The sequence below is a fragment of the Devosia sp. Micro-HW1 genome (assembly GCF_056341075.1).
This window is the reverse complement of record NZ_CP094375.1, coordinates 228,249-285,919: the sequence shown is the minus strand read 5'-3', so window position 1 is coordinate 285,919 and position 57,671 is coordinate 228,249. Positions and strand designations below refer to the sequence as shown.

At 62.9% G+C, this 57,671-nt stretch carries 49 protein-coding genes and 1 riboswitch (2 of these 50 cut by a window edge); of the genes, 19 read left to right on the top strand and 30 right to left on the bottom strand.

The features are described from left to right. The 6 genes from MQW79_RS01295 to MQW79_RS01270 form a co-directional block, all read right to left on the bottom strand. Nucleotides 1-2,430, bottom strand: partial view of a T1SS-143 repeat domain-containing protein gene (locus MQW79_RS01295; RefSeq protein ID WP_476586366.1) — the 5' portion only. 8,532 nt of this gene lie to the left of the window's left edge; 2,430 of the gene's 10,962 nt are visible here — the first part of the coding sequence; its start codon is at nucleotides 2,428-2,430; the stop codon falls past the left edge of the window. A gap of 153 nt (nucleotides 2,431-2,583) precedes the next feature. Beyond that, entirely contained in the window at nucleotides 2,584-3,528 is a 945-nt protein-coding gene (locus tag MQW79_RS01290) for a type 1 periplasmic-binding domain-containing protein (protein ID WP_476586365.1), read from the bottom strand. A 182-nt stretch (nucleotides 3,529-3,710) separates the two neighbouring features. Then, nucleotides 3,711-4,343, bottom strand: coding sequence for a ribbon-helix-helix domain-containing protein (locus MQW79_RS01285; protein ID WP_476586364.1), 633 nt, complete (start codon nucleotides 4,341-4,343; stop codon nucleotides 3,711-3,713). After that, complete coding sequence (locus tag MQW79_RS01280; protein WP_476586363.1) at nucleotides 4,333-5,658, bottom strand: HlyD family type I secretion periplasmic adaptor subunit; 1,326 nt, start codon at nucleotides 5,656-5,658, stop codon at nucleotides 4,333-4,335. The genes MQW79_RS01285 and MQW79_RS01280 overlap by 11 nt, the downstream gene beginning before the upstream one ends. Beyond that, nucleotides 5,655-7,862, bottom strand: a complete 2,208-nt coding sequence (locus MQW79_RS01275) for a type I secretion system permease/ATPase (RefSeq protein WP_476586362.1) — start codon at nucleotides 7,860-7,862, stop codon at nucleotides 5,655-5,657. The genes MQW79_RS01280 and MQW79_RS01275 overlap by 4 nt, the downstream gene beginning before the upstream one ends. A 209-nt stretch (nucleotides 7,863-8,071) precedes the next feature. Next, nucleotides 8,072-9,475, bottom strand: a complete 1,404-nt coding sequence (locus MQW79_RS01270) for a TolC family protein (RefSeq protein ID WP_476586361.1) — start codon at nucleotides 9,473-9,475, stop codon at nucleotides 8,072-8,074. 446 nt (nucleotides 9,476-9,921) lie between these two features. Here MQW79_RS01270 and MQW79_RS01265 point away from each other — a divergent pair, with 446 nt between their 5' ends. After that, entirely contained in the window at nucleotides 9,922-10,932 is a 1,011-nt protein-coding gene (locus MQW79_RS01265; RefSeq protein ID WP_476586360.1) for a DNA topoisomerase IB, read from the top strand. 8 nt (nucleotides 10,933-10,940) lie between these two features. Here MQW79_RS01265 and MQW79_RS01260 read toward each other — a convergent pair whose 3' ends face one another. The 7 genes from MQW79_RS01260 to MQW79_RS01230 all read right to left on the bottom strand — a co-directional run bounded on the left by MQW79_RS01260 (nucleotide 10,941) and on the right by MQW79_RS01230 (nucleotide 18,869). Then, nucleotides 10,941-12,011, bottom strand: coding sequence for a Gfo/Idh/MocA family protein (locus tag MQW79_RS01260; protein ID WP_476586359.1), 1,071 nt, complete (start codon nucleotides 12,009-12,011; stop codon nucleotides 10,941-10,943). Further along, on the bottom strand, nucleotides 12,008-12,862 hold the full coding sequence (locus tag MQW79_RS01255; RefSeq protein WP_476586358.1) for a sugar phosphate isomerase/epimerase family protein: 855 nt from the start codon (nucleotides 12,860-12,862) through the stop codon (nucleotides 12,008-12,010). Before MQW79_RS01255 ends, MQW79_RS01260 begins: the two co-directional genes overlap by 4 nt. A 1-nt stretch (nucleotide 12,863) precedes the next feature. Next, complete coding sequence (locus MQW79_RS01250) at nucleotides 12,864-14,267, bottom strand: CehA/McbA family metallohydrolase (protein WP_476586357.1); 1,404 nt, start codon at nucleotides 14,265-14,267, stop codon at nucleotides 12,864-12,866. 148 nt (nucleotides 14,268-14,415) lie between these two features. Beyond that, a complete protein-coding gene (locus MQW79_RS01245) occupies nucleotides 14,416-15,519 on the bottom strand; it encodes an ABC transporter ATP-binding protein (RefSeq protein ID WP_476586355.1) in 1,104 nt (367 codons plus the stop codon). Nucleotides 15,520-15,525: 6 nt separating this feature from the next. Then, complete coding sequence (locus tag MQW79_RS01240; protein WP_476586354.1) at nucleotides 15,526-16,356, bottom strand: carbohydrate ABC transporter permease; 831 nt, start codon at nucleotides 16,354-16,356, stop codon at nucleotides 15,526-15,528. Then, nucleotides 16,353-17,297, bottom strand: a complete 945-nt coding sequence (locus MQW79_RS01235) for a carbohydrate ABC transporter permease (RefSeq protein ID WP_476586353.1) — start codon at nucleotides 17,295-17,297, stop codon at nucleotides 16,353-16,355. The genes MQW79_RS01240 and MQW79_RS01235 overlap by 4 nt, the downstream gene beginning before the upstream one ends. Nucleotides 17,298-17,525: 228 nt before the next feature. After that, nucleotides 17,526-18,869, bottom strand: coding sequence for an extracellular solute-binding protein (locus MQW79_RS01230; protein WP_476586352.1), 1,344 nt, complete (start codon nucleotides 18,867-18,869; stop codon nucleotides 17,526-17,528). Nucleotides 18,870-19,170: 301 nt separating this feature from the next. On the opposite strand from MQW79_RS01230, the gene MQW79_RS01225 reads away from it, so the two are divergent. Both MQW79_RS01225 and MQW79_RS01220 read left to right on the top strand, forming a co-directional pair. Further along, on the top strand, nucleotides 19,171-20,211 hold the full coding sequence (locus MQW79_RS01225; protein WP_476586351.1) for a LacI family DNA-binding transcriptional regulator: 1,041 nt from the start codon (nucleotides 19,171-19,173) through the stop codon (nucleotides 20,209-20,211). 7 nt (nucleotides 20,212-20,218) lie between these two features. Continuing rightward, entirely contained in the window at nucleotides 20,219-22,144 is a 1,926-nt protein-coding gene (locus MQW79_RS01220) for a DUF5054 domain-containing protein (RefSeq protein ID WP_476586349.1), read from the top strand. Between the two features lie 40 nt (nucleotides 22,145-22,184). Here the strand turns inward: MQW79_RS01220 and MQW79_RS01215 are convergent, their stop codons facing one another. The 6 genes from MQW79_RS01215 to MQW79_RS01190 form a co-directional block, all read right to left on the bottom strand. Continuing rightward, nucleotides 22,185-22,709, bottom strand: coding sequence for a hypothetical protein (locus MQW79_RS01215; protein WP_476586348.1), 525 nt, complete (start codon nucleotides 22,707-22,709; stop codon nucleotides 22,185-22,187). A gap of 77 nt (nucleotides 22,710-22,786) precedes the next feature. Then, a complete protein-coding gene (locus tag MQW79_RS01210) occupies nucleotides 22,787-24,619 on the bottom strand; it encodes an SLC13 family permease (RefSeq protein ID WP_476586347.1) in 1,833 nt (610 codons plus the stop codon). A gap of 16 nt (nucleotides 24,620-24,635) precedes the next feature. Next, nucleotides 24,636-25,838, bottom strand: a complete 1,203-nt coding sequence (locus tag MQW79_RS01205) for a M20/M25/M40 family metallo-hydrolase (protein ID WP_476586345.1) — start codon at nucleotides 25,836-25,838, stop codon at nucleotides 24,636-24,638. A 37-nt stretch (nucleotides 25,839-25,875) separates the two neighbouring features. Then, the gene (locus MQW79_RS01200) at nucleotides 25,876-27,426 is read right to left on the bottom strand and encodes an AbgT family transporter (protein ID WP_476586344.1); all 1,551 of its coding nucleotides are present in this window, start codon (nucleotides 27,424-27,426) and stop codon (nucleotides 25,876-25,878) included. 230 nt (nucleotides 27,427-27,656) lie between these two features. Further along, nucleotides 27,657-28,655 (bottom strand): glutaminase A, encoded by a 999-nt coding sequence (gene glsA / locus MQW79_RS01195; RefSeq protein WP_476586343.1) that lies wholly within the window; start codon nucleotides 28,653-28,655, stop codon nucleotides 27,657-27,659. A gap of 207 nt (nucleotides 28,656-28,862) precedes the next feature. After that, entirely contained in the window at nucleotides 28,863-29,432 is a 570-nt protein-coding gene (locus tag MQW79_RS01190; protein WP_476586342.1) for a TetR/AcrR family transcriptional regulator, read from the bottom strand. 148 nt (nucleotides 29,433-29,580) lie between these two features. Here MQW79_RS01190 and MQW79_RS01185 point away from each other — a divergent pair, with 148 nt between their 5' ends. From MQW79_RS01185 to MQW79_RS01155, 7 genes are all read left to right on the top strand, one after another. Next, entirely contained in the window at nucleotides 29,581-30,447 is an 867-nt protein-coding gene (locus tag MQW79_RS01185; protein WP_476586341.1) for a metallophosphoesterase, read from the top strand. Nucleotides 30,448-30,513: 66 nt separating this feature from the next. Next, entirely contained in the window at nucleotides 30,514-31,803 is a 1,290-nt protein-coding gene (locus tag MQW79_RS01180; RefSeq protein WP_476586340.1) for an ABC transporter substrate-binding protein, read from the top strand. A gap of 118 nt (nucleotides 31,804-31,921) precedes the next feature. Next, complete coding sequence (locus MQW79_RS01175; RefSeq protein WP_476586339.1) at nucleotides 31,922-32,842, top strand: carbohydrate ABC transporter permease; 921 nt, start codon at nucleotides 31,922-31,924, stop codon at nucleotides 32,840-32,842. Then, nucleotides 32,832-33,707, top strand: coding sequence for a carbohydrate ABC transporter permease (locus MQW79_RS01170; protein WP_476586337.1), 876 nt, complete (start codon nucleotides 32,832-32,834; stop codon nucleotides 33,705-33,707). The genes MQW79_RS01175 and MQW79_RS01170 overlap by 11 nt, the downstream gene beginning before the upstream one ends. Then, on the top strand, nucleotides 33,707-34,444 hold the full coding sequence (locus MQW79_RS01165; protein WP_476586336.1) for a tyrosine-protein phosphatase: 738 nt from the start codon (nucleotides 33,707-33,709) through the stop codon (nucleotides 34,442-34,444). The genes MQW79_RS01170 and MQW79_RS01165 overlap by 1 nt, the downstream gene beginning before the upstream one ends. Beyond that, a complete protein-coding gene (locus MQW79_RS01160) occupies nucleotides 34,444-35,559 on the top strand; it encodes an ABC transporter ATP-binding protein (RefSeq protein ID WP_476586335.1) in 1,116 nt (371 codons plus the stop codon). Before MQW79_RS01165 ends, MQW79_RS01160 begins: the two co-directional genes overlap by 1 nt. Nucleotides 35,560-35,681: 122 nt before the next feature. Beyond that, a complete protein-coding gene (locus tag MQW79_RS01155; protein ID WP_476586334.1) occupies nucleotides 35,682-35,807 on the top strand; it encodes a hypothetical protein in 126 nt (41 codons plus the stop codon). Here MQW79_RS01155 and MQW79_RS01150 read toward each other — a convergent pair. Beyond that, nucleotides 35,804-37,909 carry a CHASE2 domain-containing protein gene (locus MQW79_RS01150; protein ID WP_476586332.1) on the bottom strand — a complete coding sequence of 702 codons (2,106 nt, stop codon included), beginning with the start codon at nucleotides 37,907-37,909 and terminating at the stop codon, nucleotides 35,804-35,806. The two genes, MQW79_RS01155 and MQW79_RS01150, sit on opposite strands and share 4 nt — an antisense overlap. A gap of 11 nt (nucleotides 37,910-37,920) precedes the next feature. Beyond that, entirely contained in the window at nucleotides 37,921-38,835 is a 915-nt protein-coding gene (locus tag MQW79_RS01145; RefSeq protein WP_476586330.1) for a helix-turn-helix domain-containing protein, read from the bottom strand. A 218-nt stretch (nucleotides 38,836-39,053) separates the two neighbouring features. On the opposite strand from MQW79_RS01145, the gene MQW79_RS01140 reads away from it, so the two are divergent. Beyond that, nucleotides 39,054-41,060, top strand: coding sequence for an aldo/keto reductase (locus MQW79_RS01140; RefSeq protein ID WP_476586328.1), 2,007 nt, complete (start codon nucleotides 39,054-39,056; stop codon nucleotides 41,058-41,060). 138 nt (nucleotides 41,061-41,198) lie between these two features. On the opposite strand, the gene MQW79_RS01135 is transcribed toward MQW79_RS01140, so the two are convergent. Continuing rightward, the gene (locus tag MQW79_RS01135; RefSeq protein ID WP_476586327.1) at nucleotides 41,199-42,617 is read right to left on the bottom strand and encodes an MFS transporter; all 1,419 of its coding nucleotides are present in this window, start codon (nucleotides 42,615-42,617) and stop codon (nucleotides 41,199-41,201) included. A gap of 423 nt (nucleotides 42,618-43,040) precedes the next feature. Next, nucleotides 43,041-43,191, top strand: a riboswitch (FMN riboswitch). A 100-nt stretch (nucleotides 43,192-43,291) separates the two neighbouring features. Between MQW79_RS01135 and MQW79_RS01130 the strand changes: the two genes are divergently transcribed. From MQW79_RS01130 to iolB, 7 genes are all read left to right on the top strand, one after another. Beyond that, a complete protein-coding gene (locus MQW79_RS01130) occupies nucleotides 43,292-44,263 on the top strand; it encodes a DMT family transporter (protein WP_476586326.1) in 972 nt (323 codons plus the stop codon). A gap of 100 nt (nucleotides 44,264-44,363) precedes the next feature. Beyond that, nucleotides 44,364-45,182, top strand: a complete 819-nt coding sequence (locus MQW79_RS01125; RefSeq protein WP_476586325.1) for a MurR/RpiR family transcriptional regulator — start codon at nucleotides 44,364-44,366, stop codon at nucleotides 45,180-45,182. Between the two features lie 120 nt (nucleotides 45,183-45,302). Then, the gene (locus MQW79_RS01120; protein ID WP_476588269.1) at nucleotides 45,303-47,210 is read left to right on the top strand and encodes a bifunctional 5-dehydro-2-deoxygluconokinase/5-dehydro-2-deoxyphosphogluconate aldolase; all 1,908 of its coding nucleotides are present in this window, start codon (nucleotides 45,303-45,305) and stop codon (nucleotides 47,208-47,210) included. Next, nucleotides 47,207-49,054 carry a 3D-(3,5/4)-trihydroxycyclohexane-1,2-dione acylhydrolase (decyclizing) gene (gene iolD, locus MQW79_RS01115; protein WP_476586323.1) on the top strand — a complete coding sequence of 616 codons (1,848 nt, stop codon included), beginning with the start codon at nucleotides 47,207-47,209 and terminating at the stop codon, nucleotides 49,052-49,054. Before MQW79_RS01120 ends, iolD begins: the two co-directional genes overlap by 4 nt. Before the next feature lie 155 nt (nucleotides 49,055-49,209). Beyond that, entirely contained in the window at nucleotides 49,210-50,127 is a 918-nt protein-coding gene (iolE, locus tag MQW79_RS01110) for a myo-inosose-2 dehydratase (protein ID WP_476586321.1), read from the top strand. Nucleotides 50,128-50,210: 83 nt separating this feature from the next. Then, on the top strand, nucleotides 50,211-50,462 hold the full coding sequence (locus MQW79_RS01105) for a hypothetical protein (RefSeq protein WP_476586320.1): 252 nt from the start codon (nucleotides 50,211-50,213) through the stop codon (nucleotides 50,460-50,462). After that, on the top strand, nucleotides 50,407-51,207 hold the full coding sequence (gene iolB / locus MQW79_RS01100) for a 5-deoxy-glucuronate isomerase (protein ID WP_476586319.1): 801 nt from the start codon (nucleotides 50,407-50,409) through the stop codon (nucleotides 51,205-51,207). The genes MQW79_RS01105 and iolB overlap by 56 nt, the downstream gene beginning before the upstream one ends. Before the next feature lies 1 nt (nucleotide 51,208). Here iolB and MQW79_RS01095 read toward each other — a convergent pair whose 3' ends face one another. The 8 genes from MQW79_RS01095 to MQW79_RS01060 form a co-directional block, all read right to left on the bottom strand. Then, nucleotides 51,209-51,688: a hypothetical protein gene (locus tag MQW79_RS01095; RefSeq protein WP_476586318.1), complete on the bottom strand. Its 480-nt coding sequence runs from the start codon at nucleotides 51,686-51,688 to the stop codon at nucleotides 51,209-51,211. Between the two features lie 52 nt (nucleotides 51,689-51,740). Continuing rightward, nucleotides 51,741-52,757, bottom strand: coding sequence for an inositol 2-dehydrogenase (gene iolG, locus MQW79_RS01090; RefSeq protein ID WP_476586317.1), 1,017 nt, complete (start codon nucleotides 52,755-52,757; stop codon nucleotides 51,741-51,743). A 304-nt stretch (nucleotides 52,758-53,061) separates the two neighbouring features. Then, a complete protein-coding gene (locus MQW79_RS01085; RefSeq protein ID WP_476586316.1) occupies nucleotides 53,062-53,517 on the bottom strand; it encodes a MerR family transcriptional regulator in 456 nt (151 codons plus the stop codon). Nucleotides 53,518-53,622: 105 nt separating this feature from the next. Then, complete coding sequence (locus tag MQW79_RS01080; RefSeq protein ID WP_476586315.1) at nucleotides 53,623-53,934, bottom strand: integration host factor subunit alpha; 312 nt, start codon at nucleotides 53,932-53,934, stop codon at nucleotides 53,623-53,625. A 220-nt stretch (nucleotides 53,935-54,154) separates the two neighbouring features. Further along, entirely contained in the window at nucleotides 54,155-55,135 is a 981-nt protein-coding gene (locus MQW79_RS01075) for a beta-ketoacyl-ACP synthase III (protein ID WP_476586314.1), read from the bottom strand. Further along, the gene (gene plsX / locus MQW79_RS01070) at nucleotides 55,132-56,202 is read right to left on the bottom strand and encodes a phosphate acyltransferase PlsX (RefSeq protein ID WP_476586313.1); all 1,071 of its coding nucleotides are present in this window, start codon (nucleotides 56,200-56,202) and stop codon (nucleotides 55,132-55,134) included. The genes MQW79_RS01075 and plsX overlap by 4 nt, the downstream gene beginning before the upstream one ends. 83 nt (nucleotides 56,203-56,285) lie before the next feature. Beyond that, nucleotides 56,286-56,837 carry a YceD family protein gene (locus MQW79_RS01065; RefSeq protein WP_476586312.1) on the bottom strand — a complete coding sequence of 184 codons (552 nt, stop codon included), beginning with the start codon at nucleotides 56,835-56,837 and terminating at the stop codon, nucleotides 56,286-56,288. Then, complete coding sequence (locus tag MQW79_RS01060) at nucleotides 56,834-57,391, bottom strand: ubiquinol-cytochrome C chaperone family protein (RefSeq protein WP_476586310.1); 558 nt, start codon at nucleotides 57,389-57,391, stop codon at nucleotides 56,834-56,836. Before MQW79_RS01060 ends, MQW79_RS01065 begins: the two co-directional genes overlap by 4 nt. Nucleotides 57,392-57,526: 135 nt before the next feature. Here MQW79_RS01060 and MQW79_RS01055 point away from each other — a divergent pair, with 135 nt between their 5' ends. Continuing rightward, nucleotides 57,527-57,671 carry the start of an outer membrane protein assembly factor BamE gene (locus MQW79_RS01055; protein WP_476586309.1) on the top strand. It continues 293 nt past the right edge of the window, so the window shows 145 of its 438 coding nt (coding positions 1-145); its start codon is at nucleotides 57,527-57,529; its stop codon lies beyond the right edge, outside the window.

Below are 57,671 nucleotides of genomic sequence, written 5' to 3'. Positions count from 1 at the left end.
CGCGATCGACACACGGCCATCCGATCCAATGCGGATCGCAAAGGCGATGTCGCCGTCTGCATCGGTGCCGAGGACCATGCCGTTGTCACCGTAGGACAGCGTGATCGCGCCGCCCGTCGTCGTCGACAGACCGGTGGCGCCACCGTTCAGAATGTTCAGCGTCAACGCGCTTGTCGTGTTCTCGTCAGCGCCGCTGATCGTCACCGTGTCGACAAGGTCGGCACGCGCATAGCCAATCGCCGTCAGGCCAAGCGAAGAGAACTGGCTGACGACACCGCTCTGGCTGGTCTCGCCCGAGTTGAAGCCGGCGGTCTCGTCATGGGAGACGATATTGCCAGTCGGCGAGATCGAAGCAGACGGCACGTCGTCCTTGACTTCGATCAGCAGCTTGCCGCCGAGACCGACTTCATCGCCGTCGCCATCGGTGGCAACAATCACCGAACCAAAGTCGATCGCTTCGAGGCCGTTCAACGAGCCATTGGCCAGGGCCGAGTTCTCGTCGTTATTGCCGTCGTCGTCGTGATCGAGCTGATCATAAAGACGGAAGGTGAAGCTGCCATTGCTTTCAAGCGTCAACGACATCACCGGACGGTCGATCAGCGGCTGGAAGCCCGAAAACGCTCCGTTGACATAGCCAACGACAGTGTTGCCGACGAAGGTGAACACAACCGGACCGCCCTTGGAGGTCAGACCAAGGGCGTTGAGGGTCGCTAGCGTGTTGTCGGCGAAGCTGAAGCCACCGCCGGCGGCCGCACCATCGGCGCCAAAGGCGACGACGTTGGCAACAGAACCCGACACCGTCGAGGCAAAACCGCCACCCAGCAGGGCAAGAGCGGTCTCGCTGTCTTCATCAGTACCAGTCACCCAGGGGCTTGAGCCCAGCGAGCGGATGTTGGCAATGTCGTTCTCGGCAACCACCAGGCCAACAGCTGCGCCATTGGCCACCGGGCCATCGTCCACCACATTCACGCTGAAGCTGCCGGGTGCCGGGTCACCGTCGCTGTCGGTGGCGACATAGTCGAAGGAAAGGTTGCGGATGTCCGTGCCTTCGGCGTGGTCGATATTGCCACGCAGATCGAACGTCACGCTGCCGCCTGGCGTCGTCGGGTCGAGCGTCAGCGTGAAGACCGCATTGCCTTCGCCACCCTCACTGCCTTCGCCGCCTTCCTGGCTCGGAGCCTGACCCTTGTAGATGGTGACCCTCTGGCCGCCATTGGGCAGGTCCTCGATCTGTCCCAGTACCAGCGGAACGCCGTCCGATTCGAGGCCGGCAATGGCCGCTTCCAGATTTGCGAACTTCAGCGTGCGGAAGTTGACCGCACCGTCAACGCCGGCCACAGCATCATCGGCGCCCCAGCGGATGCCCAGATCAGCCGAGGACGAGAGCGATTCGCGGCTCTCGCCGTCGTCATTGCCATCAATGAGGTCGTCCTCGTTGACGCTGGCCAGTTCCACGGCCTCGCCAATATTGGGACTGTCATCCTCGATCGTGACGCGGATCGTCCCCTGGCTGGAAAGACCACCGGTATCGGTCGCGGTCACCACAAAGTCGAAGGTGCGATCATCTTCGCCGAGACCGGCATGATCCAGCGGTCCCTGCAGTGTTACCGTAAACTGGCCCAGAGCATTATTGATGCTGGCGACAATAATCGGCTGGCCGCCCGCAGAGCCGGTCAGGATGGTGCCATTGCCGGAAATGCTCCAGGTGAGCTCAACACCGGCCGATGTCAGGCCGCTTGGGGGACCACTGAACGTGAAGGTGACGGGGCCGATATCGGAGACATTGAAACTGCCGGTCAGCGTGACGACGTCAGTGGTGTCGCTGTTTCCATCGTTGTCCGCGACACCCCCTTCGAGCCCCTCTTCGGAAAGACGGATTTCGTAGATGCTCTGGAGAAAGCGGGGAGCGAAATTGGCACCGTCGTCTTCCACGAAGTCGCCATCGCCGCCATCAAGTCCTGCCGTATCGTCCAGAAGGCCGCCATACTCGAAGGCGTCGCCAATATTACCGACCGGACGTTCAAAATTGCCGCCCGAGCTATCGGACGAGCTGCCTTCCGGGCCAGCTGCCGTCTCGATGCCATTGGCCTCGAAGAGCGCGGCGACGGTCACCGGCGGGATTTCGATGCCACCGATGAAGACGGTCAGACCGGTGATGGCCCCGTTCGGAACTACGATGACAGAGCCATCCGGCTGAACGAATTCGAGATTGACGCCGTTTACCCGCGGGCTGTCGATGCTGGCCGTTTCGGGCAGCCGGAGGATTGAGCCATCCTCGATCTCGATGGTGGTGACTGTCGCCACCTGCTCCTGCAGGGCGTCGGTTCCCTGCTGCTCCGCCTGAGCGACCAGAATATCGGGCTGTCCGGAAGCGGCAGTGCCCCCATTTTCGAGAGCCGGGGCAGCGGGAGCATCGATACGGAGAGCCATGAGTCACCTGACGGATTAACGCTTGTTTAACCCGGTTATACGGTGAGACATTGCTTGCCATCAAACGGGAAATACTGACTTCGTATACCCGGTTATAGCAATTCAGCGATGAATGGACTTAACCTTAACCCGAATGCATATCCTGATATGCAGTTAGGGAATCCGAACAATTTCGTATTGCCGCGGTTTGATTAGTCCGACGGCGCCGAAGGTAAAGTTACCGGTAAAACCTGTAAAACCCAGAGGGCTTTGCAGAGTCGCGGACGTGAACGCTTCGGTCTTTGCGGTGCGGTCCAGCGCAACCGCCATGATGACCAGATCGTAGAGCACGGCAGATGCAAGGGTTGGCGTCTGCTGGTAGGCCTGCTTGAATTGGTCAGCGAATTTGCGCACCGATTGTGGTGACAGGGACGGAAACCAGCCGCCCCGGAGCGCTGCCGGCAAGGGCTCGGCCAGGATCCAGCCCGCGTTTCCGATCACGGACACATCCGCAGTCGCCTCTCCCGCCAGATTGGCCACGATGTTCGCTGCGGCCTGAGGGGCGATGGCAAAGACCAGCGCGGCCTTGACTGTATCGGCCGCCGCCGCCTGCAAGCTCGCCTGGAGGCCGTTCATGTCGTTGCCGTCGACCTGCTGGGTGACAATCGAAAATTCTGGCGCAAGAGCGGCCAAGGCGGCTGCCAGTCGTGCACTGTCCTGCGCTGCGGTAGACACCACCACCAGCCGGCCGAGCCCAAGGCGCTTGGCCTCCGTCAGCAAGGCATGAGCCTCGTCGCGCCCGGCAAGTGCCGCGCTGTAGATGGACAGGCGCGTGTCCGAACCGGGCGCGAGCGTAATTGTCGGTATCGACGGGTTGCCCAGGGCGTCGGCCATCGCTGAAACGGCGGCCATATCGCTTCCGCCGACCACGACCCGCGCCTGAGCATCTGCCAGTCGCTTGCCGCTGACAGCAGCATTTCTTGCATTGGACTGTGGCTCGACCAGGACTTGAACAGAGCCGTTCGCCATCCGGTTGGCCGCCAGCAAGGCGGCTTTTTCGGGAGCATCGGCGACGCCGCCAGAGAGATTGTCGGGTTCGCCAAAGCTGACGACGCCCACCACAAGTGCATGGGCCGGGGCGGTAGCATCTGCGACAGCCGGGGCTTCTGCCTCTCCCACCGCGGGCGCCGCGGGTGGAGCAATGGTGGCCTCGGCCGGTCGCATCACTGTGCTGCAGCCGCCAAGCCAGGCGGCCAGAACTGCGGCCACGGCCACGCGAAACATCGGCATATGGCGGCGTCTCATGACAAAACGTAGCCGACAAGAACACTGGAAGGTGCCGGCGGCACCATGAGGATGCGCGCCCTGGTCTGGCGATCGCGATTGCCACAGCGGATGGAAATGCCGCATTCGACGGTTTTGCCCGCCTCAACTTCCTGGAACAGGCTGGCGAGAGGGCGCTCCAGTGACAGTTGCGCAGAATCGGCAAGGCCGGCGCCAGCCGTACCGGCCACCGATCGCAGATAGTGCAGAAACTCTGGATTTGACTGGACCAGGCGCTTGCGCTGATCGAGCGCGAAGGCTGGCGCGGGGCCCGCCTGCAACAGGCTCAGCAGGGACGAAGTCCGCGACAGGGGGCGCAGCCGCTCGATGTCGCGCAAGAGCAGCGCCACGGTTGTACTGCGAATGGCGCCGGTGGCGTTGATTTCGGCGTCATTGGCACCTTCGACGATCTGCGAGACAAAACGCGCCCGCCTCTGTCCCGCCTCGGCGCTGAGGACTTCCAAGGCATCCCAGAACACCCGTTCGAGACGTACACCTGTGCGACTACCGCCAACGCTGACCGTGCGGAATTCCGGCTTGGTTATGGATCTGAGGTGTTCGCCGGCATCCACGGGTGGCGTTGTATCGGCCAGCGCCGCGTCATCGCTCACTGAAAGCCTCCTCCCGCACCTTGTTGATCGGCTTCATCAGGTACTGCAGGACCGTACGCTTGCCGGTCAGAATGTCGACGGAGGTCACCATGCCTGGCAGAACCGGCAGTTCCTCGCCGCGGAAGCTGAGCGTCGCCTGATCTGCCTGGATCTGCACCAGATAGTAGGTTTCACGGGTATTGTTATCCACCATGCTGTCCGCCGACACATTGGTCACCTTGCCAGTCAGGCCGCCATAGATGGAGTAATCGTAGGCCGTGAGCTTGATGCGGGCCTCCTGGCCCGGGATGATGAACGCCACGTCGGAGGGTTTGAGCCGCGCTTCGACCAACAGAACCTCGGACAAGGGGACGATGTCGAGCAGCAGTTCGCCAGCAGCAACCACGCCCCCAATGGTGTTGATGTTCACCGAGTTGATGACGCCATCAACGGGAGAGCGAATGTCGGTGCGCTGCACGCGATCCACGGCGCCCCGCAATTGCTGCTGCGCGCTGGCCAATTGCGCCAGGGCGACCGTCAGTTCGGCAAGAGCGTCCTGGCGAAACTGCAGGCTCGCCTGCTCGACCTGCAGCTCGGCTTCTTTGAGGGCGGCTCGAATACGAGCGACAGTTTCAACGCCGGCAGCGATCTGGCCATCAAGGTCGCGCACTTCGCCCTGCACATCGAGGAACGCGGTTTGGGCCACCAGGCCGCGCTCGGCCAGCGGCGTCATCAGCGCGAGTCGTTCCTGCGCAATACTGAGATTGTCGCTCACCCGCGCATTGTTGGCCAAGGCTTCGCTGAGCTCGCGCTGACGCTGCTCCACACGCTGCACCAGCACTTCGACACCCTGTGCGAGGCTGGCCGAACGACTGGTCATCAGGTCCATTTCGCTGACGCAGACTTCCGGCGCCGAGGCGACTATTTCTTCAGGACAAACGAATGAATCGCTCCCAAGCCCCTGGCTCTCGCCGCGCAGTCGCGTGGTCTGTGCCAGCAGGGCGAGCACTCTTGCTTCCACTTCGCCGGCGCTTGATGCCGTCGTCGTGTCGTCAAGCTGGATGAGCCTTTGTCCCTGTCGCACCCGTTCGCCTGAGCGAACCAGGATTTCCGTCACCACCCCGGCTTCCGCAGCCTGGATGAGCTGGGTCTTGCCAGAGGGAATGACACGCCCTTCGGCGCGGCTGAGTTCATCTACCTGGGCCCAGGAGGCCCAGATGAGCCCCGTCAGCGAGCAGAGGCCGATGATAATGACCACGTAGAGCCAGCTGGCGGGCGGCGGCGCGGCGCGGAAGGCGGTTGGCTTGCTCCTGCCCAGAGAGAACGGCGCGTTCATGACATGGTGCCCCTGGCGCGCAACTGGTTCAGCACATCCTCGCGCGGGCCATCGGCAATGATCCGGCCATTGTCGAGAACGATCAGACGCGTCACCAGGGACAGCACGCTGTAGCGATGCGTCGCGACCAGAACCGTCTGTTCCGGCGTCAGGCTTGCTTCCAGATTGGCAATGAGCTGGCGCTCGGTGGCGAGGTCCATCGAGCTTGAAGGTTCGTCGAGGAACAGGATCTTGGGCTCCACCAGCAGGGTCCGGGCCAGCGCCACAGCCTGACGCTGACCACCCGAGAGGAGAATACCGCGCTCACCCACCGGCATGTCATAGCCCTGAGGGTGGCGCGACACGAAATCCTCCACACCGGCGCGGCGGGCGACCTTCTGCATATGTTCTTCGCTGGCTGTAGGATCGGCCAGTAGAATGTTCTCGCGGACCGTGCCGTTGAAGAGTTCGGGATCCTGCAGCACCAGACCCACACCGCGGCGCAGGTCAGCCGGGTGGTATTGGGCGATATCGGCGCCATCGATGAGGATTTCGCCCTCGGTTGGCGTGTGGAAGCCCACCAGCAGCCGCCCCAGCGTCGTCTTGCCCGAGCCGATGCGGCCGATGATGCCGATTTTCTCGCCGGCCGCCGCCGTGAGGCTGACGCCATCGAGCACAAAGCTTTTGCTGCCCGGATAGGCAAACCGGACCTTGTGGAAGGCGATACGGCCTTGGTTAATACTGCGCGCGGAAAATCCATCGGTCTTGCTGCGCTCGTCGGGCAGCTGCATGATCTGGTCGACCGTATGGTAGGCCTCGATCGTGCTCCTGGTGCGCAGCAGCAGGGAGGCGATCAGCGAAATCGGGGCGATAAGCCGGTTCGACAGCATCATGGCAGCGACGATAGCGCCCATGGTGATGTCACCGGCGGCGGCCATGAACGTGCCGCCAATGATGATGCCGCTCATGGAAAGCTGCGTCAGCGTGGCCGTGATATTGGTGGAAATCGACTGCAGCCACTTGATGGTGTTTTGCGTCTCCGAGGACGCCAGCACCGTTTCTTCCCAGCGCCGCAGCAACTGGCCCTCGGCGCGAGAGGCCTTCACCGATTGCACGCCGGTCAGCGCCTCCACCAGCACGGCATTGCGCGCGGAGGATTCCTTGAGGGCAGACTTTACCGCCCTGCCCGAGAGCCAGCCCACGACCAGCGTCGAGGCGATGGCGAGCGCGCCGGCCACCAGCGGGAACAGGACCAGCCAGCCCACAAGCGACGTGATCACCCAGGCAAAAATGCCCAGGAACAGCACGTCCACGAACATGACCAGCGTGCTCGAAGCGAGGAAATCGCGCAGCACTTCATATTGGGCGATCCGGTTGACGAAGGCGCCCGTGGAGGCTGGACGCGCCTCCATCGGCGTATTCAGCACGCGGTCGAACAGCAGCGAGGACAGTTTAAAGTCAATATTGCGCCCGACATGGTCGATGATGGCGCCACGCGCCAGCTTCAACGCAATATCGAACAACAGCACCAGGATCAGTCCGAGTGCCAGAACCCAAAGTGTCGAGATCGCCGCATTGGGAAGTACGCGGTCGTAGACATTGAGCGTGAAGATCGGAAAAGCGATGGCGAAGATGTTGATGAAGGTCGCCGCGGCGAGCACATAGAGGATGCTCTGCCCGTGCCCCTGGAACGAGGACCAGAGCCAGTGGCCGGTGCGGGCAAATCGCGTTCCCGAGTTTTCCTGCACCATGCCGTAATTCGGCGTGAGGATCAGCACATCGCGGGGCTCTTTCACCAGCAGTGTCTTGGCGTCGATGATCCGGTCTTCGCCGCGCATCGCGTCAAAGCAGTGGTAGGCTCTCCGTCCGGATCGCCCCAGCAGAACCAGAACACCACCCTCGGGTCCGATCAGCATCGCCGGATATTCGAAGTCGGCGAGTTCCCGGATGGCGCGCTTCTGGGCGCTGGTGCTCACCCCGATCCGGCCCAGCGCCGGCACGATCAGATCGGCGGTCATGCGGCCGTCGACGAGCGGCAGGCCGGCCGTCAGAAACGAGCGCGTGTCGGGCTTGCGCCAGATGCGCGCGAGATATTGAAGGGCGACGAAATACTGGTCAGACGCTGAAGGGTCTGCGGCAACCCGCGCTGCAGGATCTGGCCGATGGCGCTCAAAGTCGAGGCCGCCCTCGCCTTCTGCCGCTGCTGCTACGTTGGAAACCGACAAATTCAAACCCATGACTGCAACATGGATGTGCAGTCACGCCCCCCGAACGATGACTTAAGTATCCATCAGGCCAGAGATAGCCCCTGAGGACGCTCAGGGACAATACACATCGCCTTGAAAGTGCCGATTACAGTAAATATCGGATCGGGTCGTGTTCCGGCGCGGGCGAGCCTCAAGTGGCCCTGTAAATCCGCGCCGAAATTTGCCTGTCAGGGCATGAAGGATGTCAAATCGAGGGGCTCCCGCGCCTCCAGGTCGGACGGCTCCCACCGCGCAGTTTCGAAGCCATCGCGAGCGTATTCGTTGGCCTGAGTGGGAGGAGTGACACCCATGAAATCGAGCAGTGCGCCGGTGGACGCCAGCAGCCTGTATTCCGCGAAGCTCACGCCGTAATATGCCGTTTCCTGCAGCATCTGGACGTTTACACGGGTGTTCTGTGAATCCAGCACATCGAGCAACGAGCGTTCGCCAACGGCGAACTGGTCGCGATAGGCAGAAACCAGGTTGCCCGAAGCATTGAGCTGATCGCGATAGGTCGCGGCCAGCGTCCCTTGCGTCTGCAAGCGGAGCCACGACTCGCGAACGGCCTGATCGACCTCGCGGAAAGCCTGCGCCTGATTGTAGATGGCCTCGGACTCGCGGCGGATTTCTTCCTGCACCTGGGCTTCGCGGATGCCGCCGTCGAAAATGTTCCAACGCAGCGAGAGGCGGGCACTCAGGTCATTGGTGAGGCCAGAGGTGCCGCCAACGTCAAGTCCGGTGGAGCCACGGGCCTCAAACTGAACCTTGGGGCCGAAAGCGCTTTCCGCCTGACGCACAAGGGCCGCTGCCGCATCGATATCGGCATCGGCAATCAGGGCGACCGGGCTGTTGGCGCGCGCAGAAGCCATTGCATCCTGAAGCGACCGCGGCAGGGCTGCGCCGGGTCGCGGCGGGACGGACACAGACTGCGGCATGGTGCCGACATACATTTCAAATTCGATGCGCGCCGCTTCCAGCTCGACAGCCGCCTCGGTCACGCGAGCCCTGGACGCAGCCAGACGCTCGATGACCTGCAGACGATCCGATTCCGTGAGCTGGCCGCTCTCGATGCTCGAGCCGATGTCCTGCAGCATCGCTTCATGGAACGCCACGTTTTCCTGGCTCAGCGCGAGGATGCGCTGCTGCAGGGCAACCTGGAAATAAACCCGGGCGATCTGCAGGGCGATAAACTCGCTGCGCTCCAGCACACGATAGGAGGCGCTATCGATACGCGCCGACTGCCGCGCAACTTCGGCATCGCGGTAGCCACCATCAAACAGATCAAACGTCGCTACCAGCGCCAGTTGGGCGGGGACAAGAGCATCGTGGGAAATCCCGGCGGCGCGCCGCGAGGGATTGTCCAGGCGCTGGACGCCGACAGATGCTTCCACGTCGACACGCGGAGCATAAAGACCGATGGCTTGGCGCAGTTCGAACTCGACAGCTTCGCGGTTTTCGATTGCGGCACCAATTTCCGGGTTGGAAACAAGTGCGGTCTGCACCGAGTCACGGAGCGACATACCAAACGACGGTGTAACCAGGGACGCAAGCGTCACCCCGAGCATCAACCGACCTACAGTCAAGAACTTCATGCTGCCCCCAGCCCCTACCCCACCAGTTAACCTCTTGCGAGTCTCAACTGGAACGAGCGCTGCACCCCATGCAAATAGCGCGCGTTTAAATCACATTTTGCACTCAAGTATATCAGTGCACTCATTTTCGCAATCCGGATTCAAAGCAGTTTGGACGCGCTCCGTTATTTTATTGGCAGCGTTGCAAATCCGCACTTACGCTGACGCATGTTTCCCGACCGGGCTATCCCCCTTTCGTTCCCGACATCTTTGCAATTTCGGTAACTTGCAGGAACGATCTCGGGTCGGCGGCCGCGCAATCGAGCGTTAACCATTCCGGACCCGGGTGAGCTCACCATCCCAATGGCGGGGTCCCTCATCTCTGGCGGAACGCGGGGCCACTCCGGATCATTGTTGGCTATCACGAGGCTGATGCGATGATACCCACCAGGATTGTACTTGATCGAATGCGTGCTGATGAAATGGGACCGGCGCCCACTCTTGCCTTCTCGTCAGACGACGGCCCGGGCTGGCGGCGGCGGCGCAGCGGCACCGGCTTTTCCTATGCGGCGGCCGATGGTAGCCGCCCCGATGCCAGCGAGCTGGCGCGGATAAGGGCCCTCGCCATTCCGCCGGCATGGAGCGATGTGTGGATCTGCAAGGACGCCTGCGGCCATATCCAGGCGACCGGACGCGACGAACGGGGCCGCAAGCAGTATCGCTACCACGCCCAGTGGACCGAGCATCGCAGCACCACCAAATTCGAGACGCTGACAGGGTTCGCCAAGGTGCTGCCCGGGCTGCGAGACCAGGTCGACCGCGACTTGCGCCGCCGCAGTCTTTGCTATGAGCGCGTGATCGCATCGGTCGTCTGGTTGCTCGACAACAGCTTGATCCGCATTGGCAATCCTGCCTATGCGCGAGAAAACAAGAGCTTTGGCCTCACCACGCTGCGCCACCGGCATGTGGATATAACCGGCCACAGGCTGCAGTTCCAGTTCAAGGGCAAGTCCGGCAAGGAATGGCGGCTGCAGATGGCCGACAGACGCATCGCCAATATCCTCAAATCGCTGCAGGACATGCCGGGCCAGCACCTGTTCAAATACGAGAATGAGGGGCAGTACTGCTCCCTTTCCTCGCGCGATGTGAACGATTATCTCGCCGCCTTTGCCGGCCCTGAATACACGGCCAAGCACTTTCGCACCTGGGCCGGCACCGTACGCGCATTCGGCCTCTTCGCCGACAATGAGGTCCCCGAAACAAGGGCCGCCCAGGTCCGCGCCACCAATGCCATCATCGACCAGGTCGCCGCACGGCTGGGCAATACCAGAACCGTTTGCCGACAGTCCTATATCCACCCAGCCATTATCGAGACATGGCAGCAGGGCCATCTGCGCCGCAGCGGTCGTCTCAAGCCCGTGGACGGGCTTGATATGGACGAGGTCGAGACCGCAGCATTCCTGAAACGACTGCCCTAGGGGCCAGGTCAGGTGCGGAAGTGCCGCCCGATCTGGGCGAAGAGCTTCAGATCCTCCAGGGAATCTTCGAGCGTGGTCTTGTTGGGCGTGCCGGCAAGGACGCTGTCGCGGAAGGCGCCAAGCTCGATGCGGAAGGGATCTTCATAGATTGGCCCGACGACTTCCGTGCCGGTTTCAGTCGCCGTTGAAGACGTAATTTCGAGGCGTGTCGGCAGGTTACGGATATAGGGTGTGTCGTAATTGAGCTTGAAGTGCTGGCTCTGGGTCAGCACTTCGATGCCGGCGTCGAAGCGCGAGACATCATCGATGACGGCCTCGTAGAGCGCGGTGAAATGTCCGTAGTCAAAGAGCGCGATGACTGTCTCCCCGCCATGCTGGGTGGCGTAGAGGACGCCCTTGGGCAGGCCCAGAAGCTCACGCATGGCCGAGATGCTGTGGGATGAAAGACCGGTCAGTACCTGGTAGGCGCGAAGGGCATCGGGCGGGCAATCCTCGCCCATCACCGTACGCAGCATGGCCTGGGTACGGGCGCGACCTTCCGCGATCAGATCGGACGAAACATCGTTTGGTTTGAACACGTTACGGGTCTGCGCCACGAAGAACGGCGCCTCGCGGATAATGTCGCGGATACGGACGTGGCGGATGGTTTCGCGCGCCGGCAGGCGCGCCTTGAGTTCAAGGAAAGCCTTGGAAAACCGGCGCATATAACCAACGAACACAACCTGGCCGGTCCGGCGCGGCAGGGAGAGCAAGGGCTCGAGCTGGGCTGCGGTCAGGCAGGCCGGCTTTTCGATGAAGACATGCTTGCCCGAGTGGATGGCCTTTTCGAGCAGGTCGGCGTGAAGGTGGTCCGGCGTCAGAATGAAGACGGCGTCGAGGTCCGAATTTGCTAGCAGACTGTTAGCATCAGCATGCACATGTGCGACGCCATAGCGGCGCGCGACGTAGTCGACGAGGCTCGGCGAGACATCGGTGATGGCAGTGATCGAAAATTGCGGGTCATCGGCCAGCAATGGCAGATGCATGAGCTGGGCAACTTCGCCCAGTCCGATGAGGCCGACTTTGATTGGCGTGGTCATGCGGCAAGTCCATTCATGAAAGCGAGATTGCGGGCGGCCAGCTGCAACGGTGTCTCTGCGGCATTGTCGGCAACGTCCTGCTCGACCACGACCGGACCGGCAAAGCCGCGCCGTGCAAGCAGACGCATGACAGCCTGGATATCGACGGCCCCATCGGGCAGCGGACACATGACGCCCGCGCCATAGGAGGCCGCGACCGAGAGGTCGCCCGCAAGGACGCGGGCCCGGACAGCGGGATCGACATTCTTGAGGTGCATATAGGCGATGCGGGGGAAGACCTTTTCCATATAGGCGATGGGGTCCTGGTCCCAGAAGGCGTGGTGGCCGGTATCGAAACAGAGATCGATGTCGGTATCGGCGAGGAGACGTTCGATCTGGTCCTCCTTTTCGACCGCGGTGCCGATATGGGGATGAAAGCTCAGGGTCAGGCCGTATTCGTCTTCGACCAGCGACTGGGCATCGCGCACCATACCGACGAGACCGCGCCAGCCCTGCGCATCGAGGACACCCTCCTGCCCCTTGGGATAGGCGTTGCTCTCATCCATGATCACAAGGTGCTTCGCGTCCAGAGTGACGAGGAGCGAGGCGAGGTCCCGCAGAGTTTCAAGGAAGGCCGGCCCCGAGGACGCGTCACTGAAGACATGGACGTGAGTCGCCCCGATCAGCGTCAGCCGACGGCGGGCCAGTTCATTCCTGAGCAGGGCGGCGTCCCTGGGCAGGAAGCCGAAGGGTCCGAGTTCGGTGCCGCGATAGCCGGCTGCGGCGACCTCGTCGAGATAGGCCTGCCAAGTGTAGCGGTTGCCGGTGGGATAGTTGATGCCCCAGGAACAGGGGGCGTTGCCGATCAGCATGTCATGACTCGATATAGATGGGATTGCTCAGCGCGCGCCGGATCGGCTGGGTTTCGAGGTCCGCGCCCTTGAGCTGCCAGGGCAGCTCGCGACCGTCCAGAGCAGCGGTGAATTCGGCGATCAGTGCCGGCCGGCTGGCCTCGGCGACGATTTCGGCCCGGACGAATTTTGACGCCGATGAAAGCGGTACGGTGACCAACCAGTCCTGGCGATCAATGACGAGATCAGCGATGGGACCGGTGGCATCAATGAGCACCAGGCGGTCGCCCGGTGCGCCGCGAACCACGACATCGACGCTGGGAATGCTGGAGGCCGTGCCGCCCATGACGGCGTCTCCGACCCGGATTTCGAGATGCGGCCCGCTGGGGCTTTCGGTGACATAACCATGCCCCGATTTCATTGCCGACAACACCGCGTCTTCGCTCAGCTCAGGCAGCCAGAACACCGTGGTCGGCCGCGCCAGCACCAGCGGCCCCTCAGGCAACAGGCGATCGGGCTGATGATAGTCCGAACCGCCAATGGCCGAGAGCTTCATGCCCGATGCGAGGCGCTGCTGGTAGCGCTCCAGCGAAACCCAGTTCCAGGCGAGCCAGGTGGATTGCCAGACTTCCTGGCAGTCGGCCGCAGGAAAATCGTAGTCCCAGGGAATGGTCGGCTTGTCGTGGTTGATCGAGAGCAGACCGCCCTGATCATGCACCAGCTTTTCGAGCACATGCGCATCCGAGGGCCTGGTCATGCGGAAATCGATCCAGTTGTCGACACCAAAGACATTGGCATGGCCGACTGCAGTGGTGACTTCCATGCCGCGGAGGAAGACCAGGTCGGGGGACGACTGCGGGTGGAAGTAACGCCGCTGGGTGGTGGTGTTGTGATCGGCAATGGCGAGGAAATCGAGCCCGGCCTGCCTGGCCGCCGCATGCAGCAATTCAGGCGTGCCGCGCGCGTCAGAGTGCCAGGTGTGGCAATGCAGGTCGCCCTTATACCAGCCCTCACCCTTGCGGACAGGGAAGGTTCGCGCCGGCTGGGGCTCAAGTTTGCGCGGGGTGGCGTCGAGGCTGATGGTGACCGTCACATCGGCGCCAGCTTCGGGGACCTTGTAGAGGCCCAGAATGACATTCCAGCTGCCCGGCTGGATTTCGCCATGGATATAGCCGGGCGTCGCATCGTCGGTCGCAATGAAAAAGCGGTCCCGCGCCCCGCCGCTCCAGCCCCGAAAGCCATGCTGCGTCGGATAGCCGGTATCGCGCGGATCGAAGGCCCCGAGATCAATGATGCAGTCCTCGGCCTTGGCATAGGCCAGGGTGACATCGATGCGGGTCGTGCCCGAGGGGACGTCGAAGGGGATGTAGAAGTAGGGATTGGCGGCCTGGTCGGCGCGGGTGATGTGGGTGGTGATGGTTTTCATGGTATCCCCGTTCTTCCTTCTCCCCTTGCGGGAGAAGGTGCCCCGAAGGGGCGGATGAGGGGTGGGGATCTGCGAAGAAACCCCTCACCCGTCTCGCGCTGCGCGCGATCCACCCTCTCCCGCAAGGGGAGAGGGGTAAGAGCGCTCATCACTCCCCCACGGCCGGGATGCGATGACCCGTGCTGTCGAAGAGGTGCACGTGCTCGGCGCTAAAGCTCAGCGTCACCTGGTCGGCGACGTCGAGGTGGTCGTCGGTGAAAATGCGGGCGGTGACGCGGGCGCCTTCGCCGCGGTCGAGGGTCACGAGGCTTTCGGGGCCCATATTCTCGTTGGCAAAGAGCGGCGCGACGATGGTGTTATCGGCCCCCTGCCCGGCCAGCGCCAGGTGCTCGGGGCGCACGCCCAGCGTCAGCTTGCTGCTGGTGGCCAGGGCCTTGCCTATGGCGTCGGTCATGGGCAGCGGCTGCATGGCGAGGCCGTCGCCCTTGAGTGCCAGCAGACCATCGCGCTGCGTCCCCTCCACCTCGACCAGGTTCATCGGCGGATTGCCGACGAAATTGGCGACGAAGGTGGTGGCAGGCCGCCGGTAGATCTCGATGGGCGAGGCAAACTGTACGATCTTGCCCTGGTCCATCACGGCGATGCGGGTGGCCAGCGCCATCGCCTCGGCCTGGTCATGGGTCACATAGACCGCCGTCATGCCCATGTCGCGCTGCAGGTGATTGAGGAAGCCGCGCGCTTCGAGACGCAGCTTGGCGTCGAGATTGGAGAGCGGCTCGTCGAAGAGATAGACCTTAGCCGGATAGACCAGCGCGCGGGCGAGCGACGTGCGCTGCTGCTGACCGCCGGAAATCTGGCTCGGCAGGCGATCCATCAGGTGGCCGATCTTGAGCACGTCGGCCACTTCGCGGGCCCGGGCGTGGCGCTTGTCGACGGGCTCGCCACGCACCTTCAGCGGATAGGCAATGTTGTCGGCCAGGTTCATGTGCGGATAGAGCGCATAGTCCTGGAACACCATGGCAATGTTGCGGTCCTTGGGATGAAGATGGGTAACCTCCTGGCCACCGATCAGGATCTGCCCCGAGGTCGGCGTTTCAAGGCCCGCCATCATGCGCAGCGAAGTGGTCTTGCCGCAGCCCGAGGGGCCGAGCAGGCAGACGAATTCGCCGTCGCCGATATCGAAATTGACGTCCGAGACGGCGTGGAAATTGCCAAAACTCTTGGTGACGTTTCTGAATTCAACTGAAGCCATGGATGATCAAGCCTTGATGCCGCCGAAGAACCGGAAGCCGAACTTCCAGCTGACGAAGAGATAGAGAGCCACGACGGGCAGCGAATAGATGAGCGCATAGGCAGCCAAGAGGGTGACGATGGGCGTGCCCGCTTCCGAATAGAAGGAGTAGATCGCCACCGAAGCCGGCATGTTGTCCGAGCTGCGCAAGAGGATGAAGGGGATAAGGAAGCTCCCCCAGATGTTGACGAAGGCCCAGACCACCACCACGACAATGCCGGGACGGATCACCGGCAGGGCCACGTCGAAAAAGGCCTGTACCGGCGAGGCGCCCGCCACCATGGCGCTTTCCTCATAGGATTTCGGGATCGAGTCGATGAAGTCGCGGAGGATGAACATGGCGGTGGGCAGGAGCCCGCCGGCAAAGGTCAGGATGACGGCGACATGAGTATCCATGATCCCCATGGCCGAGATGATGAGGAAGATCGGCACCATGGCGGCTGAGCCTGATACCACCGAGGAAAACAGCAGGAGCGTATAGGTCACCGCGCCCTTGCCGGGCACCGAGGATCGGCTGAGGGCATAGGCTGCCAGCGTCGCCGCCGCACCCACGAGGATGACCCCGCCGGTGGCCTGGATGAAACTGTTCCACAGCGCCTGCACCGCGTAGGAATTGCCGAAGACGGTGACGAAGTTGGAGAGCGTCCAGGGATCGGGAATGGCCAGGCCCAATTCGGCCCGCGCATTGAAGGGCGCGAACAGGAACCAGATGAGCGGCAGCGCGAAGATGGCGCCGATCAGGGCCGCCAGGACCGAAAAGGCGATCCGGCCGACGAAAGCGGGAATTGTGAGCTTCATGACTTGGGTGCCCTCTTGCGGCCGAGGCTGAGATAGATCAGCGCAAAGGCCAGGTTGATCAGCATCATGATCACGCCCACCGCAGCACCCTTGCCGAACTGGAAGTCCTGGAAGGCGACGCGGTAATTGTAGATGGACACGAGTTCCGTCCGGTAGCTCGGCCCGCCATTGGTGAGCAGGAACGGCGTGAACGTGTTGAAGGTCCACATGGTGATGAGGATGAGATCGGTAACGATATGGCCGCGGATAAGCGGCAGGCCGATATCGCGGAATTTCTGCCAGCTCGATGCACCGGCGACGTCGGCCGCCTGGAAATAGCTCGGCGGGATCGATGAAAAGGCCGAGTTGAACAGCATCATCGAGAAGGCAGCGCCGCGCCAGGTATTGAATGCCACTATGACCCAGAAGGGCTGCTGCAGCAGGAAATCACCCGGCGGCAGGCCAAGGCCCTCGAGCAGCATGTTGAACGTGCCGTTGTCATAGTCGAGGAAGGCAAACCAGGCGAAGCCGATCACCACTTCGGGCAGGATCCAGGCGGCAATGACGAAGGTTTCGGTGATGCGCTTGACCCAGGGCGGCACGGTCTGGATGAGCCAGGCGAGAAGCAAGCCGAGCAAGGCCTGACCGAGCAGCGCCGAGGCCAGCACGAACTGGGTGGTCAGGATCAGCGAGAAGCCAAACTGGCCGCGCTGGAAGAAGGTCGCCGGATCGAACAGCGCCAGATAGTTGCCCAGGCCCACGAATTGCGGATTGAGTGCCGTGGGCCCGATCAGCGTGCGATTGGTGAATGAAACGAAGATCACCCAGAAAAAGGGAATGATCACGAAAACCGCCACCAGCAGACCGGCCGGCAGCATGAAGGCGGCGCCGGCCCGATTGGACAGCAGGGCGAAATTGCGCACCTTGCGCTTGGGTTCGGTGGTGAGGGGTTCGGTGGTCATATTTCTTTGGCCTGTGTCTGAGGCATCGGCGGGTCCTGGCATGCGCCACGCCACGGCGCCGCCCTCGGGCTTGACCCGAGGGCCACGCAAAGCTTGTGCAGGTGTCGAGGGGTCCTCGGATCAAGCCGAGGACGGAATGTGGGTTTGGATGAGTTGGCGGCGTCCCGCAGCACCCGGCGCACCCTTCGGGTCAAGCCCGAAAGAAGCGCCGGGACGCCTGGGAGCTGACTAGAGCAGGCTCACGGTGTTTTCTTCACCGACAATGCCTGTCACCGCGGCCTTGTACTGGGCCATGGCTTCCTCCGGCGACAGCTCGCCCGACACCACGGCTTCGGTCATGCGCTGGATTTCCTGCGATACCGCATTGTAGTTGGGGTTGTTCGGCCGGGCCGTGGTCAGCGGCAGCAGCGTCTGGCTTGTTTCGGTCAGGAACGGGCTGTTCGGAATGGCCACGTCATCGCGCGAACGGATGCCCGGCTGATAGTCCTGGAAGGCCGTCATCTGCTCCTGGCTCATCATGAAGCTGAGCAGCTTCCAGGCTTCCTGGGGCGCATCGGTGTTCGGGTTGATGACAAAGCCCGTGCCGCCCGAGATGGAGACGAAGTCCTGGCCGCGAATGGCCGCACCCGGTTCCTGGGCCGGCATCTTGGCCCAGCTCATGACATTGTCACGATCGGCGACTTCAAACTCGGCGCCCGGCGCGGTGACCGAGCGATAGAACCAGTCGCCCTCGACCAGCATGGCGGTCTTGCCATCGCGGAAGTTGGCAAAGCTGCGATTGCGGCCATCGGCCAGGAGCTGCGCGCGCTGGTCGCCCAGGCCCTCGTCGACATAGACGGTCTTGTAGAGGTTGAGCACGTCGAGAATGCCCTGGCTTTCGACGATGAACTTGCCGCTCTCGTCGGTGACGCCTTCGCCCGTACCGAGCAGCGCCATCCAGTAGCCCTGCATAGTGGTGGCTTCACCCATGGCGACGCCGGCATTGAGCTGGAGCGGGGCTTCGACGCCCGATTCCTTGAGCTTGCGGGCGGCATCGAGCACGTCAGCCCAGGACGAAGGCTGCCAGTCGGCCGGAAGGCCGGCCTTTTCGAAGAGGTCCTTGCGCGTGAAGATCATGCGCACGTCGGTCCCCAGGCCAATGCCGTAGGTTTCGCCGTCATAGGACATGATCGAGCGGATGCCGTCGGAAATATGATCCCAGCCTTCCCAGTTGGCATAGTCGTCGCCAATCAGCTCATCGAGCGACTTGAGCTGGCCACCGGCCGCGAAAGCCGGGATCAGGAAGCCGTCAAAGGCCGAGATGTCGGGGCCCGCACCGGTGGAGAAATCGAGAGCCAGCTGCTGGGTGAGCTGGGCATCTTCGCCACCGAACTGGTTGAGCGTGACATTGATGTCCGGATTGGCGGCTTCAAAGGCCGGAATGACCTTTTCTTCGAGCCACTGCGCGGTCGCACTGTTCACGCCGCCGATGACGCAGCGGCAGGTGATGTCGAGATCCACGGCAAAGGCCGGTACGGCCATGGACGTCGCGCCCAAGAGACCGAGCGCAAGCGCACGCATACGATTGTTCATCGAAGATATCCTCCCAAATGGTGGCTCCGAATTCTCCGGTAGCCGGTTGGCCGGATGGCTCCTCAGCATCCGACCGATTCAGAATGAACACGTTTTCACTTTTCGTCAATGCGGAGAATTCGCGGGCGAAGAGTGCAGACAAAACGGAGCGGCCGGTTCTTGGCAGCTCTTAACGACATTCTGGTGACAATCTGGCAATCAGTTGCCACGAAAGGAGCGTGGCGCCAGCTTGACATTGGCGAGCAAAAGTCAGAACAGATTGAACACGTTTTCAAATTTCGCATTTGGGCAGGAGGGTGCGGTGACCGAAACGACCGGAACACCGCGGAGTCGGGCGACGGCCGAAATGGTGGCGACGCGCGCCAAGGTATCGCGCGTTGCCGTGTCGCGTGCCTTCAATCCGCACACTTCGCTCAAGCCGGAAAAGCGCGAGCTGATCCTGAAGATCGCGCAGGAGCTGAACTACACGCCGGACCGCGCCGCGCGGGCGCTGGTCAGCGGGCGCACGCATCTGGTCGGCGTCATCGTGCCCGACGTCTGCAGCAACTGGGAAAGCCAGGAGATCGATGCCCTGACCACGGCCCTGCAGGCAGAGGGTTTTGCCACGCTGCTGTTCAAGACCCGCACTGACTATTCCATGGACGAGCAATTGCTCGCCTATATGCGCGGCTTCAACCCGGACTCGGTGATCGCCTTCGTGGAGAATGTCAAACCCACGACCTTGACGCGCTTCCTTGACCGGGCCGTGCCCATCTATGTCGATTATCCCCTGCCCGGAGACCCCGCACCGCAGGACAGTGGACCGCTGTTTGATCGGCTCAATATCCTTCAATATGAGGGCATCGATCAGGCCGTGGCGCTGCTCCAGGGCTATGGCGTTGAACGCATTGCCTATCTGGCTGGCGTCAGCAAGTCGCGCGCCAGCCTTGCCCGCGAAACCACCCTGCGCAAGGTCATGGCTGATCGCGGCATGACCCCGCCCACGGTGATCCAGGGCGATTTCGGCTATGACGCGGCCTATCAGTCGACCATCGACCTGTTCCGGGTCGGCGACGGTACGGATGCGATTTTCGCGGCCAATGACGTCAGCGCCTTCGGGGCCATGGATGCGCTCCGCCACACGCTGCAAATGCGGGTACCGCAGGATGTGCGGGTCGTCGGCTTCGACGACATCGCCCAGGCCCACTGGAAGAGCTACAACCTGACGACGGTCAAGTTCGACCTCGACGAGCGTGTTCGCGCGCTGGTGCGGCTGATCCTGCGACGTCTCAACAATCCGCAATCACCCTGCCTCGAAGAAACGCTCAATACCCGACTTGTCGTGCGCGGCACCGTCGGCTGATCCGGCCATGACCCAGAAAACCATCCATCTCGTCTTCAAGACGCATCTCGATATTGGCTTCACCGACCACGCCGCCCGCGTGCGCCGGCAGTATCATGAGCAGTTCATCCCGCAGGCCGTGGCCACGGGCGAGCATTTCTTCAACGAGAACCCCGAGGCTCCTGCCTTCATCTGGACCACCGGCGCGTGGCTGATCTGGGACCACCTCAACTCCCAGCCGCAGGACAGGGTCCGGCGTCTTGAACAGGCGATCGAGCGCGGGTTGATCGTCTGGCATGGCCTGCCCTTCACCACTCATACCGAGCTGATGACCCCTGCCCTTTTCCGTGCCGGGCTGTCCTATGCGGCGGAGCTGGACCAGCGCTTTGGCCGCAAGACCATCGCGGCCAAGATGACCGACGTGCCCGGCCATACGCTGGGCATGGTGCCATTGCTGACCGAGGCGGGCATTCGGTTCCTGCATCTGGGCGTCAACACGGCCAGCCCGGTGCCGGACGTACCGCCAATCTTCCGCTGGCGCGCGCCGGGGGGCGAGGAAGTCGTGGTCATGTACCAGGCCTCCTACGGTGCCACCGATTTTCCCGCCGGCGACGATATTGGCCTCAGCTTTGCCCACACCAATGACAATATCGGTCCGCAAAGCGTGGGGCAGACGGTCGAAGCACTGCGGCATATGCATCACGCCAATCCGGGCGCCGGAATCAAGGCGTCGACGCTTGATGCCTTTGGCGCGGAAATGTGGGCGCGGCGCGAAAGCCTGCCAGTGGTGACCGAGGAGATCGGCGACAGCTGGATCCACGGCACCGCGACCGACCCGGCAAAGCTCGCCCGCTATCGGACGCTCGGGCGGCTTTATGAGGGCTGGACGGCAACGCCAACGCCAGAACGTCTGGCCTTCGGGCGGGATCTCACCATGGTCGCCGAGCACACCTGGGGCGTCGACATCAAGACCTACCTGCGGGACGAGAAGGCCTGGGACCGCGCCGATTTCGAGGCCGCCAGAAGACAAGACTACCGCTTCGCCTATGCCGAGCAATCCTGGGCCGAACAGCGCGCCTACATGACAACGGCCATGAACAATCTGGCTGCGGCTGACCGGGCCGAGGCCGAGGCGGCGCTTGTGGCACTCGACGCACAGGTTCCGACGCTTCCGGCCGAGCCGCTGGCGGGTACGCAGATTGCTTCCGATGGCTGGTCAGCCGATCTCGAGCCCACGACCGGCGACATTGTGCGCATCACCGCGCCGAACGGTCATATCGTCCAAGGGGAGAAGGCTGCTCTCTTCGCGTATCGGCACGAAAGCTATGACTGGCAGGAGTTGCAGAAGCATCTCGACAGCTATCTCCAGCATCGCGACGAGTGGGCCATTCTCGACCACGACAAGCCGGGCCTCGGCGCAGCGAAAACCGCCCGGACGGCGCCGTTCGCCCCCCGGCATAGGGGCGTGTCGGGCGATATTGCATGGAGCGACATGCCCGAGGATGCCAATGCGGCGCTCGGCGCGCCCCGGCGAGCAAGCTATCGCCTGCGCGCGCTTGATGACGAGAGGGTGGAGGTGACGCTGTCCCTTCACGACAAGCCTGCCAATCGCATGCCGGAAGCGGGCTTTCTCAGTGTCACACCGGCCCAATCAGGTGGATGGGCGCTGCGGAAAATGGGGCTCTGGCACGACAGCCGACACATTGTCCGCCGCGGCGGCGGCCAGTTGCAGGCGGTCGAGGCCGCGCGCAATGACGGCATCCTGATCGAGCCGCTGGACAGCATGCTGGTCTCGCCTGAAGGCTCGCCCTTTATCCCGTTCCAGCCCGAGCGGCCTGATTTCAGCGCCGGTCTGCGCTTCAATCTCTACAACAACAAATGGGGCACCAACTTCCCGATGTGGTGGGAAGGCAGCGCCGCCTTCCGCTTCATTGTGGAGATTTCTTCCCGCTAGAGCCGTTCATCATCGACCTCCAGGACCGGACCCGGGCTGACTAGGCCCGCGCGTCCTTGGCCGCCTGGCTCCGCTTGTTGGCCTGCGAAACCCTGCCGACCTTGGCCGGATTGACCTTGGTGCGGGCCTTGGCATTGCTGACCGAGACCATGCCCGAACGCGACGTGCGCCCGGCATCGGGATGCCTGCTCGCCTCCCCGGCCTTGCGCATAGCGAGCGCGCGATAGGCATTGTCCGAGAGGGTCGCGCGCGCGGCGAGCTTGTCGAGGCGGTGGGTTTCGGCGTTCAACCGCTTCACCGCACCGGCGAAGACCTGCTTGCGACGCTGGGCGTGCTCCGCCGTGCCAGCGAAACTGCCGCCCCGCGGATCGGCCTTGCCACGCACTTCGCGGCGGCGCTGACGCGCCTGGGTCTTTTCCTTTTCGCGCATGTCCCGCGTGCGGCTGCGCAATGCGTTCAACTCCTCGCGGGACAATTCGTAGATCGCTGGGTGGTGCGACTGCCGCACAAGCTCGAGTTCCTCGTGTGAGAGAAGGCTGGCTTCCGCCTTGCTGGGCATGCTCATCATTGTCTCCCTTGGTTCTCGAGCCCTGCTCAAGGTCGATCTTTTGAAACGTCGAATGGCGGGGTCAGTTCCTGTCGCTAGAATGGCCAGATCAGCGGAACGACGAATACCGCGATGATGAAAAACCACAGCATCAGCGGCAGTCCCAGTTTCCAGTAGTCACCGAAGGCATAGCCGCCCGGAGCCATCACCATCAGGTTGGTCGGCGTGGCAATCGGCGTGAGGAAGGCTCCGGCGGCGGCAACGGCCGTGCTCATCAACACCGGGCGGGGCGAAATGCCCATGGCGGCCGCTGCCGCAACGCCGATGGGGATGACAATCAGGGCCGTGGCGGTATTGCTGATCAACTGGCCCATGATCGCCGTCAGGACAAACAATCCTGCCAGGAGCGCAAGCGGCCCGGCATCACCGAGGTATCGCACCAGTTCGCTCGCCAGATATTCAGCCGCGCCGGTCTCGACCATCGCGGTGGACAGGGGCATGAGCGCCGCGACGAGAATGACCGTGGTCCATTCGATGGCGCGGTAGGATTGATCGACACTCATGATCCCCGTGAGGATCACCGCGCCGGCCGCAATCAGCCCGGCAACTGCGGGTGGCACGAAGCCCGTCGCCAGCAGGATCACCATGATGGCCAGGATGATCAGGACCTGGCTGGCACCCGGCCCCATCGGCAGAGCGTGGCGGCGCACCAGTTCCGGGGAGCTGACGACCAGCACATCGGGGTCGGGCAGGTTTTCATCCAACGCCTTCCAGGTCCCCTGCAGCAGCAGCGTATCGCCCGCCTGAAGCGCGACATAGCCGCGATCCCGACCGCTGGCCGGCATTTCGACTTCGTTGCCGGCCCGGCTGACGGCAAGGATGATCAGGTCGCCACTCTTGGTGACCATTCCTGGAAAAACCTTGTAGCCCACCAGCCCCGAGCGCGGCGGGATAATGACTTCGGCCAGGCCCGAACGGCGGTTGTAGAGCATGTCCGCGCCATCCTGCGTTTCGGAATCGACAAGGGCGAGACCCATTTCGCGCGAGAAAGCCGCGACAAGTTCGGGCTCGGCCTTGACGATGACCGTATCGCCCTCGGCCATGGCGCGGCGGCGCAACGGCCTGGCCTTGTCGCCGTCCTGCACCGCAACAATGTTGAGGAAGGGCCACGGCGCGGTATCGATATGACTGGGCGCCTGTCCGATGAGCGGCGAGCCCGCCCGCACGACCAGGCTGTTGACCCCCGTGGCCAGCCCATATTGCTCGACCAGCGTCCGCGCGTGGCGGCTGAAATCGGCCGGCATCGAAGCGCCATCGCGCTCCGGGAGCAGACGAGAGCCTGCCAGGATGATGATGGCCATGGTGCCGGCCAGCAGTGGCACGCCGACCAGGGCAAATTCGAAGACGCCGAAATAGCCCGTGCCCGCCTCATGGCTGGCATCGGACACGAGGACATTGACGGGTGAACCGGTCAAGGCGAGCAGCGAGCCGGAATGGGCCGCAAAGACCATCGGCATGAGCATCTGCGACGCCTTGCGCCGCAGCCGGACGGCGGTAACGACGACCACGGGCAGCAGCGCCGCAACGGCGCCATTGACGCTGATCAGGGCCGTCAGCACCGAGACCAGCAGCATCATCAGCACGAAGAGCCGGGTCCGGCTGGTCTCGCCAGCGCCACGGATGAGCAATTGCCCGGCCCATGCAGTGACGCCTGTCGCCTCAAGCCCTGCGCTGACGATAAACAGGGTGGCAATGAAGATGACCGCCGGATCGCCGAAGCCGGCAAGAGACTGTTCGATCGTCAGGATGCCTGTCAGCCAGAGGGCCAGTGTCGTCAGCATGGCGACGATGACGACCGGCAACCTGTTGGAAATGAACAGCACTACGGCGATGGCCAGGATGACGGCGAGAGTGGCCATGTCGCTCATGCCTGAAATCCTCGCGTCAGTCGGGCAGGATCGCGGTCAGGATGGCGAGCCGGCAACCCTTCTCGTATTCGGGCAGGTTGACATATTCCTTGATCGTATGGATTTCGGCCTGCCCCGCGCCAATGGTGACGGTGGGAACGCCGTGCTTGTCGAGCCAGTTGGCGTCAAGGCCACCGTTGGAGAACTGGTAGTCGGGCGTGATCCCGAGCTGTGCCATGGCCGTGGCGACGCGGCGGACGGGGGCGCTTTCGCGGTCGAGTTCAAAGGGCGGATAGGAGGTCACGCGCGTGAACCTGACATCGGCAGTCTCGCCCTCGGCATCGGTGACTTCGGCCCTGGCAAGGTCAAACGCCGCGCCAAAGGCATTAGCGATGCGCAGGGCGAAACTGGCGTCGGGGCTTCGCGCCTCGCCCTTCAAACAGGCATAGTCGGTGACGACATTGGTGGCGTCGCCTGCCGGTTTGCCGTCCTTGCCGCCGAAGACGCCGATATTGCTGGTGCCCCGCCCTTCCGGCTTGACTACCTTACCGAACCAGCCGGCCCTGCGGGCCTCGGCCAGCCCCATGGCACCAACCAGCGTGGCGGAGATTCCCTTTTCCGGGGCGACGCCGGCATGGGAGGCCCTGCCGATGATTTCGACCTCCCAGTTTTCCTGTCCCACGGCCCCGAGGATAAGATCGGAGGAGGCCTGTCCATCGATATTGATGCACATGACCGGCCCGCCCAGCTCGGCAGGATTGAGTTCCCGCGCACCATGCAGGCCGCTCTCCTCGCGCACGGTGAAGAGAAGGGTGATGGGCGGATGCGGCAGGTTATGGCGCAACAGGGTCTCGACCAGGACCACAAGGGCGGCGACACCGGTCCTCGCATCGCCTCCCAGGGCCGTCGTGCCATCGGAAACGATCCGGTCGCCTTCCTTGCGCGGCTTGGCGCCGGCGCAGAGCGGCACTGTATCGAGATGGGTCGAATAGAGCAGGCGCGGGCCCGGCCGGGTTCCCGGAAGGGTGACAATCAGATTGCCGGTCTCGGTCGGCAGCGGGATACGGGTGTTTGCATCGTCGAAGCGGATGGCGCTTTCGGGGACACCGGCCTCGACAAGTGCTGCCCGGACGGCGGCGGCAATGTTGGCCTCCTGCCCGGTGATCCCCTCGACAGACAGGAATTCCAGCAGGCGCCGCTCGGCTGCTTCGACATCCAGTGGAATGGCGTGCTCATTCATGGTTTCACCTGCCTGGTTGAACGTGAGGCAATCTCGGTCAGAGCCCCCAGGGCAAGCCGACCATTTGCCAGATGGCAAACATGATGGTCCAAAGGACGAAGATGATCGCGGTATAGGGCAGCATCAGCGAGACCACCGTGCCGACCCCGGCATCGCGGTCATATTTCTGCGCAAAGCCGACCATCAGGGCGAAGTAGGCGTTGAGCGGGGTGATGGCGTTGACCGGCGAGTCACCGACCCGATAGGCCGCCAGAACCGCCTCGGGCTCGACCCCCAGCTGCATCAGCAAAGGCACGAAGATGGGCGCGAAAATCGCCCATTTGGCGATGGCTCCGGTCAGCAGCAGGTCGATCACCGCAACGACGATGATGAAGCCGAGCAGCAGCGGCAGGGGGCCGAAATTGGCGCTCTGCAGCGCCTCGCCCAGGCTTAGCGCCAGTACGGTGCCGATATTGGTATAGGTGAAATAGGCGACGAACTGGCTGAGGACGAAGAACAGGAAGATCGTCGGTCCTAGCCCGGTCACGGCCTTTTCCATGGCCTTGATCACATCCGACAGGGTCTTGAGCGTGCCCGCGCCGATGCCATAGGCCCAGCCGGAGACCAGAAACACGAGAATGATCAGCGTGATCAGGCTGTTCATGAAGGGCGAGTTGCCGATCAGGTCTCCGGTTTCGGGATCGCGGAGAGGCCCCCAAGACGGGAGGGTCAGCACGGCAAACACAGCGACCAGCCCGATCAGCCCGAAGAGGGCGAAGCGAAGGCCCCTGCCCTCCTCCTCGGTGAGGCCCGAGCTGGCCGTCTCGTGGCCCGGTGTCGCCCGGCTCGGGTCGTAGGTGCCCAGGCGGGGCTCGATGAGCCGGTTGTTGATGACGGCGATGACCACCGTGAGGAACAGCACCGAGCCGAACGAGAACCAGATATTGGACGCCAGCCCCACCTGCACGTTGGGGTCGATGAGCTGGGCGGCGTCATTGGTGAACTCGACCAGAACGGCATCGAGCGGTTTGATCACCATGTTCACGGTGAAGGCAGCGGCGACAGCCGCAAAACCGAGAGCGAGGCCGGCCAACGGATTTCGCCCCACCGTCAGGAAGGCGACCCCGGCGAGCGGCAGAAGGACCAGGTAGCCAGCATCTGCGGCCACGCTGGAAAGAATGCCGACAAAGGCCAGGATATAGGCCAGCGCCCAGCCGGGTGCCACGGCGACAAGCTTGCGGATCAGCGCGGAGACGAGCCCGGATTCCTCGGCCACGCCGGCGCCGATCATGGCGCCGATCATCAGGCCGACCGCCGTGAAGCCCATGAAATTGGGAATCAGGGATTCATAGAGGAAGCGGATGCCATCGGCATCGAGAAGGCTGCGAACCGGAATGACTAGTTCCTCGACCTCATCGGTTTCCGGATTGATCACGGAACTGATCGCCGTCACGCCGAACAGGCTCAGCAGCACGGACAGCACGATGATGATCGCGATCAGGTTGAGAAAGATGACAACCGGATGGGGAACCTTGTTTCCGACACGTTCGACGGCGTCCAGAAAACGCTGGATGACCGACTTGCTCTCAGCTTTCTCGGACGACGACATATTCAAGACCTTACCAATCAAAGGCCCATGCGCCGAACACATTAGCATAAAGCACAAGTATTCATCAACAGATGAAGTTATCTCTCTTTATAACATCACCTAAATACACTTCACCTTAGTGTAAACAAGGCAACAGAAATTAAGCAGCGAAAATGCCACTTGAATCTACTCTTGTGATTTTAAATTTTTAGCGGAGTGTAATAGGAGTTTTTGGACCTGCTAATTTCTCCCTACTGATCTTGCTCTTCAGAAAAAGGCTTTGATGCGAAAAGGCCCATACCGAGTTGCTCGGACAGGTATCGGGTTACCCTCTGCCCCTTGATGCTGTTCCCAGCCGCATCGAGGCGCGGCGCATAGGTGCCAAGGCCGCCCTTGCCCGGGGCAACCGTCACGATGCCGCCGCCAATTCCGCTCTTGCCGGGCAGTCCGACGTCGTAGAGCCAATCGCCCGAGGTCTCGTAGAGACCCAAAGTGGCCATCACTGCCAGAGTGTGGCGGCACGATGCAGGCCCAACGACCTGCTGACGGGTCATCGGATTGACCCCACCATCAGCGAGCGTCGCGCCCATCACCGCCAGATCAATGGCCGTGACATCGAGCGAGCACTGGCGGGTGTAGAGCTCCAGCGCCTCAGCCGGATCGCTGTAGATACGTCCGAGGCTTTGGAGCAGGTGGACGATGCCACGATTGCGGAAATTGCTGGCCATGGCGGAGGCGAACACGCTCTCGTTCAAGTCCAGCGCATGTCCGGCAAAGGCCGAAAGGCCCTCTTGGACAAAGGCCCACCTGTCCCCCAGCGTTGTCCCGGGAACAAGGCTGGTGGTTGCGATGGCCCCGGGATTGACCATGGGGTTGGTCCTCCCGTCCTCGCCAAGCTCGATCGGCGAAAGGGCGTTGAAGGGATAGCCGGTCGCATTGACGCCGACGCGGGCGCGCATTTCGTCCGGCCCCAGTGACTGGCAGACAAGCGCGAAGACGAATGGTTTGGAGACGCTCATGATCGGAAACGGCCGATTCCCGTCTCCGACAGCGTGAACCCGGCCATCAATATTGGCGACCCCGATGCCGAACAGGTCCGGGTCCGTATCGGCAAGAACCGGATAGACGGTCGAGACGTCGCCCGAACTGTCATCGCGGCTTTCCCGGTAAGCCTGTTCGAGCAGGCGATCGATCTCGCTTGCTGGCGGCATCTGTCCGGTAGAGACATAGGCAGGTGTGCTGCCAGTCATCGCTACACTGTCCCGGTCAGCAGGCGCCGCCGCAGCCCCCGCGTCAATCGCCCATCCACGCCCGGGCGCTTGGCCTCGCTACTCCGAACGCGGCAGGTTTCATCCGGTTGCACGGCAACATTGCGGGACGTCCGCAGTCACTGAAATCGGGACAGACGTCAAAGCCCTGGGACGCAAGCCATACCGGAACTTGCGTCACCAGACGTCTCACGCTGCGATGGCGCGCCAGCACATTTCGATGACGAGACTGCGCTCGGCGTCGGACAGCGGCTCCGTATAGAGCCGGCGGCGCTTCAGCGTGTTGCGGATCGCCCCGCGAATGAAGCTCGCCATCATGGTGGGCGAACCGGCGCGGAAGTCCCCACTGACCTGCCCTGCCTCGATCAGCACGATGGCATAGTCGACGAAGGCGCCGAAAATCGCCTTGGCGTCGGCCATGGTGATCAGCGGATTGTTTTCGAGATAGTCAAAGAGACGGGCCCGCTGCGGATCGGACCAGATGAAATCGACATAATCGGCAATGTAGACCTGCATGCGCTCGACCGGAGTCCTGTTCGGATCGGGCGTGACAGAAAGCCGCTCGGTCATCTGCTCGGCCATGCGGCTGTAGACGCCCAGAACCAGGGCTTCCTTGGAATCGAAATAGTTGTAGAGCGAGCCGGTGGCCACGCCTGCCTCCTCGGCGATGGCGGCCATGGAGCAATGCAGCCCGTTCTTCACGATCAATCTCGAAGCGGCGGCGATGATCCGCTCCCGCTTGTCTGGGGTCACGTCCATAAACTGAATGAACCTTCATTCACCTGTCATGTAGAGAGGCTAGCTAGGCATCTGTTCCGGCGCAAGAGGGAAACGACCCATTCTGCGATATCGGATTAAAAAATAACCTGAAGCCTCTGACGAGGCTCATTTGTTTCAGGAGAGCAGCATGTCCGAACTCGTTACTTTCGTGCACCTGACCGACCTTCATGTCGGCGACCCGAGCGTGCCCGACGATCACCTGCATTCCGACACCAATACGACGCTTGCGGCCATCCTTGCCGACGTCAAGAAGCTGGTGCCGCAGCCGAAATTTATCGTTGCCAGTGGCGACCTGACCAATCGTGGCGGCGAGTCTGATTATGAAGCGCTCAAGACCATCTTTACCGAAGCCGAACTCACCATGCCGGTGCTGTTCGCCCTTGGTAATCACGACAAGCGCGAAGGTTTCTACCCCGCCATGCTCGGCAACGACAGCCATGCCATGGCTCCCTATGACCATGCCCAGGTCATCGATGGCATCCACATCATCACGCTGGACACCTCGGTGCCCGCCAAGATCGGAGGCTCTTTCGAGCCGGGCCAGCTCGACTGGCTGAAGGCCGAACTCGAAAACCATGCCGAGCTGCCAAAGCTCCTCGTCATGCACCATGCGCCGGCGCTGGACGACAACCCGGCCATGGAATGGGAGTCGCTCTCCATTGCCGACACCGAGGCCCTGCGTCAGACCGTGGAAGGCAAGACTGTCATCGGCATCCTCTCCGGCCACATTCACTATGACCGCGTCTCGAACTGGTACGGCATTCCGGTCGTGGTCGGCATCGGCCAGCATGCCGCCACGGACGTCCTCTGGCTTCATGAAGGCTTGCGCGGCTACGAAGGCGCGTCGTTCGCCATCGGCACGGTGCGCCCCTCGGGCCTGACCATCACCTTCGCGCCGCTGCGCAAGGACCCCAAGGAAATCATGAGCTTCCGCTTCGCCGACTTTGCCGAAATGCTCAAGAAGTACGAGGCCAGCCTGGCTGCCGCCGAGTAGCGCCCAAGACCATTCCGGGCCCCCGCAGGGCCCCTGTCCCTAATCCCCCCTCACTGGAGAATTGCGATGAACCGCAAGTCCTTCCTGCTCGGCGCGCTCGCGCTTTCAATCTCGACCCCGGTCCTGGCGCAGACCATGGCCCCGACCATCGACCAGCCGGTCACCATCACCTTCTACAACTACAACCTGGCCAGTGCGGGCCTCGGCGCGGACGCGACCAGGAAGCTCATTGCCGAGTTCATGGCAGCCAATCCGAACGTCACCGTCGAAGGCATCGGCTATTCCAGCGCCGATGCCAGCCGCATCCAGGCGGATCTCGCCGCTGGAATGCCGGTTGACCTGGTGCAGACCGTGTTTTCCGACCTCGACTTCGCAGTGCAGAACTTTGGCGCCCAGGCGCTCGAGGACATCGCTCCAGCCGAGGAAATCGCCGGCCATATGGAAGGCATGCATCCCAACGGCACCAAGCTGGGCGTGCTCAACGACAAGACCTATGGCCTGGCCTATACGTTCTCGACCCCGGTCCTGTTCTACAATGCCGACCTGTTCCGCGCCGCCGGCCTCGATCCCGATGCCCCGCCTCAGACCTGGGCAGACCTGAAGACCGCCGCCCTCGCCATTGAGGACAAGACCGATGCCGAGGGCTTCACCGGTGGCATTACCGGCCCCGGCGCCGTCGACTGGCTGTTCCAGGGCGTGGTCCGCTCCAACAATGGCGAAGTGATCTCGCGCGACCGAACCACCATGAAGTTCGCCGAACCGGAAGCGGTCGAGGCGGTGATGATGCTGCGCGACCTCTATGATGCCGGCGCCTATGAGAACTACGACTTCGCCGGCGCCATCGAAGGCATGGCCGCGGGCAAGCTGGGCATGTACCTGCAGACCTCGGCCCTGCAGTCCTCGCTCGTTTCCGGTGCTGCCGGCAACTACGAACTGCGCGCCACCACCATGCCGCGCTTCGGCGAAAAGCCCACCCGTCCGAACAATTCGGGCTCGGCCCTCACCATCCATACGACAGACCCGCTGAAGCAGCGCGCCGCTTGGGAGTTGATGAAGTTCCTGACCTCCGAGCATGGCTACACCATCATCACCTCGGAAATCGGCTACCTGCCGCTGCGTCCCGCCATCGTCGATGATCCGCGCTACCTCCAGGCCTGGGTTGCCGAGCACCCGCTGGTGCAGCCGAACCTGGAGCAGCTCGACCGTCTCGAACCCTGGGATCCGATGCCGGGCCCGAACTATCGCCAGATCATGAAGACCATGATGGACGCGGTTGAAATGTCGGTCTTCGGCGGCGCTGACGTCGCTGCCACCCTGGCCGACGCCCAGGCCAACGCCCAGTCCCTGATGCCCTAGAAGTCGGCACCGGCCGATATCCCCACCCTCATTCCCTCCCCACAAGGGGGAGGGATCAAGGGTGGGGGAGCCAAGCGCTCGAACCTCACAAGATTTTCTCCAACCCTCGGAGCGTGACATGGCCCTAGCTGCATCCGCCCCCGTCCAGAGGCGACGCCTTGCCCGGCCACGCTGGTCGCCCTGGCTCTACATGGCTCCGGCCATCCTCACCCTCGCCGTCTGGATCTACTGGCCGCTGGTGGACGCGTTCCGCCTGAGCTTCTTCCAGTGGAACATGCTGCCGACCTCGCCCCAGACCTTTGTCGGCTGGGAAAACTACCAGCGCATCTTTGCCCTGCCAAAATTCTGGCAGGCCCTGCGCAATACCGGCGTCTATGTCGTCGGCCTGCTGCCGCTGGCGGTGCTGATACCGCTGGCTTTGGCCATCTATACGCATGACCTGGCGCCGCGCTGGCGCAATATCTACCGCGCCATCATCTTCGTGCCGATGATCATCGCCCCCGTCGTCGCGGCCGCCGTCTGGCGCTGGCTGCTCGATCCGAACTACGGCATGGTCAATGCCCTGATCGGCTTCTTTGGTGCCGAACCGATCAAGTTCCTATCCGACCCGCGCGTCGCCATCTGGACCATCATTGCCATTACCGGCTGGAAGCTCATCGGCTTCTCGACGCTGATCCTCTCGGCCGCCAACGCCAATATCAATCCGGCGCTGATCGAGGCGGCCCGCATGGACGGGGCCAGCAAGTGGGAAATCATCCGCGACATCCGCCTGCCGCTCCTGAGTTCCTCGGTGCTCTTCCTCGTGATGATGACCATCCTGCTCGGCGCTCAATGGAGCTTCAGTTACATCAACGTGCTCACCGGCGGCGGCCCGCTCGGGGCGACCACCAATATCTACTATCTGCTGTGGGATTTCGGCTTCTCGACCATGTCGGTCGGCTGGGGCTCGGCCGCGGCGGTCATCCTGTTCCTCGGCTTTGGCGCACTGGCCTTCGTGCTGTTCCGCCTCATCGACAGGTATTCCTTCCATGACAACTGAAGCACTCCATGCGCCGCTCGCTACGGCGCGCCCTCTCCGCCGCAAGGCTGCCGAAGGCGTTGGCCTCAACAGCGCCGCCGGCCACCTCGTCATGGTTCTGCTGTCGATCTTCTGCCTGTTTCCGGTCTACTGGATGCTGGCGACGTCGTTCCGCCCGGCCAATGCGATCTTCGAGACGAGCCTGTGGCCATCAACCATGTCGCTCGACAACTACACCTATGCGCTCGACAGCATTCCGATCATGCGGATGCTGGTCAATACGCTGGTCGTGTCGGTGCTGACCACGATCGTGCAGCTGTTCACTGGTCTTCTCGCCGCCTATGCCTTCGCCCGCTGGAAATTTCCGGGCGACAAGCTGGTCTATACGGCGGTTGCCCTCACCTGGCTGGTGCCCTTCCAGGTCGTGATGATCCCGAACTACCTGCTGATTGCACAGATGGGCCTGCTCGACACCATTGCAGCCCTGATCCTGCCGAACTTTGCCTCGGCGCTCGCCATCCTGCTGCTGGCCCAGGCCATGCGCAGCTTTCCCAAGGAAGTCGTCGAAGCGGCCCGCATGGACGGCGCCAGCTCGTGGCGGATCCTCTGGGAAGTGATGACACCCAACCTGCGCGGCACCCTCGCCTCGCTGGCCATCCTCATCTTCATCTCGACCTGGAACGAGTATTTCTGGCCGCTGCTGCTGACCCGCACGGCTGACAACAGCGTCATCCAGATCGGCATCCAGATGTTCATGAGCTCCGAAGGCAACCAGTGGGGACCACTCATGGCTGCCTCCACCCTGGCCAGCCTCCCGGTTCTTCTCATCTACATCGTCCTGCAGCGCCAGGTCATCCAGTCCTTCATGAAATCAGGAATTCGCTGATGAACGCCCCCTTCACCCGCCACCTGCCCGTCAAGGGCACCTTCAACGTCCGTGACCTGGGCGGCTATGTCACCCCGGCCGGGGAAACCCGCTGGCGTCGCATCCTGCGGGCCGACGGCCTGCACCGCCTCGACTCCGATGGCATGGGCACCCTGGTCGAGGCCGGTGTCGCCACGGTCATCGACCTGCGTCATCCGGGCGAGCTGGCCACCCAGCCGAACCCGTTCCACGCCAATCCGGCCGTGCGCTATCACAATGTGTCGCTGTTCGATCAGCTCGCGCCGACGCCCAAGCCGGGCCAGGACCTGCTGCTGGAGCTCTATATCCTGGCGCTGGAGACCCGCCAGTCTGCCATTGCCGATGTGCTGACCATCATTGCCGACGCGCCCGAGGGCACGGTGCTCTATCACTGCACCGCCGGCAAGGATCGCACCGGCATCATTTCGGCCCTGCTGCTGGCGCTGGCCGATGTCGAGGCCGCGCTGATCGTCTCGGATTATGCCCTTACCGCCGAAATGATCGCGCCCATGGTCGACGAGATCGCGGCCCACGCCGCCGCCAATGGCGCCGACCTCGAGGCCTTCCGTCCGTTGCTCGGGGCAGAGCCGTCCACAATGGTCGAGACCATCGCCTATATCGAAAAGACCCACGGCTCGGCCCTCGCCTATCTCAAGGCCATCGGCCTGTCCGATGACACCATCGATCGTTTGCGCAACCGTCTCACGGGAGAGTTTTGATGGCCGAGCTCGTCCTCAAGCAACTGAAGAAGACCTATGATTCCAAGCAGGTGCTGCATGGCGTGGATGTCACCATCCCCGATGGCGCCTTTGTCGTCATGGTCGGCCCCTCGGGCTGCGGCAAGTCCACCCTACTGCGCATGATTGCCGGCCTCGAAGACATCAGCGAAGGCACTCTCTCCATCGGCGGCGTCACCATGAACGACATCGATCCGGCCGACCGCGGCTGCGCCATGGTGTTCCAGAACTACGCGCTTTACCCGCATATGAGCGTGCGCCAGAACATCGCCTACCCGCTCAGAATTGCCAAAGTGCCGACAGCCGAGCGCGACAGGCGCGTGGAAGAAGCCGCGGCCATCCTCAACCTCACCGAATACCTGGACCGCCGACCGGCCCAGCTTTCGGGCGGCCAGCGCCAGCGCGTGGCCATGGGCCGCGCCATCGTGCGCGAACCCGAAGTTTTCCTGTTCGACGAGCCGCTTTCCAACCTCGACGCCCTGCTGCGCGTGCAGATGCGGATCGAGATCAAGCGCCTGCACAAGCGGCTCAACGCCACCTCGATCTTCGTGACCCACGACCAAGTGGAGGCCATGACCCTGGGCGACATGCTGATTGTGATGAATGCCGGCCGCATCGAGCAGGTGGGCTCGCCGTCGGAAGTGTACCGCAGGCCCGCATCGGTCTTCGTCGCCGGTTTCATGGGCTCCCCGGCCATGAACCTGATGGAAGCGACGATGGGTGCGGACGGGCAGGTATCGCTGGATGCCACCGGGCGTCCGATCCTGCGCCTTGCGGGGCTTGCAGAGGGTACGCCGATCACCGTGGGCATCCGTCCCGAAGCCATTACCTTTGCCGCCCTCGGCGAAGATGGCCTGCCCGCGACGGTCGAACTGGTTGAGGAACTGGGTGGCTCGCGCATCGCCTATTGCAACCTCAAGGACACCGAGATCGCCGTCGTGCTGCCGCCGGGCGACGAGCCCTATGAAGGACGCGAGGTCAGGCTGGTGCTCAACCAGGCCGATCTGCACGTGTTCGACCGCATTACCGGCCAGCGCATCGACATCGAGCCCGCGCGGGCAGAGACAGCCGCCCGCACGCTGGCGGCGGCGCAGTGACCGCCCGCAGGGGGCGGCTCATTCCGCGCCCCCTGCCCCTTGCCTTGTGCGCGGGGCTGTAATTGACTGTGGCCGGAGGGTGGTCGAGTGGAATCGGCCCAACTGCAGGAGGAGCGCAGCACATGGACAATCACGAAGATCACGGCCTCGACTTCATCGAAGGCTTCTCGCTTCTCGCAGGAGCCATCTGGGTGCTCGGCGCGCTGTTTCTCTTCGCCATGGTGCTGCTCGGACAGGGCCGCGTCTAGGCCGACTGGCGCGCCTCCCCATCCAGGCAGAAATCCGCTGCGCGCGCCGTGCAGGCGGCATAGAAGCTGCCCAGCCGCGCGTCTACGTCGAGCGCTGCGCGCCGGCAGGCGTCGAGCGATTGCGCCGGATCGCGTCCGGATTGCAGGTCGGCGATGAGGCCGGCATGGACATCAGCCAGGGCCGCAAACTGGGGTGAGCGCGCAACGGCGCCATCTCCCACCAGCACAAAGATCGGCTCGCGGTGGCTCATGCCCTTGAGCTCAACGGCGCCGGCCGGAAGAAAGGCCAGCTCCGTCGCTGCGGCAGCTGTCGCCTCGGTGACGAGGATGTCGTGGCCGATAATCCGGCACATGCCTTCGATACGGCTGGCGACATTCACCGTGTCACCGATGCACGAATAGTCAAAGCGCTGCTCGAACCCCATATTGCCGACCAGCGCCGGACCGGTAGCGATACCGATACCGATGGAAATGGGTTCCCGCTCGGTCGCATTGAGCCTTTCCAGGGCATCGCGCATGTCCAGCGCGGCCAGGCACGCCCGTTCGGCGTGGCGCTCGACGTCGACAGGCGCGTTCCAGAAGGCCATGACGGCATCGCCCATGAATTTGTCGATCGTGCCCTGCCGCTCCACGATGGCAGCGCCAAGGGCGGCAAACAGGCGGTTGAGGATGGCGACGAGCGCCGCCGGCCCCGTCCGCTCTGCCAGGGCCGAGAAGTTGCGGATGTCCGAGAACATGACGGTCAGATCGCGCACGTCGCCGCCCAGGCGGAGAAGGCGGTTGTCGGCCTCGATCCGGGCCAGCAGGGACGGCTCGACATAGTGCGCAAAAGCCCGGCGGATTCGCCGACGGTCAGCATCGGTGATGGCGAACCGGAAGAAGGCCATGGCAGCATAGAGCAGCAGTGCCCCCAGAAGGGCAAAACTTGGGTCGATCAGCAGACGCGGAACCGAAAAGGCCCACCAGCTGACGGCGATGAGCAGGCCACCGATGGCGAGCGACACGGCAAGCCCGGCCACGGGCCCGGTGAAGATCACCGCCAGCGCGATCAGCACCCCGGCCAGCGCGAAAATCGCCATCTCAAGCCCGGCGACCCAGTCGGCGCGTTGCAGGTAGGTATTGGTCAGCATCTGCTCCAGCGCCTGGGCGTGGATAGAAACGCCGGGCACGGCGACCCCGAGACTGGACGCTCGAATATCCAGCAGCCCGCTGGCGGATGCGCCGATAAGGACAATGTGGCCAGAGACCAGCGAGGCCAGATCTGCATAGTCATCGGCGAGCAGGTCGGCAGCCGGCACGTAGATCTCGGGCGGCAGGTGGCGATAGTAGAGCCAGATGTCGCCGGTCGGGCCCGTGGGCACGGCGAAATCGCCGATACGCAGCTGTTCGACGGTTCCGGCACCCGCGCTGTCGCCGATCACGACAAGCGTCGAGACGCCAAGCGCAATGCGCAGGGCTTCGGCAGAAAGCGTCGGCAGGACCGAGTCACCGTTGCGCCAGAGGACAGGCAGGCGTCGCGCTATGCCGCCTCCATCGCGGTCGAGGCTGGCCACGCCAAGGCCGGGCGCGGCCTCGGCGAGGATAGGTAGCGGCTGCGCCGCCCCACCAAGTTCCGGGATCATGGCCAGCGGGTCGGCCCCCGTCGTCGCGAGGCCCGATTTTGGTGCCAGGTCGGTATTCGCCGCCCGCCGGCTCTGGGCAAGACTAAGGATGGTTGGCCCGGAGGCCAGGGCAGAGGCGAATTCGGCGTCGTAGTCCGCTCCTTCCCCCGCAACCGCCGCAGGCGACAGGCGGTCGGGCTCGCTGAACAGGAGATCGAAGGCGATGGCGGCGGCGCCGAGCTCTGTCAGGCGTCTTGAAATTTCTGCCATGGTGGAGCGCGGCCAGGGCCATTGCCCCAGCCCGGCCAGCGAGGACTCATCAATATCGATGATGCGAACCGGCAGGTCTTCCGGCGCCTCGCGCGGGCGCAACTGTTGGAACGTGTCGAACGTGGCTTCGCGGGCGACCACCAGCACGTAGGGGTCGGCAGCGCGCAGCAGCGTCAGGCCGGCAATGACGAGGAGGCCGAAGAGGAAAGCCAGCCAGCCGCGCCTGCCCATGCTTGCCAGCCCTAGTTGCAGTGCATGCCGGCGACCGGAGCTGTCGCCGAGGGCACTTCGGGGCGGCCACGCACGTCACGGCGGAAATCGCTGGGCGACATGCCGGCCATCTTGCGGAAGGACTTGTTGAATGCGCTCAATGAGCCGAAGCCGCTATCCATGGCGACGGCCAGGACGCTCGCCTCGTCCTTCATCAACAGCGCCTGCGCGTAGGAAAGACGCATCAGGTTGATGTAGTCGTTGAGCGTCATGCCGGTCGACTTCTTGAAGACGGTCATGGCGTATTTGGGATGGATGTCGGCGGCAACGGCGATGTCGACCGAGTCGATCTCCTCGCGAAAGTTTTCGGCGATGAAATCGCAGATACGGACCACAATGGGCGAGGTATGGGGATCCAGCCCGCCGACATCGGTGATCGGCTGCATGTCGGGCAACAGCCGATAGGGGGAGAACCTGAGCCGCTCGATGCGCAGCAGCAATTCGTCGACAGCCAGGCTCGCCTTCATCGGATCGTTCGAGTGCGTATAGTCCAGCCAGCGTTCAAAATTGATTGGGTCGGCAGCGTCGGTGGCACTCGAAATCAGCGTGGCGCCCTGCATCAGCCTGGCCTGCACGCCGGAAGGCAGGCGCAGGCGGAAGAAATGCACCAGCGGCAGGTGCCCGCCTGCATAGACGAGGTCCTCGGAGGCATCGTCGAGCCAATGCGGCTGGCCGCCCCAGAACAGGGCGAAGTCGCCCGCAGTAAACCGCACCTCGTGCCCGGACATGCGATAATGCGCCCAGCCGCGCACGATGTAGTTCACTTCCACCTGGGCGTGCCAATGGGCCGCGCGCATCAGGCGCGGTGACGTCATGAACATCGACAGCGCGGTGGGTACGCGCTCGACGCCATTGGGCCGGGGTTCGTAGTAGAGGCGAGAATCCATCTTACTTTCCGCCCGGTCCGCATACCCGAAATCGGGGTATGCCTTTGGCAGGCGCGCTAACTTAGAAATCAGAGGACCCAAGAGCAATTGAAAAGCACGTCTTTGGACAGCTGGCTCGCGGTGGCCGGGTAACACCCCGGCAGACTTGTATGGATTGAGCATCGCGAACCCCGAAAGCCGCGTCGCACTCGGGCGGATGCTCTGGTGAGGAAAATGACATGACTGACAAGAAGATCCGCTGGGGCATTATCGGCCCGGGCAGCATCGCCAAGGCGTTCCGTGGCGGACTCAATGACAGCCAGCATGGCGTGCTGGCCGCCATAGCGACGCGCAATCCAGACCGGCCGGGCCTCGCCGAAACCTTCCCGGAGGCGCGTATCGTGCATGGCTATGACGCCCTGCTGGCCGATCCCGAGATCGATGCGGTCTATATCGCCGTTCCCCACACCGGCCACGCCGAATGGGCGATCAAGGCGGCAGAGGCCGGCAAGCATGTGCTGGTGGAAAAGCCGCTGGCGCTCTCGGCTCATGAAGCCGACGCCGTGTTCCATGCCCATCGCAAGGCCGGCACCTTTGCCGGCGAAGCCTTCATGTATCGCGTGCATCCGCAGACGGCGAAGCTGATCGAGCTGATCCAGTCCGGAATCATCGGCGAAGTGCGGATGATCCAGTCGAGCTTCGGCTTCTCCATGGGCAAGTTCCAGCCTCAGCACCGCCTGTTCGCCTCGGAGCTGGCGGGCGGCGGCATCATGGATGTCGGCTGCTATCCGGTTTCGATGGCGCGCCTCATCGCCGGCGCCGCCAGCGGCAAGCCGTTTGCGGATCCGGTCAAGGTTGCGGGCGCGGCCAAACTCAATGCCGAAGGCACGGACGACTGGGCTGCCGCCATCCTCAGCTTCGAGAACGGTATCGTGGCGCAGGTGAGCTGCGCGGTCATGTCCAACCTCGACAATGTGCTGCGTATTCACGGTGCGGACGGGCGGATCGAAGTGCCCGACTTCTGGTTTGCCAATGGCAATCGCGACCAGGGCCTGGGCAAGATCGACATTATCAGGGGCGGCAAGACCGAGAGCGTCAGCGTCGGCGCCAAGCCGCATCTTTATTGCTTCGAGGCCGAGGCCGCCTCGCTGGCGATCCTCGTCGGCAAGCAGGAATTCGATGCGCCGGGCATGAGCTGGGCGGATTCGCTTGGCAATCTGCGCGTGCTCGACAAGTGGCGTGCCGATGCCGGCATGGAATTTTCGGTCGAGACATCAAAGGTTCGCACCAGGACGCTCGACAATCGCACGCTGGGGCCAAACACCGGCGTCATTCCCAAGCGCAACATTCCCGGTCTCGCCAAGCCCGCGTCGGCCGTGGCCCTGGGCTTCGAGGATTTCCGCACCTTTGCCTCGGGCGCGATTCTGCTCGACGCCTTCTGGGAAAAGGGCGGCAATGTCTTTGACACCGCCTTCATCTATGGCGGCGGCTATACCGAAAAGCTGTTCGGCCAGTGGCAGAAGAGTCGCGGCGTGCGTGAACAGGCGGTAGTCATCGGCAAGGGCGCGCATTCGCCGCTCGTCTACCCTGACGTCATCGCCAAGCAGCTGACCCAGTCGCTGGATCGCCTCCAGACCGACTATGTCGACGTCTATTTCATGCACCGCGACAATACCGACGTGCCGGTGGGCGAGTTCGTCGATGCCATGGATGCCGAGGTCAAGGCCGGGCGCATCCGCGGGCCGTTCGGTGGGTCCAACTGGACCAAGGAACGCATGGACGAAGCGATTGCTTACGCTGAACGCACTGGCAAGACCAAGCCTCAGGCGCTCTCCAACAACTTCGCCCTGGCCGAAATGCTCGATCCGATCTGGGCCGGCTGCGTCACCTCGTCGACGCCGGATTACAAGCAGTGGCTGATCGACCGCCAGGTCACCAACTTCTCCTGGTCGAGCCAAGCGCGCGGCTTCTTCACCGACCTTGCCGGAAGGGACAAGCGCGACAATGAGGAGCTGGTGCGCGTCTGGTACAACGAGCAGAATTTTGGCCGCCGCGACCGCGCCATCGAACTGGGCAAGCAGCTGGGCCACTCGCCGATCCATATTGCCCTGGCCTATGTGCTGACGCAGGAATTTCCCAGCGTGCCGCTGATCGGGCCGCGCCGTCTGGTGGAGCTGGAAGACAGCCTCAAGGCGTTCGAGATCAAGCTGACGCCCGAACAGGTAAAGTGGCTTGAACAGGGCTGAGGCTCCGGGCCTTAAACAAACGCGATGCCGCCCTCGGACTTGATCCGAGGGCCACTTTCAATCCGACACGCGCTGTGAAAGGTCCTCGGGTCAAGCTCGAGGACGGCGCTCGGTGCGCGGTGATGCCCCGCCCCCACCCTATTCCTCGGCAAATGTCGACAGCGGCGTGGTCTTCGCCAGTTGCACCATGCGGAGCGCCGCAAGGAAGGCCAGGAGGGCAGACGCCACGGCCATCAGGAACAGCGGAATAATCGACGCCAGCACATCGGCGTTCTCCGTCGCCAGCGGATATCCGGCGGCGTTGGCTGCCACGCCAGCCAGCGCCGCGCCAAGGGCATTGCCGGCGGATTGGGTCGTGGGCAGGAGAGCCGAGGTGCGGTCACGCTCGGCACTGTCAGTCGCTTCCATGATGGTCAGCATGATGTAGCCGTTGGAAATGCCAAAACCCATGCCGATGGCCGCCTGTCCCATCAGGACCAGCGCCAATTGGGTCCATTCGAGACCGAGCAGGACGAGCACGAGGCCGGCTGCCAGCAGCACCGGCCCGGTGCGGATGAGAATGCGTCGCGTCGAGCGCCGCCGGACATTGGCCACCGTCACAGAGGACAGGCTCCAGGCGACGGCCATGATTGCCGCAGTCACCGCCGACTGGGTGGGACCGTAGTCCCAGAGCTGCTGCAGCAGCATGATGAGATAGACGCCCGTAGCAGCGCCGGCCACGGGCATCAGCAGGAAGACCCAAAGTCCGGAACCGACTGCGCTGCGCAGGGTAAAAGCGTCCGGCGGCATCAGGCGCTCGGCCGAACGGCGATCAAGAAACACGGCCAGGATCAGCAAGACGGCTGCACCTATCAGCAGCAGCACGGCCTGCAGCGGCTCCGCCACGGCAGCAAGCGCCACCAGCAGCGTGCCAGCGCCGATCGTTGCCAGGCGCAGACCCGGAAAGCCGTGCTCATCAGGCACTTTCTCGCTGTGCGGCACGACAAGAGCGACCATGGTGATGAAGATCACCACGAAGGGCACGTTGATGAGGAAGGCGGCGCGCCAAGAGATGAGTTCCGTTAGTACCCCTGCCCCGGCGGGTCCGCCAAAGGCCGCGACGGCCCACACCACGGCCTGCATGCCGAATACTTTTGGGACGAGACGGCTCGGAAACAATTCGGGGATCAGCGCGAAACAAAGCGCTGCCACGACGCCCTCGCCGAAGCCCTGGACAGCGCGTCCGGCCAGGACCTGAGTCATGTCGCCGGCAATGGCAGCGATCAGTGTTCCCAGCAGGAAGACCCCGGCCATGCTGATCAGCGACAGGCGCGATCCGAGCCGGCGCTTGAGCAGTGCTGCTGCAGCGCCGCCGACAATGGCGAAGACAAGGTAGAGCGTGGTGGCCCAGGAAATGACCTCGACGCCACCCAGCTCGTGCACCGCCGATGGCAGCGCGGCCGCCGACAGGAAGGCGTTGAACGCAAAGAGCGTCACACCCAGTGCCAGAATGGTGGTGACGGCCAGGTAACGGGGGCCAAAGATTTCGGCCCAGCGGCCTTCCACGGTGTCGGACATGACAATACCTATAAAACAAGCTTTTGCTTGTTTAATCCATTTCGGGCCAAAAGCAAGGCGGTTAAGCCTATTATTTGTGCAGCCCTTGGCGTGTCGGATGCGTCCTATCCCGTGCTCTGGTTTGGACGCATGCTGTGCCCATCTTCCCGTGGCGGAGGACTGCAGCGAGCAGTTGCGGGGAGCCGGAGGCAGGTGAGTCGCTTCACCTGCGCGCTCGCGAGACTTCTTTCCCCTGCGACGAGCGATCCACGGGGGTGTTCCCGTTCGATAAACCAGCGTTGCTGTTCCGCTGTTTGTCGTGCGCCGCCCTCAGCCTCATGAACAGATTTTGCAGATCGTTCGACAAAGACGCACAGTTACACTCTTGTGCCGCCTTGTGCGAAGAGCAGTGGTGACCTAAATGTCCGGATGCAGGTTCGCCTGCATTGTTCTCAGGGCGGGGTGAAATTCCCCACCGGCGGTAAAGGCAGCAGTGCCAAGCCCGCGAGCGCCTTCGGACCTACGGTCCCTGGGGTCAGCAGATCCGGTGTAATTCCGGGGCCGACGGTTAGAGTCCGGATGAAAGAGAACGGGACCAAGCGCCCTTGCCGGGCGCGCGCGTGCTTTGTCCGCGCCGATTCCGGCCTTGTCGTCTCCCGTAACCCTGAGGAAACTGGTTACGGAAAGGACGACAGATGAGCCAGATTTCCTCGACTTCCAACAGCGCCGCCACCACTGGCGCACTGTTCATGGTTTTTGCCAGCATCACTTTTGCCGGCTCCAACGTATTGCAATCGGTTCTGCCGACCCCCGCCGAATGGGGCGGTTTCGGCATGAGTTCGACCGGCATGGCCTTCTGGCAATATCTCATTGCCTCGATCCTGGCGCTGCCGCTGATCCTCAGGATCGGCCTCGGCAATCTGCGGACGAGCCACCCCCTCGCCCATGAGATCCGGGCCTTCGTCTCGGCGCTGGGCGTGCACGCGTTCGTCTACGGTTACGCGTCGGGTGTGCCGATCTGGCAGATGGTGACCCTCCTGGCCACCGGGCCATTGTTCATCATTCTCGGCTCGACTCTGTTCCTTGGCGAAAAAGTCTCTGGCGCGCGCTTCCTCGCCGCAATGGTGGGCTTTGCCGGTGCGATCCTGGTTTCGGGTGTCGGCACCGAGAGTATCGGCTGGCAGGCGCTGATCCCGATTACTGCCTCGGCACTGTGGGCCGGCACCGATGTGCTCACCAAGTATCTGACGCGCAAGGGAGAGAGCCCGGAGACGCTGACGGTATCGTTGCTGGTCCTGATGACGCCAAACCATCTGGCAATCCTGCTGGTGGCCAATGCGCTGGGGGGCTTCCTGCCCGTGGGCATGGCTCCCGGATTCCCCTTCGCGCTGCCCGACGGTCTTGGCCTCTGGCTTCTGCTGGTGCTTGGCGCACTGACGGCCATCGCGCAGTATGTGCTCGCTTTCGCGTATAAATCTGCCGATGCGACCTATCTGCAGCCATTCAGCGACCTCAAGGTTCCGCTCAGTGGCCTTGTTGGCTGGGTGGCGCTCGGACAGGTTCCGTCGGTCTGGTTCTGGCCTGGCGCGGCGCTGATCATTGGGGCCTCGGCCTTTATCTTCTGGGTGGAAAGCCGCGATACGTCGCCGACGCTCGCAGCAGCCTGACGGTGCATTTCCGGCGGGGTCGCGACAGTGGCCTCGCCTTTTGCTTGCCACCCGGGCGGTTTTGTTCCAATTCTGGAACAGACATTCCACGAGACAAGCCATGACCGTGCCGGCCGATTTCGAGTCCCTCCGCTTTGCGATCATGGAGCAGCGCACCACCCTGCCCAAGCGCCTGATGCAGGTTGCGGCCTTTGCACTCGAACATCCTGACGATCTGGCCTTCGGCACGACGGCGAGCATTGCCAGCGCAGCCGATGTCCAACCGTCGACCCTGGTGCGCTTCGCCCAGCATTTCGGCTTCGAGGGCTTTTCGGGCCTGCAGCAGATTTTCCAGGCGCGCCTCAAAGGGCGGAACGCCTCGTACGAGGATCGGCTGAGACAGCTGGAGTCGGTGGGCGGCAACGAGACCGAGAGCAGTGCGATCGTCACGGGTTTCATCGGGGCGGCCCATCAGAGCCTCGACGCCCTCGCGGCCGCCATCGATCCAAGGCAACTGGAGCGGGCGGTAGATATCCTCGCCAAGGCCGACACGATCTACCTTATTGCACGGCGGCGCAGCTTCCCCATTGTTACGTCCATGGCCTATGCGTTCGGCAAGCTCAAGATCCGTTGCCAGGTGGTGAGTTCTGCAGCCGGCAATGACGATGACCTGCTCTCCTTGGCGGGGCCCATGGATGCGGCCTTCGCGGTGAGTTTTGCGCCCTATGCCAGTGAAAGCGCATCGCAGGCACAGGCTCTGGCCAATCGCCGCATTCCAGTGGTGGCACTGACCGACTCCCCCCTTTCCCCGCTGGCGGATTGTGCAGAGGTCTGGTTTGAAGTGGTCGAGGCCGACCATGCCGGATTCAGGTCACTTTCGGCCAGTCTCGCCTTTGCCATGGCGCTGACGGTGAGCGTGGCGGAACGGCGGCGGCACTAGGTTCAACTGTGACCATGTTCCAGCAATAGAATATTCATTCTATGTTGCGCCACTTCAGAACATGTGTTTCATAGATGCAGAACCACGCAGACCGCAGGGAGGACCGGCGTGACCTCTGGCATGAACCACCCACCAGACCACCCGCTCGACGTGATCACCATCGGTCGCGCTTCGGTTGACCTCTATGGCCAGCAGATCGGTACGCGGCTCGAAGATGTTGGCAGCTTTGCCAAATCCGTTGGCGGCTGCCCCACCAATATCGCCGTCGGCACGGCGCGGCTGGGGCTGAGATCGGCCCTGGTCACCCGCGTCGGCAATGAGCAGATGGGGCGCTTCATCCGTGAGCAACTGGCGCGCGAGGGCGTCGAGACCGCTGGAATCGTAACCGACCCCGAGCGTTTGACCGCGCTGGTGCTGCTGGCGGTCGAGAACGACAAGAGCTTCCCGCTGATTTTCTATCGCGATAATTGCGCCGATGCGGCGCTGGATGAAGGCGACATCGACCCGGACTTCATCCGCTCCGCAAAGGCGGTGCTGGTGACCGGCACACACTTTTCCAAGCCACACAGCGCCGCCGCGCAGCGCAAGGCGATGCGCATCGCGCGTGAGAACGGCGGCAGGATCGTCTTCGACATCGACTACCGTCCCAACCTGTGGGGCCTTGCCGGTCACGATGCCGGTGATAGCCGCTACATCGCCTCGGACGCCGTTTCCGCCCATCTGCGCCCGGTGCTGCCGGAATGCGACCTGATTGTGGGCACCGAAGAAGAAGTCCTCATCGCGGCTGGCGCCAGCGATCTTCACACTGCCCTCAGGACGATCCGGTCCCTCTCCAACGCCGTGATTGTTCTCAAGCGCGGCCCGATGGGCTGCATCGTCTATGACGGGCCGATCCCGGACGATCTCGAAGACGGCATTGTCGGCAGGGGCTTTCCGATCGAGGTCTATAATGTGCTGGGGGCAGGCGACGCCTTCATGAGTGGCTATCTGCGTGGCTGGCTCCGCGGCGAATCTCATGAAACCAGCGCCACCTGGGCCAATGCCTGTGGGGCTTTTGCCGTCAGCCGTCTGCTCTGTGCTCCGGAAATTCCGACCTGGGAGGAACTGCAGTTCTTCCTCGCCAACGGCAGCAAGGAGCGGGCCCTGCGCAAGGACGAGGCCATCAACCATGTCCACTGGGCGACAACGCGGCGGCGCGACATCCCGAAACTGATGGCACTGGCCATCGACCATCGCCTGCAGCTCGAGGACATGGCTGATGGTGATGCGGCCAAGCTGCGGCGCATCCTCGCATTCAAGGTGCTGGCCGTGAAGGCCGCAGCGCAGGTCGCCGCCGGTCGCGATGGTTTCGGCATGCTGCTTGACGACAAATTTGGTCGCGAAGCGCTCTATGCGGCGGGGGCATTGCCCAATTTCTGGGTCGCGAGACCGATCGAGCTGCCCGGGTCGCGGCCATTGCAGTTCGAGTTCACGCAGGATCTCGGGTCGCGGCTGATCGAATGGCCGGTGGATCACTGCATCAAGGTGCTGTGCTTCTTCCACCCGGATGACCCCCGGGACCTGCAAGATGAACAGATTTCCAAGCTAAAATCGGCCTTTGATGCGGCCCGGAAAATCGGGCGGGAATTGCTGGTGGAAATCATCGCCGGCAAGCACGGCACGCTGGGCGATGACACGGTGGCGCAGGTGCTGGATGCGGTTTACGATGCCGGGATCAAGCCGGACTGGTGGAAGCTGGAGACGCAGCCCAGCGCGGCGGCATGGGGCCGCATTGATCGTGTGATTGAAACACGCGATCCCCATTGTCGCGGCGTTGTGCTGCTGGGGCTCGACGCCAAGATGACCGACCTGAAGGCCGGGTTCGACCTGGCGAAGGCTTCGCGGACGGTAAAAGGCTTTGCAGTGGGGCGGTCAATCTTTGGCCATGCTGCTCGGGCCTGGCTGGATGAAGCCATGTCAGACGACGAGGCCGTGGCGGAAATGGCGCGGCGGTTTGGCTGGCTGGTAGAGGAATGGGAGCGGCCATGAGCCAGACAACGATACGACTGACCATGGCGCAGGCCGTTGCGCGATTCCTGACGGCACAGAAGACCGTCATCGACGGCGAGACAGTGCCGATCTTTGGCGGCGTCTGGGCCATTTTCGGGCATGGCAACGTGGCCGGGGTCGGCGAGGCGCTGTATGGCGTCAAGGACGAGCTGCCGACCTATCGGGGACAGAACGAGCAGAGCATGGCGCATGCCGCGATCGCCTATGGCAAAGCCAATTTCCGACGTCGCTTCATGGCTGTCACTTCGTCCATCGGGCCGGGCGCGCTGAACATGGTGACGGCGGCAGCGCTGGCGCATGTGAACCGCCTGCCCGTGCTGCTGCTGCCTGGCGATGTATTTGCCAACCGCCTGCCCGACCCGGTGTTGCAGCAGGTGGAAAACTTTGGCGACGGTACGGTTTCGGCCAATGACTGCTTCCGGCCGGTGAGCCGGTATTTCGACCGGATCACCCGGCCCGAGCAGATCATCCCCGCCTTGCGCCGGGCCATGCAGGTTCTGACAGACCCGGCCGAATGCGGGCCGGTGACCCTCAGCCTGTGCCAGGACGTGCAGGCGGAAGCCTATGACTACCCGGAGAGCTTCTTTGCCGAGAAGGTGTGGACGCAGCGCCGGATCATGCCGGATGCCGATGAGTTTGCCACGGCGGCGGCGGCGCTGAAGCTGGCCAAGCAGCCTGTGATCATCGCCGGCGGCGGCGTGCTCTATTCGGGCGCGAGCGACAGCCTCGCCGCCTTCTCCGAGGAACACGGTGTGCCGGTGATGGAAACGCAGGCGGGCAAAAGCGCCCTGCCCCACGACTTTGAACTCAATATGGGTTCGGTCGGCGTAACCGGCACTTCGGCGGCCAATGCCCTGGCCGAGGAAGCGGATGTGGTGCTGGCGGTGGGCACGCGCCTGCAGGATTTTACCACCGGCTCGTGGGCGCTGTTCAAGAATCCGGACGTCAAGATCATCGGGCTCAACGTTCAGCCTTTCGATGCCATGAAGCACAATGGCTTGCCGATGGTGGGGGACGCGCGGGTCGGACTTGAGGCGCTGGATGCGGCGCTGATGGGTTGGCAGGTTGATTCCGCCTGGACGCATAAGGCGATGCGGGAAAAGGACAAATGGCTGGAAGCGGCAGATGCTGCGACAGCCGCCGGCAATGCCGAGCTGCCATCGGATGCGCAGGTAATCGGAGCTGTGCAGCGCAGCCGCAGCAAGGCGACGCTGATCTGCGCGTCGGGCGGGCTGCCGGGCGAATTGCACAAGCTGTGGCGCGCGAAGGAGCCGGGCTCCTACCACCTCGAATACGGCTTTTCGACCATGGGCTACGAGATTGCCGCAGGGCTCGGGGTGGCGCTGGCGCGGCCGGACGGCGACGCCGTGGTCATGGTGGGCGACGGCAGCTATCTGATGATGAATTCGGAGATCGTCAGTGCGGTGATGCTGGGCCTCAGGCTCACCATCGTGGTGCTCGACAATTCCGGCTATGGCTGCATCAACCGCCTGCAGATGGCGACCGGCGGGGCGAACTTCAACAACCTCTTCCGGGACACGCGGCACGAGACCATGCCGCAGGTGGATTTTGCCGCGCATGCGGCGGCCATGGGCGCTAAGGCAAAGAAGGTGGCAGGGCTGGCGGAGCTTGAAGCTGCCCTCGTGGAGAGCGACGGCGTAGGCGGAGTTCATGTGTTCGTCATCGACACCGATCCGTTGATCACCACCGATGCCGGTGGGCACTGGTGGGACGTGGCGGTGCCCGAGGTCAGTGAGCGTGGCGAGGTCAATGCGGCGCGGGATGCGTATGTGACGGCGCTGAAGGCGCAGCGGGCGGGGTAGAACCCCTCATCCGCCCTTCGGGCACCTTCTCCCACAAGGGGAGAAGGGAGGCACCGAGTCTGATCAAACACCGGCTCACCCCTCGCCCCTTGTGGGAGAGGGTGGATCGGCTGAAGGCCGAGACGGGTGAGGGGTATGCCCCCAAGGAGAACACAATGAAAGCCAAGCTCGGGATGTCGCCCATCGCCTGGTGGAATGACGATCTGCCGGAATTGAGCGACGACGTGTCGCTGGAGGAGTGCCTCAGGCAATCGCGGTCCGCCGGGTTTACTGGGATGGAGAAGGGGCGGCGTTTCCCTGATGATCCCAAGGTGATGCTGCCGATCCTGCGGGAAGCCGACGTGACGCTCTGTGGCGGCTGGTTTTCGGGGACGCTGGTCAGTGAGGAGCTGGCCGCCAACAAGGACCGCATTGCGCCGATGATCGAACTGTTCAAGGCGGTCAACGCACCCTGCATCGTCTACGGCGAGGTCGGGCTCTCGATCCAGGGCAAGCGCGAGGTGCCGCTGGCGAAAAAGCCGCGCCTCGATGAGGCGGAAATGAGGGCTTATGGCCGGAAGGTCACGGCCTTTGGCGAGTGGTGCGCCGAACAGGGCATGCCGCTGAGCTACCACCATCATATGGCGGCCGTTGTCGAAACCGAGCCGGAGCTGGACGCTTTCATGAACGCGTCGGGCGAGGGCATACCGCTGTTGCTCGATGCCGGCCACCTGGCCTTTGCCGGGGGTGATCCGCTGCGGGCGATCGATAGTCATCACAGGCGGATCAACCATGTGCATGTGAAAGATATTCGCCGGGCCGTGGTCGACGGGCTGGACCGGACGAGGCAGAGCTTTCTCGACGCCGTCGCGCTGGGGGCTTTTACGGTGCCGGGCGACGGGTCGCTGGATTTTGGCGCCATCGTGCAGCGGCTGGCTGACCATGGGTATGAAGGCTGGTTCGTGGTCGAGGCCGAGCAGGACCCGGTCAAGGCGCCGCCGCTCAAAATGGCGCAGATCGGGCATGCCGAACTGATGCGGGTGATGACCGCCGCGGGCTATACGGTCGCGACGCAGGGATTTCCGGAAGTATAGGCGGTTCGGCGTTGTGTTGATAGAACAGCGCATGGATTCCGGCCTGCGCCGGAATGACTCGGCAATTGAACGGCAGGAACTGCATGGCGCTGAAAGAAAACGATTTGAAATGGTTCCGGCCGCTGTGGCGGCGCGTGGCAGTGGCCGTGTTTCTTGCCCTTTGGCTGGGCTGGGAATTGCTGGTCAGCAAGGACCAGTTCTGGGCCTTCCTGGTGGGCGCCGCGCTTGCCTATGTGGTCTGGAATTTCTTCTACAAGTTTCCCAAGGAGGAGAATGCCAATGCCGAACTCCCACCTGCTGATCCGGCCGACGGAGAAGACCGGAAGGATCCATGACGTCACACCGGCATCGGCTGGCTGGACGCATGTCGGCTTCGGGCTGCACCGCCTCAAGCCGGGCGAGGCCTATGGCGAGGCGACCGAGGAGCGTGAGGTTTGCCTCGTGCTGGTCAGCGGCAAGGCGCGCTTTGCCGTCGATGGCGAGGATTTCGGCGAGCTGGGCGAGCGCATGAGCCCGTTCGAGGGGGCGCCCTGGGCTCTCTACGTGCCGGCGGGACGGCACTGGGCGGTGGACGCGACGACGGACCTGGAACTGGCCGTGTGTTCGGCGCCGGGCGGCGGCGAATTTCATGCGCGGGTCATTCCGCCGGGGACGCATGCGCGCATTACGCGCGGCAAGGGCGCCAATGTGCGCCATGTCCACAATATCATGCCCGAGGATGATGACGCCGCGAACGCGCTGCTGGTGGTCGAGGTAATCACGCCGCAGGGAAATACATCCTCCTATCCGCCGCACAAGCATGACCAGGACAATCTTCCGCACGAGAGCCAGCTGGAAGAGAGCTATTACCACCGATTCAATCCGCAACAGGGCTTTGGCTTCCAGCGCGTTTTCACCGACGACCGCAGCCTGGACGAGGCCATGGCCATCGAGGATGGTGACGTTGTGCTGGTGCCGCGCGGCTATCATCCCGTGGCCACGGTCGCCGGTTATGAAAGCTACTATCTCAACGTGATGGCCGGGCCGAAGCGGGTGTGGAAATTCCACAATGCGGCCGAGCACGAGTGGATGCTGAAATAGGCTAGAAGGTCAGCCGGGGCCTGCCATCCGTGCGGTAGGTCAGCGCGTAGATACGGCCTTCCGTGTCGCTGGCATCACAGGTGATCAACAGGCCCGGCGATGCAGCGGCATGGGTGCAGGCGCCCGATGCGGGAATATCCAGCAGATTGACGGAGCTACCGCCCGGTGCGGCGACGATCTGGCCGACCACGAAGTCGGACCACGGCGTGCCAGTGCCGATGAACAGCAACATGCGCTCGGGGTCTGCCAGCCCAAAAAAGTCCTGCCCGCCGGTGCCGGCGGAAACAGCCACGCTGCCATCGTCATAGACCAGTATGGCCAGGGCGGTGCCGCATTGGGCGGTGAGGTCTTCGTCGGCAATAATGAGCCGTTCGCAGTTGCCATCCGTCGCATCGGTTGCCACGACGCCAGCGCCCCTGGCCATGGGCGTCGCGGCCAAACCGACAGCAATTGCAACGGAGACGACCAACGCCAGGCGCATTCCCCATCCTAGCACGGCAGCATCGCCACCGGCAGGCTCTATCGTGTGCGAATCAAGACGCCAACGGGCCGGTTATCTCGCTGACCCTGACCGCCCTGCCCTCCTTGACCGATTTCAGCGCCGCATCGGCAAGCGCCAGCGCAACGAGACCATCGACGCCGCTGGGCGAGGCCGGAGATTTCGATTCCACGAAATCGATGAAGTTGCTGATTTCCCTCGCATAAGCCTCGGTATAGCGAGTCATGAAGAAGTCATGCAGCGGCGGCCTTGTATAGCCGGACGCATTGGCGATCTCGACGGAAACGGGGCGCTGGTTCTCGGCTGCGACGGCGCCCTTTGATCCATGAACCTCGATGCGCTGGTCGTAGCCATAGGTGGCACGGCGGGAGTTGGAAATGGTGGCGTGCCGGCCCGACGCGGTGAACAGCATGACCGAGGCACTGTCATAGTCCCCAGCCTCGCCGATAGCCTTGTCGACCAGCACGGACGCCTGAGCGGACACAGTCTCGATCTCCTCGCCGAGGAGGAACCGGGCCATGTCGAAATCGTGGATGGTCATGTCGCGGAAAATGCCGCCCGAGCGCTTAACATAGTCAGCCGGCGGGGCGCCGGGATCACGCGAGACGATGGTGACCATTTCCACCGAGCCGATCTGCCCGGACTCGATGGCGGCTTTCACGGCCTGGAAATGCGGGTCGAACCGGCGATTGAAGCCGACCATGAGGGTGGCATCGGTTTCGTCGACGACGCGGATGCAGGCCTTGACCCGCTCGATGTCGAGATCGACCGGCTTTTCGCAGAAGATGGCCTTGCCGGCCCGGGCGAAGCGCTCGATCAGGTCGGCATGCGTGTCGGTGGGGGTACAGATGATGACGGCATCAATATCGGTGGCCGCTTCGATGTCGTCGATGGAGCGTATCTCGGCGCCATACTGGCTGGCGATGGCGTTGGCGGCTTCGGCCATTGGATCGGCCACCGCCACGAGCTTCGCCTTGGGATTGGACGTCACGGCCCTGGCGTGAACCTTGCCAATACGGCCGGCACCGAGAAGGCCAAAACGAACGGTCATGTGAAACTCCACCCTAGAGGCCGGGTGCTGCCGGCCGAAATTACTGTGGAATGAATAGACGATTTGGCGGCGCTATGGAACGCAAATTCCATTGCAGGTGAACCACTGTGACACGGGCTTCGGTCAAAACAGAGGTTCTCACTCTCACGGGGATGACGCCGTGGAGAGGGGTCACCCCCAGCTAGCTCTGCTACGTCCCTGCGGGACTAGCGGCGCTACCTCCCCCGTTCAAGGGGAGGAGTAGAGGCTGCGGAGAAGAGCCGGATTGCGAGGCAATCCGACCTCCAGAGGGAGAGGTGAAGAGTCAGTGTTCTCTGGCGCGCTCGAGGATGCGCTTGCATTCGAGGAGGTCGCGGAGGACCTCGCCGAGCTTTTCGCGTGATTCCTTGTCGAGGGAAGCACTGGCGAGCATTTCGGCTTCTTCCAGTTCCGCCTCGTCGCCGGCGGCCTCGGCCTGCTCGATGAGGGGCAAGATTTCATCAAGGCCCTTGCCCTCGCCAACGGCGATGACATAGCGCGACCCCTGATCCTTGAGGATGCGCTGGACGCCCTTGATGGTGAAACCCTGATCATAGAGCAGGTGGCGGATGCCGCGCAGCAGCATGACGTCTTCGGGGCGGTAGTAGCGCCGCCCGCCGCCGCGCTTGAGCGGCTTGATGGTGTTGAAGCGGGTTTCCCAGAATCGAAGGACGTGCTGCGGGAGATCGAGCTCTTCGGCAGCTTCAGAGATGGTACGGAACGCGTCTGGCGACTTGTCCAAACCGCAGGTCTCCCTGGCGAGAGCAACCTAATTGCTCTTCCCGACTGGCATTTGCAGCTGCCGAACCCAAGGCTCCGCAGCGGCAAGGAAAGGCCCCTAAAGGCCTTAATTTCCAGTGGTGACCATAGACTTGTTGATCTTGGACTTCAACACGTTGGACGGTTTGAACACAAGAACCTGCCGGGGCAGGATCGGGACTTCCTCGCCAGTCTTGGGATTACGGCCAATCCGCTCGTTCTTGGAGCGAACCTGGAAGGAACCGAAAGAGGAGAGCTTGACGTTGGCTCCCGTCACCAAGGCGTCGGTGATCAATTCCAGCACCCGTTCGACCAACTCGGCCGACTCGGTTCGCGACAGGCCAACAGAGCCATAGACTGCCTCAGCCAGGTCGGCCCGCGTTACCGTCTTCTGCGTCATTCGCACCCCCGTGTTGCCGTGAGTCCAGACCCGACGTTCGGCTTGCCCATAATGTCATCACCAAGCCGTCGACGCGGCCAACCGGCCGAGCCCATGTGCGGGAATCCTTCCCCAGTATGGCGCCGCCGGCGATCTCTTGTCGCGGCTTCAGCGCCAGGTTCCTCCACCCTGCGGTGACACTAACGCCTTGAAACGCCTAAGGTCAATGCAGCTTGAGCGACTACCAGCGGATGAGCGAAGCGCCCCAGGTAAACCCACCACCCATGGCTTCGAGCATGACCAGATCGCCCTGCTTGATGCGGCCATCGGCCACTGCCACGCTCAATGCCAGCGGCACAGAGGCCGCCGAAGTATTGGCATGGACATCGACCGTCAGGACGACCTTTTCAGGTGGAAGGCCAAGCTTGGCCCCTGCCCCTTCGATAATGCGCTTGTTGGCCTGGTGCGGCACGAACCAGTCGAGGTCATCGATGGTGTAGCCCGCCTGTTCGAGCGAGGCGTAAACAACGTCAGTGATCTTGCCCACGGCATGGCGGAAGACTTCCGGGCCCTGCATGTGAACATGGCCGGTCGTGCCCGTCGTGGATGGACCGCCATCGACATAGAGCTTGTCCCAATGGCGGCCATCGGAGCGCAGCGCCGAGGTCAGGACGCCGCGATCGGGCTCGCCAGGCGCCAGGTCGAGGCGTTCCATGACAATGGCACCCGCGCCATCGCCAAAGAGCACACAGGTGGTGCGGTCGGTCCAGTCGAGCAGGCGCGAGAAGGTTTCGGCGCCGATGACCAGCACGCGGCGGGCCATGCCATTCTTGATGTAGCTATCGGCGGTGGCGACGGCGTAGACAAAGCCCGAGCACACCGCCTGGATGTCGAAGGCAAAGCCATGCTGCATGCCCAGCTTCATCTGTACGAGCGTGGCGACGCTGGGGAAGGTGTAGTCGGGCGTGGTCGTGGCCACGATGATGAGATCGATGTCTTCAATCCCGAGCCCAGAATTGGCCAGTGCCGCCCGCGCGGCATGGGTGGCCAGATCGGAGGTGAACTCACCCTCGGCGGCGATATGGCGTTCCTTGATGCCGACGCGCTGCTGGATCCATTCGTCGGATGTATCAACCGTCCTGGCCAATTCCTCATTGGTCACAACCCGCGCCGGCAGATAGGAGCCGACACCACGAACGACGGAGCGGATATTACTGGTCACGCCGATTTGGCCTCGGTCTCGGAAGGCGGCTCGGAAGCGGCCCTATTGATGGGAAAGCGGTGCATGGTGTCGCCGATCTTGTCCATCAGGCGGTTGCGCGCCATTTCATAGGACAGACCTAGCGCACTCTTGTAGCCGACTTCGTCGGTGCCGCCGTGGGATTTTATGACAATGCCGTTAAGGCCCATGAAGACGCCGCCATTGACGGTGCGCGGGTCCATCTTGCGCCGCAGGGCATTCAGCGCCGACGACGCGAACAGCGCGCCGATCTTGCTCATCAAGGTCGCCTTGAGCGACTGACGCAGATAGGTCGCCACCTGACGGGCTGTGCCTTCGGCGGTCTTGAGCGCGATATTGCCCACAAAGCCTTCGGTGACGACGACGTCGACCGTGCCCTTGCCGATATCATCGCCCTCGACGAAGCCGTGATAGGTGAAGCCGGCGCCGCTGGCCTCGGTGAGTATCTTGCCGGCTTCCTTGATGTAGTCGAGACCCTTCACTTCTTCGGTGCCGACATTGAGCAGACCGACCGTAGGCGATTCTGAATCAAACAGCGCGCGCGCCAAGGCTGAGCCGAGAATGGCGTAGTCCACCAGCTGCTGCGCATCGGCGCCGATGGTGGCGCCCATGTCGAGCACGATGATGTCCGAGCGGAGCGTCGGCCAGATGGCCGCGATGCCCGGGCGGGAAATACCTTCCATCGGGCGCAGGCAGAACGTGGCCATGGCCATCAGCGCGCCGGTATTGCCGCCGGAAATGGCAACATCGGCTTCCTTGTCCTTGACCGCCTGAATGGCCATCCACATGGATGAAGTGCCCTTGCCCTTGCGCAGGGCCTGGCTGGGCTTCTCGTCCATGGCGATGACAGTTTCGCAATGACGGACAGTCGAAACCGGCTTCAGCGCTGGAAATTCCTCCAGCAGAGGATCGATCTGGTCCTTGAGGCCATGAAAAATGAAGCGCGTATTCTTGCGTTCTTTCAGAGCCAGCCAGGCACCGTGAATGACGGCACGCGGGGCGTGGTCGCCACCCATGGCATCCACGGAAATCGTTATAGAATCGGTCATTTCAGCCCGTGTTTCGGCCCGCAACAGCAGGCAATCAAGCATATCCCATCATCGAGTCGGCGCAAGCCCCGCAGGACTGGGGCTCAGCCTTTGTCCCCGTTCTCGTCCTTGAGACGAGCCAGTTTGGCAAATGGACTTTCCTCGGCATCGCTTACGGAAATTCCCAGATTATCCAGACTTTCGCCGGGACGACGCGGATAGGGATCGAGCGCCAGAGCCAGGGTTTCCAGAAGCAGAGCGCTGAGGTCGACTTCGGGACCATCGATGTGATCGGGAAAATCGTCGTTTTCAAGGTCAATGTAGATTTCGGCACCGGGCGCGGGTGGCTGGCTGTCGCGCGGAGCAGGCAGGAAGACGCGGTCAATGTCTTCCGAGACGGTCTCGGCAACGGGTTCAAAGCTAACCACGGACGCCTGGGTCACCCGGGCCTTGAGGTGCCCCAGGGCCCGCAGGCCACCACGCAAAGTCGAAATGCTGAGCGTGGCAGTGAATTGCTCCACCGAAATAATATGCATGGCCTCGGCAATCGCGGCCCGTTCGGTTTCGTTGGCCTCGACCGTAAGCGAGCGTCCCCCTGCAGGTAGCTTGTCGATGCGCACGACGGCGTCGAAAATTGGCTCGTATTGCTCGCTCATGCCGCAGCCTCGAATCTCACAGTGCCTGATGTGATGGCCTCGACCGGCTGGGCAGCCAGTTCGGCATCTTGCGCAACCACATAGGCAGCAAGCGCTCGAAGTTCGGGCGTGTCTTCGCCGTCATATATATTGCGCGCCAGAACGCCGGCCAGGGCGTCGATGTCCTTGCGATCCATGGCCTCGTTCATCGCGGCGAGCAGACCAAAGAAAATGTTACCCATCTTCTGGATTTTCTTCGGCACGCCCAGGTCGCTGACGCCCATTTCGCGCAGCGATCGGTCCATATCCTTGAAAAACAAATCGAAAACCGCCTGGCTGAAATCTTTGGCAGCCTGCGGTCCGTGCCGCAGCCGCCGGAACAGCAGAGCCATGTGCAGGCTGATCATGTCGAAACGGCCGGTAACGGTGTCGGGCACACTCATCTCAGCATAGAAAACCGGCTGCCGGGATTGCGCCACAATGGAATTATAGACGGCGTAAACTGGCTCTGTGGCAGTCTTCTTGCGAAATAAGGACAAGATCATGGGATTGCGCTCAGCGTCGGTATCGATCAAACACGGGCAGATTGGATGCGGGACGATTGCCAGCTTGCCAGACGGCCAAGTTGACAGCTAAACAGTCCGGCGACCTTTTGGGCACGCGCCCTAGTGTCACGCCTATATTCGAGAGCCATCGGGAAAGTCAAATTCATGCCCCTGCGCCTTGCTAAAGCCTCCGTTGCCGCTGCCGTCCTGGCCGTCGCACTTGCCGGTTGCACCAGCAGCACGTCGCTCGTCTCCAAGCGGACCCAAGGTTATGAGATTCCCGAAACGGCGCTGCAGCAGATCCGCCCTG

Bases quoted from the DNA above. Each gene is read 5' to 3' on its own strand.
- MQW79_RS01280 (WP_476586363.1), bottom strand. From the start codon at position 5,658: ATGAACGCGCCGTTCTCTCTGGGCAGGAGCAAGCCAACCGCCTTCCGC.
- MQW79_RS01270 (WP_476586361.1), bottom strand. From the start codon at position 9,475: ATGAAGTTCTTGACTGTAGGTCGGTTGATGCTCGGGGTGACGCTTGCG.
- MQW79_RS01265 (WP_476586360.1), top strand. From the start codon at position 9,922: ATGCGTGCTGATGAAATGGGACCGGCGCCCACTCTTGCCTTCTCGTCA.
- MQW79_RS01260 (WP_476586359.1), bottom strand. From the start codon at position 12,011: ATGACCACGCCAATCAAAGTCGGCCTCATCGGACTGGGCGAAGTTGCC.
- MQW79_RS01255 (WP_476586358.1), bottom strand. From the start codon at position 12,862: ATGCTGATCGGCAACGCCCCCTGTTCCTGGGGCATCAACTATCCCACC.
- MQW79_RS01250 (WP_476586357.1), bottom strand. From the start codon at position 14,267: ATGAAAACCATCACCACCCACATCACCCGCGCCGACCAGGCCGCCAAT.
- MQW79_RS01245 (WP_476586355.1), bottom strand. From the start codon at position 15,519: ATGGCTTCAGTTGAATTCAGAAACGTCACCAAGAGTTTTGGCAATTTC.
- MQW79_RS01240 (WP_476586354.1), bottom strand. From the start codon at position 16,356: ATGAAGCTCACAATTCCCGCTTTCGTCGGCCGGATCGCCTTTTCGGTC.
- MQW79_RS01235 (WP_476586353.1), bottom strand. From the start codon at position 17,297: ATGACCACCGAACCCCTCACCACCGAACCCAAGCGCAAGGTGCGCAAT.
- MQW79_RS01230 (WP_476586352.1), bottom strand. From the start codon at position 18,869: ATGAACAATCGTATGCGTGCGCTTGCGCTCGGTCTCTTGGGCGCGACG.
- MQW79_RS01220 (WP_476586349.1), top strand. From the start codon at position 20,219: ATGACCCAGAAAACCATCCATCTCGTCTTCAAGACGCATCTCGATATT.
- MQW79_RS01215 (WP_476586348.1), bottom strand. From the start codon at position 22,709: ATGAGCATGCCCAGCAAGGCGGAAGCCAGCCTTCTCTCACACGAGGAA.
- MQW79_RS01210 (WP_476586347.1), bottom strand. From the start codon at position 24,619: ATGAGCGACATGGCCACTCTCGCCGTCATCCTGGCCATCGCCGTAGTG.
- MQW79_RS01205 (WP_476586345.1), bottom strand. From the start codon at position 25,838: ATGAATGAGCACGCCATTCCACTGGATGTCGAAGCAGCCGAGCGGCGC.
- MQW79_RS01200 (WP_476586344.1), bottom strand. From the start codon at position 27,426: ATGTCGTCGTCCGAGAAAGCTGAGAGCAAGTCGGTCATCCAGCGTTTT.
- glsA (WP_476586343.1), bottom strand. From the start codon at position 28,655: ATGACTGGCAGCACACCTGCCTATGTCTCTACCGGACAGATGCCGCCA.
- MQW79_RS01190 (WP_476586342.1), bottom strand. From the start codon at position 29,432: ATGGACGTGACCCCAGACAAGCGGGAGCGGATCATCGCCGCCGCTTCG.
- MQW79_RS01185 (WP_476586341.1), top strand. From the start codon at position 29,581: ATGTCCGAACTCGTTACTTTCGTGCACCTGACCGACCTTCATGTCGGC.
- MQW79_RS01180 (WP_476586340.1), top strand. From the start codon at position 30,514: ATGAACCGCAAGTCCTTCCTGCTCGGCGCGCTCGCGCTTTCAATCTCG.
- MQW79_RS01175 (WP_476586339.1), top strand. From the start codon at position 31,922: ATGGCCCTAGCTGCATCCGCCCCCGTCCAGAGGCGACGCCTTGCCCGG.
- MQW79_RS01170 (WP_476586337.1), top strand. From the start codon at position 32,832: ATGACAACTGAAGCACTCCATGCGCCGCTCGCTACGGCGCGCCCTCTC.
- MQW79_RS01165 (WP_476586336.1), top strand. From the start codon at position 33,707: ATGAACGCCCCCTTCACCCGCCACCTGCCCGTCAAGGGCACCTTCAAC.
- MQW79_RS01160 (WP_476586335.1), top strand. From the start codon at position 34,444: ATGGCCGAGCTCGTCCTCAAGCAACTGAAGAAGACCTATGATTCCAAG.
- MQW79_RS01155 (WP_476586334.1), top strand. From the start codon at position 35,682: ATGGACAATCACGAAGATCACGGCCTCGACTTCATCGAAGGCTTCTCG.
- MQW79_RS01150 (WP_476586332.1), bottom strand. From the start codon at position 37,909: ATGGGCAGGCGCGGCTGGCTGGCTTTCCTCTTCGGCCTCCTCGTCATT.
- MQW79_RS01145 (WP_476586330.1), bottom strand. From the start codon at position 38,835: ATGGATTCTCGCCTCTACTACGAACCCCGGCCCAATGGCGTCGAGCGC.
- MQW79_RS01140 (WP_476586328.1), top strand. From the start codon at position 39,054: ATGACTGACAAGAAGATCCGCTGGGGCATTATCGGCCCGGGCAGCATC.
- MQW79_RS01135 (WP_476586327.1), bottom strand. From the start codon at position 42,617: ATGTCCGACACCGTGGAAGGCCGCTGGGCCGAAATCTTTGGCCCCCGT.
- MQW79_RS01130 (WP_476586326.1), top strand. From the start codon at position 43,292: ATGAGCCAGATTTCCTCGACTTCCAACAGCGCCGCCACCACTGGCGCA.
- MQW79_RS01125 (WP_476586325.1), top strand. From the start codon at position 44,364: ATGACCGTGCCGGCCGATTTCGAGTCCCTCCGCTTTGCGATCATGGAG.
- MQW79_RS01120 (WP_476588269.1), top strand. From the start codon at position 45,303: ATGAACCACCCACCAGACCACCCGCTCGACGTGATCACCATCGGTCGC.
- iolD (WP_476586323.1), top strand. From the start codon at position 47,207: ATGAGCCAGACAACGATACGACTGACCATGGCGCAGGCCGTTGCGCGA.
- iolE (WP_476586321.1), top strand. From the start codon at position 49,210: ATGAAAGCCAAGCTCGGGATGTCGCCCATCGCCTGGTGGAATGACGAT.
- MQW79_RS01105 (WP_476586320.1), top strand. From the start codon at position 50,211: ATGGCGCTGAAAGAAAACGATTTGAAATGGTTCCGGCCGCTGTGGCGG.
- iolB (WP_476586319.1), top strand. From the start codon at position 50,407: ATGCCGAACTCCCACCTGCTGATCCGGCCGACGGAGAAGACCGGAAGG.
- MQW79_RS01095 (WP_476586318.1), bottom strand. From the start codon at position 51,688: ATGCGCCTGGCGTTGGTCGTCTCCGTTGCAATTGCTGTCGGTTTGGCC.
- iolG (WP_476586317.1), bottom strand. From the start codon at position 52,757: ATGACCGTTCGTTTTGGCCTTCTCGGTGCCGGCCGTATTGGCAAGGTT.
- MQW79_RS01080 (WP_476586315.1), bottom strand. From the start codon at position 53,934: ATGACGCAGAAGACGGTAACGCGGGCCGACCTGGCTGAGGCAGTCTAT.
- plsX (WP_476586313.1), bottom strand. From the start codon at position 56,202: ATGACCGATTCTATAACGATTTCCGTGGATGCCATGGGTGGCGACCAC.
- MQW79_RS01065 (WP_476586312.1), bottom strand. From the start codon at position 56,837: ATGAGCGAGCAATACGAGCCAATTTTCGACGCCGTCGTGCGCATCGAC.